49 protein-coding genes and 2 pseudogenes (1 of these 51 running past the window's edge) are annotated in these 56,405 nt (G+C 74.3%); 24 read left to right on the forward strand and 27 right to left on the reverse strand.

Annotated elements, in window-relative coordinates; genetic code table 11:
• Nucleotides 1–260: 260 nt before the first annotated feature.
• Together NX801_RS14505 and NX801_RS14510 are read right to left on the reverse strand one after the other, a co-directional pair.
• Nucleotides 261–518 (reverse strand): hypothetical protein, encoded by a 258-nt coding sequence (locus tag NX801_RS14505; RefSeq protein WP_258788113.1) that lies wholly within the window; start codon nt 516–518, stop codon nt 261–263.
• Entirely contained in the window at nt 515–1,039 is a 525-nt protein-coding gene (locus tag NX801_RS14510) for a hypothetical protein (protein WP_258788114.1), read from the reverse strand. The genes NX801_RS14505 and NX801_RS14510 overlap by 4 nt, the downstream gene beginning before the upstream one ends.
• 362 nt (nt 1,040–1,401) lie before the next feature.
• Here NX801_RS14510 and NX801_RS14515 point away from each other — a divergent pair, with 362 nt between their 5' ends.
• Entirely contained in the window at nt 1,402–1,782 is a 381-nt protein-coding gene (locus NX801_RS14515) for a VOC family protein (protein WP_258788115.1), read from the forward strand.
• A 155-nt stretch (nt 1,783–1,937) separates the two neighbouring features.
• On the opposite strand, the gene NX801_RS14520 is transcribed toward NX801_RS14515, so the two are convergent.
• Nucleotides 1,938–2,354, reverse strand: coding sequence for a hypothetical protein (locus NX801_RS14520; protein WP_258788116.1), 417 nt, complete (start codon nt 2,352–2,354; stop codon nt 1,938–1,940).
• 183 nt (nt 2,355–2,537) lie between these two features.
• Between NX801_RS14520 and NX801_RS14525 the strand changes: the two genes are divergently transcribed.
• The 6 genes from NX801_RS14525 (at nt 2,538) to NX801_RS14550 (ending at nt 7,533) form a co-directional block, all read left to right on the forward strand.
• A complete protein-coding gene (locus tag NX801_RS14525; protein ID WP_258788117.1) occupies nt 2,538–3,044 on the forward strand; it encodes an SRPBCC family protein in 507 nt (168 codons plus the stop codon).
• Between the two features lie 394 nt (nt 3,045–3,438).
• Nucleotides 3,439–4,638, forward strand: a complete 1,200-nt coding sequence (locus NX801_RS14530; protein ID WP_258788118.1) for an ATP-binding protein — start codon at nt 3,439–3,441, stop codon at nt 4,636–4,638.
• Entirely contained in the window at nt 4,635–5,036 is a 402-nt protein-coding gene (locus NX801_RS14535) for a roadblock/LC7 domain-containing protein (RefSeq protein WP_258788119.1), read from the forward strand. Before NX801_RS14530 ends, NX801_RS14535 begins: the two co-directional genes overlap by 4 nt.
• On the forward strand, nt 5,033–5,407 hold the full coding sequence (locus NX801_RS14540; protein WP_258788120.1) for a DUF742 domain-containing protein: 375 nt from the start codon (nt 5,033–5,035) through the stop codon (nt 5,405–5,407). Before NX801_RS14535 ends, NX801_RS14540 begins: the two co-directional genes overlap by 4 nt.
• Nucleotides 5,382–6,038 carry a GTP-binding protein gene (locus NX801_RS14545; RefSeq protein ID WP_258788121.1) on the forward strand — a complete coding sequence of 219 codons (657 nt, stop codon included), beginning with the start codon at nt 5,382–5,384 and terminating at the stop codon, nt 6,036–6,038. Before NX801_RS14540 ends, NX801_RS14545 begins: the two co-directional genes overlap by 26 nt.
• 109 nt (nt 6,039–6,147) lie before the next feature.
• On the forward strand, nt 6,148–7,533 hold the full coding sequence (locus NX801_RS14550) for a cytochrome P450 (RefSeq protein WP_258788280.1): 1,386 nt from the start codon (nt 6,148–6,150) through the stop codon (nt 7,531–7,533).
• 295 nt (nt 7,534–7,828) lie between these two features.
• Here NX801_RS14550 and sbnA read toward each other — a convergent pair whose 3' ends face one another.
• The 5 genes from sbnA to NX801_RS14575 all read right to left on the reverse strand — a co-directional run bounded on the left by sbnA (nt 7,829) and on the right by NX801_RS14575 (nt 17,101).
• On the reverse strand, nt 7,829–8,902 hold the full coding sequence (gene sbnA, locus NX801_RS14555; protein ID WP_258788122.1) for a 2,3-diaminopropionate biosynthesis protein SbnA: 1,074 nt from the start codon (nt 8,900–8,902) through the stop codon (nt 7,829–7,831).
• An 86-nt stretch (nt 8,903–8,988) separates the two neighbouring features.
• On the reverse strand, nt 8,989–10,059 hold the full coding sequence (gene sbnB, locus NX801_RS14560; RefSeq protein WP_258788123.1) for a 2,3-diaminopropionate biosynthesis protein SbnB: 1,071 nt from the start codon (nt 10,057–10,059) through the stop codon (nt 8,989–8,991).
• Nucleotides 10,056–11,081, reverse strand: a complete 1,026-nt coding sequence (locus tag NX801_RS14565; protein ID WP_258788124.1) for a TauD/TfdA family dioxygenase — start codon at nt 11,079–11,081, stop codon at nt 10,056–10,058. The genes sbnB and NX801_RS14565 overlap by 4 nt, the downstream gene beginning before the upstream one ends.
• 201 nt (nt 11,082–11,282) lie before the next feature.
• Nucleotides 11,283–14,204, reverse strand: coding sequence for an amino acid adenylation domain-containing protein (locus tag NX801_RS14570; RefSeq protein ID WP_258788125.1), 2,922 nt, complete (start codon nt 14,202–14,204; stop codon nt 11,283–11,285).
• The gene (locus NX801_RS14575) at nt 14,192–17,101 is read right to left on the reverse strand and encodes a Pls/PosA family non-ribosomal peptide synthetase (protein ID WP_258788126.1); all 2,910 of its coding nucleotides are present in this window, start codon (nt 17,099–17,101) and stop codon (nt 14,192–14,194) included. Before NX801_RS14575 ends, NX801_RS14570 begins: the two co-directional genes overlap by 13 nt.
• Before the next feature lie 374 nt (nt 17,102–17,475).
• On the opposite strand from NX801_RS14575, the pseudogene NX801_RS14580 reads away from it, so the two are divergent.
• Nucleotides 17,476–17,826: pseudogene (locus tag NX801_RS14580) on the forward strand (transposase); the annotation flags it as partial.
• Nucleotides 17,827–18,320: 494 nt separating this feature from the next.
• Here NX801_RS14580 and NX801_RS14585 read toward each other — a convergent pair.
• On the reverse strand, nt 18,321–18,461 hold the full coding sequence (locus NX801_RS14585) for a hypothetical protein (protein WP_258788127.1): 141 nt from the start codon (nt 18,459–18,461) through the stop codon (nt 18,321–18,323).
• 130 nt (nt 18,462–18,591) lie between these two features.
• On the opposite strand from NX801_RS14585, the gene NX801_RS14590 reads away from it, so the two are divergent.
• Entirely contained in the window at nt 18,592–19,629 is a 1,038-nt protein-coding gene (locus NX801_RS14590; protein WP_258788128.1) for an alpha/beta hydrolase family protein, read from the forward strand.
• A gap of 437 nt (nt 19,630–20,066) precedes the next feature.
• On the opposite strand, the gene NX801_RS14595 is transcribed toward NX801_RS14590, so the two are convergent.
• Nucleotides 20,067–20,684 (reverse strand): LysE family translocator, encoded by a 618-nt coding sequence (locus NX801_RS14595; RefSeq protein WP_258788129.1) that lies wholly within the window; start codon nt 20,682–20,684, stop codon nt 20,067–20,069.
• Between the two features lie 76 nt (nt 20,685–20,760).
• On the opposite strand from NX801_RS14595, the gene NX801_RS14600 reads away from it, so the two are divergent.
• A complete protein-coding gene (locus tag NX801_RS14600) occupies nt 20,761–21,285 on the forward strand; it encodes a CGNR zinc finger domain-containing protein (protein WP_258788130.1) in 525 nt (174 codons plus the stop codon).
• 358 nt (nt 21,286–21,643) lie between these two features.
• Nucleotides 21,644–21,748: pseudogene (locus NX801_RS31000) on the forward strand (IS5/IS1182 family transposase); the annotation flags it as partial.
• Here the strand turns inward: NX801_RS31000 and NX801_RS30755 are convergent.
• The 3 genes from NX801_RS30755 to NX801_RS14615 all read right to left on the reverse strand — a co-directional run bounded on the left by NX801_RS30755 (nt 21,745) and on the right by NX801_RS14615 (nt 23,963).
• On the reverse strand, nt 21,745–22,017 hold the full coding sequence (locus tag NX801_RS30755) for a zf-HC2 domain-containing protein (protein ID WP_309505838.1): 273 nt from the start codon (nt 22,015–22,017) through the stop codon (nt 21,745–21,747). The pseudogene NX801_RS31000 and the gene NX801_RS30755 overlap by 4 nt on opposite strands.
• Nucleotides 22,014–22,580, reverse strand: coding sequence for an ECF RNA polymerase sigma factor SigK (sigK, locus tag NX801_RS14610; protein ID WP_258788131.1), 567 nt, complete (start codon nt 22,578–22,580; stop codon nt 22,014–22,016). Before sigK ends, NX801_RS30755 begins: the two co-directional genes overlap by 4 nt.
• Nucleotides 22,581–22,964: 384 nt before the next feature.
• Nucleotides 22,965–23,963, reverse strand: coding sequence for a helix-turn-helix domain-containing protein (locus tag NX801_RS14615; protein ID WP_258788132.1), 999 nt, complete (start codon nt 23,961–23,963; stop codon nt 22,965–22,967).
• A 118-nt stretch (nt 23,964–24,081) separates the two neighbouring features.
• On the opposite strand from NX801_RS14615, the gene NX801_RS14620 reads away from it, so the two are divergent.
• Entirely contained in the window at nt 24,082–25,155 is a 1,074-nt protein-coding gene (locus NX801_RS14620) for an NAD(P)-dependent alcohol dehydrogenase (protein WP_258788133.1), read from the forward strand.
• A 376-nt stretch (nt 25,156–25,531) separates the two neighbouring features.
• On the forward strand, nt 25,532–27,109 hold the full coding sequence (locus tag NX801_RS14625; RefSeq protein ID WP_258788134.1) for an alpha/beta hydrolase: 1,578 nt from the start codon (nt 25,532–25,534) through the stop codon (nt 27,107–27,109).
• Between the two features lie 238 nt (nt 27,110–27,347).
• Here NX801_RS14625 and NX801_RS14630 read toward each other — a convergent pair whose 3' ends face one another.
• Together NX801_RS14630 and NX801_RS14635 are read right to left on the reverse strand one after the other, a co-directional pair.
• Nucleotides 27,348–27,674, reverse strand: a complete 327-nt coding sequence (locus NX801_RS14630) for a hypothetical protein (protein ID WP_258788135.1) — start codon at nt 27,672–27,674, stop codon at nt 27,348–27,350.
• 263 nt (nt 27,675–27,937) lie between these two features.
• The gene (locus tag NX801_RS14635) at nt 27,938–30,376 is read right to left on the reverse strand and encodes an NACHT domain-containing protein (RefSeq protein ID WP_258788281.1); all 2,439 of its coding nucleotides are present in this window, start codon (nt 30,374–30,376) and stop codon (nt 27,938–27,940) included.
• Nucleotides 30,377–30,554: 178 nt separating this feature from the next.
• Here NX801_RS14635 and NX801_RS14640 point away from each other — a divergent pair, with 178 nt between their 5' ends.
• From NX801_RS14640 to NX801_RS14650, 3 genes are all read left to right on the forward strand, one after another.
• Nucleotides 30,555–31,649 (forward strand): AfsR/SARP family transcriptional regulator, encoded by a 1,095-nt coding sequence (locus tag NX801_RS14640; RefSeq protein WP_258788136.1) that lies wholly within the window; start codon nt 30,555–30,557, stop codon nt 31,647–31,649.
• A 143-nt stretch (nt 31,650–31,792) separates the two neighbouring features.
• The gene (locus tag NX801_RS14645) at nt 31,793–32,395 is read left to right on the forward strand and encodes a DUF6585 family protein (RefSeq protein ID WP_309505842.1); all 603 of its coding nucleotides are present in this window, start codon (nt 31,793–31,795) and stop codon (nt 32,393–32,395) included.
• 532 nt (nt 32,396–32,927) lie between these two features.
• On the forward strand, nt 32,928–34,559 hold the full coding sequence (locus tag NX801_RS14650; RefSeq protein ID WP_258788138.1) for an FAD-binding oxidoreductase: 1,632 nt from the start codon (nt 32,928–32,930) through the stop codon (nt 34,557–34,559).
• Nucleotides 34,560–34,792: 233 nt separating this feature from the next.
• Here NX801_RS14650 and NX801_RS14655 read toward each other — a convergent pair whose 3' ends face one another.
• Entirely contained in the window at nt 34,793–35,149 is a 357-nt protein-coding gene (locus NX801_RS14655; RefSeq protein ID WP_258788139.1) for an STAS domain-containing protein, read from the reverse strand.
• Nucleotides 35,149–39,636: a SpoIIE family protein phosphatase gene (locus tag NX801_RS14660; protein ID WP_258788140.1), complete on the reverse strand. Its 4,488-nt coding sequence runs from the start codon at nt 39,634–39,636 to the stop codon at nt 35,149–35,151. Before NX801_RS14660 ends, NX801_RS14655 begins: the two co-directional genes overlap by 1 nt.
• 678 nt (nt 39,637–40,314) lie before the next feature.
• On the opposite strand from NX801_RS14660, the gene NX801_RS14665 reads away from it, so the two are divergent.
• Nucleotides 40,315–40,671, forward strand: coding sequence for an STAS domain-containing protein (locus NX801_RS14665; protein WP_258788141.1), 357 nt, complete (start codon nt 40,315–40,317; stop codon nt 40,669–40,671).
• Between the two features lie 58 nt (nt 40,672–40,729).
• Here the strand turns inward: NX801_RS14665 and mgrA are convergent, their stop codons facing one another.
• Nucleotides 40,730–41,776 (reverse strand): L-glyceraldehyde 3-phosphate reductase, encoded by a 1,047-nt coding sequence (gene mgrA / locus NX801_RS14670; protein ID WP_258788142.1) that lies wholly within the window; start codon nt 41,774–41,776, stop codon nt 40,730–40,732.
• Nucleotides 41,777–41,960: 184 nt separating this feature from the next.
• Nucleotides 41,961–42,989 carry a LysR family transcriptional regulator gene (locus NX801_RS14675; RefSeq protein ID WP_258788143.1) on the reverse strand — a complete coding sequence of 343 codons (1,029 nt, stop codon included), beginning with the start codon at nt 42,987–42,989 and terminating at the stop codon, nt 41,961–41,963.
• A 104-nt stretch (nt 42,990–43,093) separates the two neighbouring features.
• On the opposite strand from NX801_RS14675, the gene NX801_RS14680 reads away from it, so the two are divergent.
• Complete coding sequence (locus tag NX801_RS14680; protein WP_258788144.1) at nt 43,094–43,465, forward strand: phage holin family protein; 372 nt, start codon at nt 43,094–43,096, stop codon at nt 43,463–43,465.
• 151 nt (nt 43,466–43,616) lie between these two features.
• Here NX801_RS14680 and NX801_RS14685 read toward each other — a convergent pair whose 3' ends face one another.
• The 3 genes from NX801_RS14685 to NX801_RS14695 form a co-directional block, all read right to left on the reverse strand.
• Complete coding sequence (locus NX801_RS14685) at nt 43,617–44,597, reverse strand: TIGR03557 family F420-dependent LLM class oxidoreductase (protein ID WP_258788145.1); 981 nt, start codon at nt 44,595–44,597, stop codon at nt 43,617–43,619.
• Nucleotides 44,598–44,814: 217 nt separating this feature from the next.
• Nucleotides 44,815–45,654, reverse strand: coding sequence for a metallophosphoesterase family protein (locus NX801_RS14690; RefSeq protein ID WP_258788146.1), 840 nt, complete (start codon nt 45,652–45,654; stop codon nt 44,815–44,817).
• A gap of 192 nt (nt 45,655–45,846) precedes the next feature.
• A complete protein-coding gene (locus tag NX801_RS14695) occupies nt 45,847–47,223 on the reverse strand; it encodes an alkaline phosphatase (protein WP_258788147.1) in 1,377 nt (458 codons plus the stop codon).
• Nucleotides 47,224–47,427: 204 nt separating this feature from the next.
• Between NX801_RS14695 and NX801_RS14700 the strand changes: the two genes are divergently transcribed.
• The gene (locus NX801_RS14700) at nt 47,428–48,510 is read left to right on the forward strand and encodes a sulfite oxidase (RefSeq protein ID WP_258788148.1); all 1,083 of its coding nucleotides are present in this window, start codon (nt 47,428–47,430) and stop codon (nt 48,508–48,510) included.
• Here the strand turns inward: NX801_RS14700 and NX801_RS14705 are convergent.
• Entirely contained in the window at nt 48,488–49,546 is a 1,059-nt protein-coding gene (locus NX801_RS14705) for an SMP-30/gluconolactonase/LRE family protein (RefSeq protein WP_258788149.1), read from the reverse strand. The two genes, NX801_RS14700 and NX801_RS14705, sit on opposite strands and share 23 nt — an antisense overlap.
• A 76-nt stretch (nt 49,547–49,622) precedes the next feature.
• Entirely contained in the window at nt 49,623–50,315 is a 693-nt protein-coding gene (locus tag NX801_RS14710) for a diguanylate cyclase (RefSeq protein WP_258788150.1), read from the reverse strand.
• A 221-nt stretch (nt 50,316–50,536) separates the two neighbouring features.
• Here NX801_RS14710 and NX801_RS14715 point away from each other — a divergent pair, with 221 nt between their 5' ends.
• From NX801_RS14715 to NX801_RS14735, 5 genes are all read left to right on the forward strand, one after another.
• Complete coding sequence (locus NX801_RS14715) at nt 50,537–50,788, forward strand: DUF5133 domain-containing protein (protein ID WP_258788151.1); 252 nt, start codon at nt 50,537–50,539, stop codon at nt 50,786–50,788.
• A 366-nt stretch (nt 50,789–51,154) separates the two neighbouring features.
• The gene (locus NX801_RS14720) at nt 51,155–52,243 is read left to right on the forward strand and encodes an acyl-CoA dehydrogenase family protein (RefSeq protein WP_258788152.1); all 1,089 of its coding nucleotides are present in this window, start codon (nt 51,155–51,157) and stop codon (nt 52,241–52,243) included.
• Between the two features lie 35 nt (nt 52,244–52,278).
• Nucleotides 52,279–53,049, forward strand: a complete 771-nt coding sequence (locus NX801_RS14725) for a PIG-L deacetylase family protein (RefSeq protein WP_428986150.1) — start codon at nt 52,279–52,281, stop codon at nt 53,047–53,049.
• Nucleotides 53,046–53,672, forward strand: a complete 627-nt coding sequence (locus NX801_RS14730; RefSeq protein WP_258788153.1) for a class I SAM-dependent methyltransferase — start codon at nt 53,046–53,048, stop codon at nt 53,670–53,672. The genes NX801_RS14725 and NX801_RS14730 overlap by 4 nt, the downstream gene beginning before the upstream one ends.
• Nucleotides 53,669–54,388, forward strand: coding sequence for a glycosyltransferase family 2 protein (locus NX801_RS14735; RefSeq protein ID WP_258788154.1), 720 nt, complete (start codon nt 53,669–53,671; stop codon nt 54,386–54,388). Before NX801_RS14730 ends, NX801_RS14735 begins: the two co-directional genes overlap by 4 nt.
• Nucleotides 54,389–54,478: 90 nt before the next feature.
• On the opposite strand, the gene NX801_RS14740 is transcribed toward NX801_RS14735, so the two are convergent.
• The 3 genes from NX801_RS14740 to pflA form a co-directional block, all read right to left on the reverse strand.
• Entirely contained in the window at nt 54,479–55,129 is a 651-nt protein-coding gene (locus NX801_RS14740) for a CBS domain-containing protein (protein WP_258788155.1), read from the reverse strand.
• 220 nt (nt 55,130–55,349) lie between these two features.
• Nucleotides 55,350–55,886, reverse strand: a complete 537-nt coding sequence (locus NX801_RS14745) for a pyridoxamine 5'-phosphate oxidase family protein (RefSeq protein WP_258788156.1) — start codon at nt 55,884–55,886, stop codon at nt 55,350–55,352.
• 306 nt (nt 55,887–56,192) lie between these two features.
• A protein-coding gene (gene pflA, locus NX801_RS14750; RefSeq protein ID WP_258788157.1) for a pyruvate formate-lyase-activating protein crosses the window boundary here: on the reverse strand, nt 56,193–56,405 show its 3' portion. It continues 585 nt past the right edge of the window; only the last 213 of its 798 coding nucleotides appear in the window; its start codon lies beyond the right edge, outside the window — the gene reads right to left on this strand; its stop codon occupies nt 56,193–56,195.

Consider the following 56,405-nt stretch of genomic DNA (forward strand, 5'->3'; position numbering starts at 1 on the left):
CCCCACCCCTCTCGCGCGCGCCCCCCACTCTCCCCCCCCCCAACAGAGCCCCCCCCCCCCCCCCCCCCCCCCCCCCCCCCCCCCCCCCCCCCCCCCCCCCCGCCCCCCCCCCCCCCGCCCCCCCCCCCCCCCGCCCCCTGCGCCTCCCGCCCCCCGCCTGACCGTCCACCGGGCCCGGCTCGCCCGCCTGCCTGCCCGCCAAGGCAGGCGGCCCGGCCCGGAGACACCCACCGATCCCATTTGGCAGGGCCGGCGGATGTTCAGCCGTGGATGCTCTTCACTGCGGTGGCGACGAGAACGGGCGGCCCTGCGACGTAGTACCGCACGATCGCGCCCGCGACGGTGGCGAGCCTTCGGTTCTTCTCCTTGGGGGAGTCGGACGGGCTGGAACCGTGCCCATACGGATCGCGGGCCAGGGTCGTGGCCATCGCGGCCTCGAACCGAGCCCGGAACGCGGGCGACATCCGCGCCCGGGTGATTTCGGCTTCGCCGGCGTACCGGACGCGGTAGCGGCTCATGACTCCTCCGCTTCGCCGGCAGGTCCGTCCCCGGGGACGAGGCGGGCCTTCAACTCGGCCACCAGCGCGTCCTCCCCGGCCAGTTCCTCCGGCGGGTATCCCCAGCGCAGGGCGGCACAGGTGAGCTCGTGGCCCGGGGTCCGGGCGATCTCCGCCTCGAATTCCACCAGCCTCTCGCCGTCCAGCACCCCGCGGATGCCTTCGATGGTCGCGGGAAAGGTCTTCGACCCCGCAGGCACTCCCATGGACCACACCGTGGGTGCCACCTCACCCACCTCCAGCGGCGGATGCGTCGGGGCGACCGGCTCGCCGTTCTCATCCAGCACGCCGGTGAAGTCACCGCTCCTGAGCCGCTCGACCACCGCCGTCTCCACGGCCTCCCCGCCCGCCGGCAGAGCCCAGTCGAGGATCACGTACACCAGGTGCTTGGCCGGCGTCCGCGCCACCTCGGCCTCGAACTCCGCCCGCTTCCCACCGTCCAGTACCGCGCGGACCCCTCCTGTGCTCGACGGGATCTCCACGCGTCCACCGGCGACGGGAACGCTCCACACCGGCCCCGCGCACCCGGCCATACCCTGCCCTCACCTTCCCTGCCGAAGGACGACCAAGTCCCCCACCGTAGGGCGCGGTTCGCGCGACAAGAATGACGCCGAGCCAGCTCCACGCGATCGAGTGACCCCCGCCGAGCGGTACACCTACTCGCAGTGTCCGGCCGTACGGCCCATGACCACGTCCGGCGGCCGCTCGCGGTCGGCCCGGAAATCATGACGACGAAGCCCACCCGGTCCGATACGGTCGCGGGGTCGTCTCCATCGCCGGGGGCCCGCGAGGTTCGCATATGGCCTTGCCCCTGGCGGTCCCTGAACCGAGAGCAGGTCTCGTCATGGCATGTCGTATCAGTGAACTCGTGCTCGGTTGCCGTGACCCCGAGCTGCTGGCGCGATTCTGGTGCGAGGTGCTGGACTTCGTCGTCCTCGACCGTGAGGACGACGGCTCGCTGGAGATCGGGCCGCGCGAAGGGTTCGGTGGCCCGCAGCCGACGATCATCCTCAGCCGCAGGGATGAACCGGAGAAGGGGAAGTCCCGGCTGCACATCGACGTCAACGCCACCGACCGTGACCAGGACGCCGAGCTCGAACGCCTCCTGAAGCTCGGTGCTCGCCCGGCCGACATCGGCCAGACGGGGGAGGAGCAGTGGCACGTTTTGACCGACCCCGAAGGCAACGAATTCTGCCTGCTCAAGGCCCGCCTCGCCCCACTCTGACGCTCACCGGCCCTGCGGCGGACCGGTGGTGGTAGTGCCGCCCGGCTGCCGGCTGTCCCCTTGCGTGGCGGCAGCCGGGCGGTTCCCCGCCCCTTCGTGCCGGATCCATGGGCACGTGTCGCAGGGGGCGGGAGAGTCTTGAAGGTCGCTGGATCTCAGCGGGTCGGTACGACGGCCGGCAGCCGGCCGAGCGCCGCGCGGGAAGCGAGAGCGGCCAGGCAAACCAATGCGGTACGGCCCGCCATCCATAAGCCCGTTCGGTGGTCACGCTTCCGGTGCCCGGCGGGCGATTCGCGCGCGACCGGACCAAGATCATTCGCCGTGCCGGTGATCGACCGGCTGGGGCGGGCGGAGAGTGTGACCCGGTGGCAGGGGTCGGAGAACACGACCGTCCACACCTGCCCCGCCTTGACGCGCCGGTGTGCGTCGTCCTGGCCGGTGGTGTCCTCGTACCAGGCCCGTAACTGCCCGGCGCAGGACACCACCGCGCGTTCCCCGGAGACCTCGGTCGCGCGGCCCAGCGGGTTGCGGTCCAGGTCTCCGCCGTGCGCCAGGCCGCCGAACACAGCCACCGAAGCACCGGCTTCGGCCCCAGCAGGGAGGTGGGAGACGCGTACGGCACGGCGTCCGTCCCACCCACTCCCGCGCCCGAGCGCACTCACCTGTGGCCGAAGCTGTTGCGGAAGCCGATCAAGGCGGGGAATGATCGGGGCCGACCTGGAGGGGGAGATGTGCGCTATTCCGACAGCCCGCGTGTGCACGCCGATGTTCATGTCGAGGCGGCCGTGCCGCTCGTCTGGGAACTGGTGACCGACATCGGTCTGCCCGCCCGGCTCAGCCCGGAGCTGCGGCGCGTGGCCTGGCTCGACGGCGCGGACCGTCCCTTCGTGGGCGCGCGCTTCGAGGGGTACAACCAGCACCGGCTGATCGGTGAGTGGCGGACCGTGTCCCAGGTGCTGGAGCTGGACGAACAGCGGGTGTTCGGGTGGGCCGTCATGGACGCGGACGGCCGGTACGGAGAGCCGACGCTGGATCCGGCGAAGTCCCTGGCGTCCTGGCGTTATGTGCTGGAGGCCGAGGACGGGGGCACCCGGCTGCGGCAGTCGGCCCTCATCGGGCCGGGGCGCAGCGGGGTCACGCTGACCATCGAGCGATGGCCGGACCGGGAGGAGGAGATCGTCGCCTTCCGGCTGAAGGAGCTGCGCGCGGGGATGGAGGCCACCCTCGGCGGCATCAAGGCGCTGGCCGAGGCCGGCGCTTGAGAGCCCCGGGCCGAGGGCTGCCGGACGGGGGTGCGGGTCCGGCTGCGGGCGGAGGCTGACGGGCGGTTCGGCGGGGTTGCGGAGGGTTGAGGGCGCATTCCGGGTGTCCGCCCCGAGTGGCGGCGATGGGTAATGTACGCCCATCTGACGGGGCAACAAGTAGGTTTGGACAACCGCCTGTTGAGGTGTCGATTCCTGTTAGGATCATCACGCTTTTCAACAGGCTGACGGCACGGCATGCCCGTGTACGGGGGGCAGTCTCCAGGGACCTAGCGCGGAGGAGTGAGGGTGGCCCGGCGCGGCCCGGGTCGTGAGCGGATCCGGACCTCCGGCACTGGCCGCGGGCTCGCGGGTCGCCCTTATTTCCGGTGCGAAGCGACTTGAAGAGAGTCTCATGACGTCATTGCTCCAGGATCCACTGTTGTGGATCTTGCTTGTTGTGCTCCTCGCCGCGGTGCTCGCGGTCTCCCGGGCCCGCAGAACCAATGTGGCGCTGCGCCGGAAGAACAGCGCCCTCACCGGCGAGCAGGAGAACGCGCAGTTCGAGGCCGGGCGGCTGCGGAACCAGCTCTCCTCGCTGAGCACCGAACACGCGGCCGAGTTGGAGGATGTGCGCGCCGACGCCGAGGCGGCCACCAAGGCGGTGCTGAAGTCGGCCATGGGCACCCTGCAGTCCCTGGCCGAGGAGCAGCAGGTGCTGCTGGACGCGCTGCTCAAGAAGTACGGCGACCAGACCGGTGTCCTCGGTGACCTGATGCTGATCGACCACACCGGCAGCCAGTTCAGCCGCCGTACCAAGGGCATCTCGGTGCTCTGCGGCGGCTGGCTGGGGCGCCGGGAGACCGACGCCTCCGTCTTCGACGTCGCCCGCAGTGCCCAGGGCAGGATTCGGGACTATGACCGGGTGAGCGTCCACTCCCAGGCCGGTGTCGCGCTCGTCAGCAAGGCCGTCGAGCCGGTGGCCGTGGTCCTCGCGGAACTCCTGGACAACGCCACCAAGTACAGCGCCCCGGGCACTCCGGTGGAGGTCAACATCCAGGCCGTCCCCTCCGGCGTCTGCCTGATCGTGGACGACGCCGGCGTGGGCATGAGCCAGGAGACCAAGGACCGGGCCGCCGCGCTCCTCGCCACGGACACCGCCGTCGGTATCACCGGCCTCGGCGACCCGCCCCGGTTCGGCTTCGCCGTCGCCGGGATGCTGGCCGCCCGTTACGGCTTCTCCGTCTCGGTCGACTCGGTCTCGCCGTACGGCGGCGTCCGCGCGGTGCTCCGGGTGCCCGAGAACCTGCTGACCACGCAGGCGCCCCAGCCCGTACCCGTCGCGGAGGAGACGCCGGTGGACGGCACCGAGCAGCAGCCGCTCGCCCCGGCCGGTCCCGGCCCGGCGTTCGTGATCGGGACGACCGCCGGGGGGCTGCCCAAACGCCGGCGGCGCCCCGGCCCGGTCTCCGTGGTGCCGGAACCGGTACCGGACGCCGCGCAGCCGGAACCGGAGAGCCGCAGCCAGGTCACGGCCCTGCGGATCGGGGCGTTCGCGCGCGGCACACAGCTCGGGCGGGACACGAACTCTACGGAAGGACCTCAGGACCAGTGAATCCCGATCTCTCGTGGGTGCTGAACGACGTACTTGAGGTGCGCGGCGCCCGCCACGCCATCCTGGTCGCCGCCGACGGCCTGCTGATGCAGCGCTCCGACACCATCGGCCGCGACGACGCCGAGAAGAACGCCGCCGCCATGAGCTCGATGCAGTCGCTGAGCCGGGCCGTCTCCGGGTTCGTGGCGGGCGGGCAGGGGCTCTGGAAGCAGACCCTGATCGAGTACGACGGGGGCTGGATCTTCCTGATCGCCGCCGGCAGCGGCGCCTACCTCGCAGTCTCCACCGCCCTCGACGTGGACATGGAGGCCATGTCGTTCCGGATGCAGAAGACCGTGGGCGCGCTGGGCCGGGCCATGAGCGCGGCACCGCGCCGGACGACCGGCGCCGACGTATGAGCAGGCCCGGCGAGGAAGCCCCGGTCACCAGCGACTTCGTCCGTTCCTATGTGATCACCGGGGGCCGCCGGCTGCCGACCGGGAACGAGCTGTCCCTGCACACCCTGGTCACCCTGGCCCCCGACCGCACCCTCCCGCTGGGCGCGGGCCCCGAGGTCCGGGCCATCTGGCAGCTCTGCTCGGGCGGCTACCTCTCGGTGGCGGAGGTCGCCGCGCATGTGGCGCTTCCGGTCGGGGTGGCCCGGCTGCTGCTGACCGATCTGCTGGAGCAGGGCCACCTGCTGCACCGCGCGGAGCCACCCCGCGCCCAGACCGTTGACCGCGCGACCCTTGAGAAGGTTCTGCATGGACTCGAATCCCTCATCGGCTGAGCGGGCGAACGGCTCCGTGGTGACCGGCGGTTCCGCTCCCGCGAACGGCGCCGTACGGGGCAACGCCTCGCTCTACGTCTCCAGCGAGGTGACCACCTCCGCGAAGATCCTGGTCGTGGGCCACTTCGCCGTGGGCAAGACGACCTTCATCGGCTCGCTCTCGGAGATCGCCCCGCTGCGCACCGAGGAGAAGATGACGCAGGCGTCCGCCCATGTGGACGACCTCCGGGGGGTGACCGGCAAGACCACCACCACGGTGGCCCTGGACTTCGGCCGGCTGACGCTCAGCGACGAACTCGTGCTCTACCTCTTCGGCACCCCCGGCCAGCAGCGGTTCATGGAACTGTGGGAGGACATGGCGCGCGGCGCGCTCGGAGCGCTGCTGCTGGTCGACCCGGCCCGGCTGGAGGAGACCTTTCCGGTCATCGACCTCATAGACGACTACGGGCTCGAATACGCCATCGCCGTCAACACCTTCGAGACGGGGAGGACGTACGACGCCGAGGAGATCCGGGAGGCCCTCGACCTGCTCCCGGACACCCCCGTGGTCCACTGCGACGCCCGCGACCCCCAGTCCTCGGGACGGGCGCTGATCGCGCTGGTCAGCCATCTGCTCGACCGCGCGGCCTGAACTCGCCCCGCACCGACCCCCGGGCCGCCCGTCCGGGCATCCCGCCCAAAGGAACCCAACCGCCATGAACACTCAGCACACCGGGGCCCCGCCCGGCCCGGGCTGCCCGATGCACGACGCCGGTTTCGCCGCCGACCCCCGGCGCACCTACGACTGGCTGCGCGCCCGGGGCGCGGCCGGGCCCGTCGAACTGGCGCCCGGCGTGGAGGCCACCCTCGTCGTCCAGCACGAGGCGGCCAAGCAGGTCCTGCAGAGCCCGGCCCTCTTCCCCCGCGACGCCCGCCGCTGGGCCGACCTCAACGAGGGCCGGATCGCCCCCGACAGTCCCGTCCTGCCGATGATGGCCTACCGGCCCAACTGCCTGTTCACCGACGGGGCCGTGCACCTGCGGCTGCGCAAGGCCGTCACCGACAGCCTGGACCGGCTCAACATCAGCCGGATCCGCCGGGACGTGGAACCGATCGCGGACTATCTGATCGACCGGTTCAGCGAGCGCGGCCGCGCCGACCTCCTCGGTGACTACGCCAAGCTGCTGCCGCTGCTCCTCTTCAACAAGCTCTTCGGCTGCCCGGCCGACATCGGTGACACCCTCACCACCGCGATGTCGGCCATTTTCGACGGCAAGGACGCGCTGAAGGCCAACGAGGAGCTGAACTCCTGCCTGCTGGAACTCATCACCCTCAAGCGCCGCCGCCCCGGCGACGACATCACCTCCTGGCTGATCCAGCACCCCGCCGGTCTCAACGACGAGGAGCTCAAGGACCAGTTGGTCATGCTGATGGGGGCGGGCGTGGAGCCCGAGCGCAACCTCATCGGCAACGCCCTGCTGCTGTTGCTCGGCCACGGAGCGGCCGGCCGGGGGGCGGGGATGCGGGTGGAGGAGGCCCTCGACCACGTGCTCTGGAACGACCCGCCCATCGCCAACTACGCCACCCACTATCCGGTGCAGGACGTGGACCTCGGCGGTGTGGTGGCTCCGGCCAACACCCCGGTGGTCATCAGCTTCGCCGGGGCCAACGGCGACCCGGAGCTCGACCAGGCGCGCCGGACCGGCGGCCAGGGCGCCCATCTGGCCTGGGGCGCCGGGCCGCACGCCTGCCCGGCCAAGGACCCCGCCCAGGTCATCGCGGTCACCGCCATCGAGCGGCTGCTCAACGCCCTGCCCGACCTCACCCTCGCCGTCCCGGACCGGGAACTGGAGTGGCGCCCGGGCCCCTTCCACCGGGCCCTGGTGGCCCTGCCCGCGCGGTTCAGCCCGACCGCCGCCACCCGTACGGCCGCCGCGCTCCAGCAGCGGGGAGTGGTGGGTGCCGGGGAGCGCTCCGGGGCGCCGGCCGGCCACTCCCGCGCGGGGGACGGCGGAATCGGCACCGGGAACGGGACGGGCCCCGGGACCGGGACCGGATACGGCCGGGACACCGGGGACCAGCGGGAGGACAAGGGGAGCCGCCGGAAGGGCTTCTGGAGCGGCTTCCTCGACATCTTCCGGGTCTGAGCCGGGCCACTGACGAGGTCTGAGCCGGGCCACCGACGAGCGGGCCCCACCGGAGCCCGCCGGGCCCCACCGGAACCCGCCGGAGCCCACCGGGCCCGAACCGGCCCCCGCCTGCGAGCGCTTCCCCTGCGAGCGGGCCCCCACTCGCGCCCATCGGCGGACACGGGCCCGCACCTGCGCCCACCGGTGACCGGGCCCGCACCGGCGCGCGCCGGCGACCGGGCCCACGGCGGCGGCGCCCGGCGCCGGTCCCGCGCCCGGCGGCGGGGGACCGGCGGACGTACGGCTCCGGCCCTCAGCGCCCGGTGTGCCGGGCGCCCCGCCGCACCGGTGCGTGCTCCCGCCGGCCGGCACCGGCCCCGGCAGGGCCGCCCGCCGGGGCGCCGCCCGGGTTTTCCGCCCCGGGCGGCGGGGCGGTGTCGAGCGCCTCGGGGCCGTACAGCGCCTCCACCCAGTTGGCCTGGTAGACGGTGTCCAGATAGCGCTCGCCCAGGTCCGGGGAGATGGCCACCGAGGTCAGCCCCCGGGCGCCGTGCCGGGCGAGCCAGTCGGCCGCGCCACGGACCACCGTGCCGGTCGAGCCGCCGAACACAAAGCCGCGCCGGGCGAGTTGGCGGCAGGTCCGGACGGTCTCCGCCTCCGCCACCCGCACCACCTCGTCGACATAGGAGACATCCAGCAGCGGCGGGGGCACGGCCATGCCGAGGCCCGGGATCATACGGCGTCCCGGCGGCCCGCCGAAGGTGACCGAGCCCATGGTGTCCACGGCCACCACCCGTACCGGACTGTGCCGGTCCTTGAAGAAGCGGGCGCAGCCCATCAGGGTCCCAGTGGTGCCCGCCCCGACGAAGAGTACGTCCAGCCGGGGGAAGGCGCGCGCGATCGCCGGAGCCGTACTCCGGTAGTGTGCCTGCCAGTTGCCCGGGTTGGTGTACTGGCTCAGCCAGACATGGCGCGGGTCGGCGGCACAGAGACGCCGTACGTACGCGAGCCGGGCGCCCAGCAGCCCGCCCTCGGGATCCGGTTGGGACACCACGTGCACCCGGGCTCCCATCGCCTCCATCATCAGCCGGGTCGCGAGATTGCAACGGGCGTCCGTCACACAGACGAAGCCGTAGCCCTCGCTGGCGGCGATCATGGCGAGGGCCACCCCGAGATTGCCGGACGAGGACTCCACCAGCACCGAGCCGGCGACGAGCCTGCCCTGCCGCTCGGCCTGCGCCACCATCTCCGCCGCCGCCTTGAGCTTGATGGAGCCGGCGAAATTGAACCCCTCGCACTTGAGGTAGAGCGAGTGGCCGGTGAGCGGGCGCAGGTCGATGTAGAGGTCCTCCTCGTTGAAGTCATGGGGAACGGATATGACGGGCACGGTGCATGCCTCCTTGCATGAGCGCGATGAGCGCGAGGAACGCGAGGAACGCGAAAGGCTGGAAGAACGGTCAGGGACCACGGCTCTCACCCGTACCGGCTCAGCTCGTGGAAGAAGCCCTCGGCCACGCGGAGTTCGCCCGAGCGGGCCACCCGGTCGTAGACGTACTTGCCGACCGCGAGGTCCAGCACGCCGAGGCCGAAGGGGGAGAAGACGGCGGTCCGGTCCTCGGGTACCGTCACCCGGCCGTCCATCACCCCGGCCAGTGTGCCGTGCACGAAGTCACGGCCCCCGGTCAGCTGTTCGGTGAGATGGAGCGAGGTGCCGGCCCGCAGGCAGTGCTCGACGTCGTCGACGACGTTGGTCGCGGAGAGGATCACCTGCGGCGCCAGATCGCGCAGCGACACATGCAGCACCAGGGGGCGGTGGCCGAACCAGGACGCGTCGTGCACATGGGGCCGGTCCGCCACCGTGGCGAAGACCACCAGGTCGCTGTAGCGCACCAGTTCCTCCGGGTCGTGGTGCACGGTGACCCCGCCGCCCGCGCCCGACTGCTCCAGATAGAGCCGGAAGCCCGCAGCGCTGCGCTCGGACAGGTCGTACACACCGGTCTCGTCGAACTCCCAGCCGCTGCCGGTGAGGAAGGTGTGGATGTACCGGGCGATCAGCCCCGCGCCGAAGAACCCGATCCGCCGGGGGCGCGGCCGGCCCCGGCTGAGCCGGTCGGCCGCCGACGCCGCCGACGCCGCCGTACGGCTCGCGCTGATGATGGAGCTCTCCATGCAGGCGAACGGGTAGCCGGTCACCGGGTCGTTGAGGATGAGCACCGCCGAGGCCCGGGGCAGCCCGGAGGACACATTGGCCGGGAAGCTGGAGATCCACTTCACACCGTCCACCCGCACCTCCCCGCCGAGCGAGGCGGGCAGCGCGATGATCCGGGCGGTGGGCCGGTCGGGAAAGCGGAGGAAGGACGAGGGCGGATTGACCGAGTCGCCCGCCGCGTGCAGCCGGTAGGCGGCCTCCACCACCGCGATGACCTCGCGCTCACGCCCCTCCAGCGCGCGCTGGACCTGGGCCCCGGAGACGATCGCGAAGGGCGGCGGAGCGGGCGCGCCGCCCTGCTCGGCCCGGGCGCCGGGGGAGTGGGTGGTCGTCATGACGGACCCACCTCACCGGAAGGTCCGGCGGGAGGAGCGGAGAGGGCGGGGCTCACGGGGTCGGCCATCGCCAGCACCAGTTCCCGGGGGCCCTCGTACGGCTCCCTGCTGTGGGCGGTGCGGACGTTGTCCACCAGCAGCAGATCGCCGGCCGCCCAGCGGTGCCGCGCGGTGTGGGCGGCGTACACCTCGTTGATCAGCTCGACCGTCCCGGCCTCGACGGGCCTCCCGTCGCCGTACCGGGTGTCGAACGGCAGGCTCTCGGGGCCGTACACGTCGACCAGGTACTCCCGCAGCTCCGGATCGAGCGTCCAGGAGCTGAGGAACGCGATCTGGTTGCACCAGGAGCGCCGGCCGTCGGCCGGGTGGCGTACCACGGCGGGGCGCCGCTGCCGGGTGCGCAGGGTGCCGTCCGGTTCCCAGGCGCAGTCGATGGCGTGACCACGGCAGTACGCCTCCACGACGGCCCGGTCGTCGGTGCCGAAGGACTCGGTGACGGTGGCGCCGATGTCACCGCCGTAGGTCCGGGTCAGCAGCCAGCCCCGCTCCTCGAAGCGCCGGACCACCTCGGGCGGCAGGGCCGCGAGCACGTCCGCCGCGTCCGCCGTGCCGGTCTCCCCGCCGCGCTCGGGTGGAACGAGGCAGGCGATCAGCAGCAGACCGGGAAAGCCCAGGGCGTAGCTCAGCTCGTGGTGCATGCACATCGGCTGGTTCGGCGGCCAGACGGCCGAGGAGTACACCCCCGGGCGGTACGTCCGGCGGGGCGCGAACGCCTCCCGCTCGGGCACCGGTTCCGCCGCGAGACCGGCGGCCACGGCCGCCACCTGGCCGGCCTCGCGCAGGCCGAGGCCCCGGACCAGGACCGCGCCGTACTCCAGCAGGGCGGCACGCAGCCCGGCCCGCCGGCCGGCGGACCAGGCGCCCGGATCGGCGCCCGGCTCGGCGGTCACGACCGGTGGCGGCGCGCCGGCGTCGGGTGCCGTGCCGGGGGAGGGCGCGGGGACGTGGAGCGAGGACACCATTGTGATGCTCCTTCTATGGGGCCGGTATGGCCTGTGCGGCCGGTGTGGCCTGAGTGATCCATGGGTCTGGGGGATCTGCCTGAGTGATCTGTAGTGGTCTGTAGTGATCTGTGGGGCTCGGTCCTCTCCGGGGTCTCGGTGAGCTGTGGGAACGATCCGACCGGCGGGATGCCGGTGCGTCCGGCGCGCCGGGCGGGGGCCTCAGCCCGGTGGGGGCGCGGTACGGGCGGGGGCCGGGGGCTCCGCGCCGGTGGTGGCCGGAGGCGCTCCAGTGGAGGCGGGGGCCGGGGGCCGGCCGGTGCCGGTGTCCAGCAGGGCGGCGAGGTCGGCGAGCACGGGGTGCCGGACCACGTCCCGGAGGGTGACGGCCCGGTCCAGCAGCACGGCCAGCCGCACCGCCGACAGCGAGTTGCCGCCCCGCTCGAAGAAGTGGTCCTCCCGGCCCACCCGGTCCGCCGGAACTCCCAGCACCTCGGCCCAGGCCGTGGCCAGCCGCGCCTCGGCGGCGGTACGCGGGGCCCGGAGGCCCCCGGCCGGCCCGGCCGCCTCCCCGTCCGGCGCGGTACGGGCGGCGAGCGCGGTGAGCGCCTTGCGGTCGGTCTTGCCATTGGCCGTCAGCGGCAGCGCGGGCAGCCAGTGGAACGCCTCCGGCACCATGTACCCGGGCAACCGGGCGGCGAGCCGTTCCCGCAGCGCGGCGGGCGCCACCGGCCGGTCACCGGCGCAGTACGCCACCAGCCGGGGGCCGCCCCCGCCCGAGCGGTCGACCAGTACGGCGGCGTCCCGGAGCCCGGGTGTCCGCAGGAGCGCGCTCTCCACCTCCCCGAGCTCGATACGGAAGCCGCGGATCTTCACCTGGCCGTCCCGGCGCCCCAGGAACTCCAGCTTCCCGTCGGCGGTCCAGCGCCCCTCGTCACCGCCGAGGTAGAGGCGGCCCCCGGGCAGATGGGGATCGGCGCGGAAGCACTCCCGGGTGCGCTCGGGGTCGTTGACGTACTCGCGTCCGACACACACCCCGCCGAAGGCGATCAGTCCGGGCGCGCCGAGCGGGACCAGCGCCAGTCGCTCGTCCACGACGTACGACCGTACGTTCCCGATGGTCCGGCCCAGCGGGATCCGGCCCGACTCCGGAGGCCGGCGCAGCACCTCGTGATGGGTGTCGTCCGAGGTCTCGGTGAGCCCGTAGGCGTTGACCAGCGGCACCGCCGGCTGGACGGCGAACCAGCGCCGGACCAGCGCGGGCTTCAGCGCCTCGCCGGTGACCGACACGCACCGCAGCTCCGGCAGGGCGCGCGGACGCTGCTCCAGGGCGGACACCACGGCGTCCAGATAGGAGGGCACGAGCTGGAGCACCGCGACCCGGCCGGCCGTGACGGTGTCGAGGAACCGGTGCACATCGAGCACCGCCGCCTGCTCGACCAGCAGGGTCCGTCCGCCGGCCAGCGGCCCGGCCAGCAGCTGCCACAGCGAGATGTCGAAGCACTGGGGCGCGGTCTGGGCGACCACCAGGCCCTCGCCGATGCCGAGGTCGTCGATCTTCGCGTACAGGTGGTTGAGCAGCCCGAGGTGCTCGCAGAGGGCGCCCTTGGGCTCGCCGGTGGAGCCGGAGGTGAAGTAGAGGTACGCGGCCTGGCCGGCGGCGACCGGCACCCGGGGCGGGCTGTCGTCCCGGGCGGCGGCGCAGGCGTCCGCCACCAGCAGCCGGACCGGGCCGGTACCGGGGTGCGCCGGCGGCCCCATCCGGTCCAGCTCGGCGGTGCTCCCCGGTTCGGTCAGTACCAGCCGGCAGCCGGCGCGGGCGAGCATCCGGGCGATCCGCTCGGCCGGGAAGCGCGGCTCGACGGGCAGATAGACGCCGCCCGCCTTCAGCACCCCGAGGACCGAGGCCATCCAGTCCAGGTCGCGCTCCATCACGACCGCGACCGGTTCCTCCGGGCGCAGCCCCCGGTCCAGCAGCGCCCGCGCCAGGCGGTTGGCCCGCGCGTCCAGCTCCCGGAAGGTCCGGCGGGAGCCCCGGTGCTCGGCGGCCACCGCGTCCGGGTGGGCACGCACCCGGTCCTCGAAGAGCTCATGGGCGCGGCGGTCGGGCAGCGGCCGGTACGGACCGGCCAGTCCGTCGGTCTGGAACCGGACCTCCGCCTCGGAGAGCAGGGCGGCCGTGGTGTGACCGGCGCCCGGACCGGCGGTCAGCAGGGTGAGCGCGGTGCGGTAATAGCCGCCGATCCGGGCGGCCGCCTCCGCGTCGAGTACGTCGGTGCGGTAGCGCAGCCGCAGCGCGCACCCGGCCTCGTCGATGGCCGGTACGACGGTGAGCGCGGGCGCCTCCCCGGCCGGCCGGTCGTCCCGGGCGGCCACCGGCGCGGAGGCCGCCGCCCCGGAGCCGCCTCGGGCGTCGAACACGGTGTCCGGCGGCGACGACGGGCCAGCATCCTCGGGCCCTCCAGAACCTCCGGGTGCCTCCGGCGGCGACGGAGGGACGGCGTCTCCGGGGATCTCCGGCGGCGGGGAAGATACGGCAGCCGACGGAGGGACGGCGTCTCCGGGATCGCCCGGCGGTGGCCAGGCATCGGAGCCGCCCGGAGTGCCCCCGGGAGCGTCCGGCGGCGGCCAGGGACCGGGACCCTCAGGAGTGTCCCTGGGATCACCCGGCGGTGGCCAGGGAGCGGGGCCCCCAGGGGTGCCTCCGGGAGCGTCCGGCGACGACCACGACCAGGGATCGGCGTCCCCGGCGGTGTCCCCGCGCGCGGCCTCCCGGTGTACCGCTGGTCGCTCGGGGGCCGCCGCACGGTGCGCCTCCCGGACCAGCTCCAGCCAGGACCCGGCGGGAAGCGCCACCCGGCAGGGGCGCGGTCGCCCGTCCCGGCCGGCCGGCAGGCCGGTGGTCACCTCGCCCTCCCCGGTGAGCGCGGCCAGCACCTTGGCGTGCGCGGCCAGCAGCACCGAGGCGAGCGGCACTCCGAGGCCGTCCGCCGCCTGCCGCAGGGCGACGACCAGCCCGGCCGGCAGCGGCTCGATGTGCTCGGCGGTGCCAGGGCGGGGCGCCCGGGTCCAGCGGGGGAGCACCGTGTACGCCACCGGGAGGGGCGGGGCGGGGGCCCGTGCGGTCGGGTTCACCGTTCCCACCGGTCCCGCCTCCTTGCCCCGGCGCGGGCCCCGGTCACGGCGGCGTCGGGTGCGGCCGGCTCCCGGGGGGCCGGCTTCCGGGCGGCCAGTTGCCGGGCGGGGTTACCGCCCCAGCGCGCGCCCGGCGGCACCTCCTCGCCCTTCATCAGGAAGGAATCGGGCGCCAGCACCGCGCCCTCGCCCATCGTCACGCCGTAGTGGACGAAGGCGCCGACACCGAGCGTGCAGTCCGGACCGACGGTGCTGTGCGCCGACTTGAAGGCGCCGTCCTCCTGCGAGTGGCTCTGCACCACACTGCCCGCGTTCAGCGTGCAGCGGTCGCCGATGGTCACCAGCGCCCGCTCGGTGAGATGACAGCCGTCGTCGAAGACCAGCCGGCCGATCCGGACCCCCGCCAGCCGCCAGACGACGTTCTTGAACGGGGTGCCGTTGAGGATCCGTATGTACATCTCCGAGGGCACCTTCCAGTAGCGCTCATGGAGCCAGAAGCGCCGGTCGTAGATGGAGCAGAAGAGCGGCCGCAGCGGGTGCCGGGCGGTGACCACCCGCTCCACCAGGGCGAACCACAGCGGACCGGACAGCAGAGCGAGGACATTGCCCACCGCGATGGCCCAGGCGCCCACCGGGGCGTACGACTCGGCCGCCAGGGACACCAGCAGGGTGACCCAGCAGAAGTACATCCAGCGGGACAGCAGATAGAGGCCCATGGTCGCCGCGTTGTGCCGGTTCTTGGCGGCGAGCCGGTCGCTCAGCCCGGGGCCCTCCCGGAGGTCGTCGAACGTGCTGTCCCGCCGTACCGTCCGGGGGATCTCGAAACACGGCGACCCCAGCAGACCGGTGTTCTCCCGTACGGCTCCGTCCACCGGGACCATGACCTTGGTGGCCAGCAGGCAGTTCGTCCCGGTCCGGCCCCGGGAGGGATAGGCGATCCGGTTGCCGAGGAAGTTGTGCGCGCCGACGGCCGCCCGGGAGACCCGGAACGAGGTGTGCGAGAAGTCCGCGTTGATGACCGACAGACCGTCCGCGACCATGGTGCCGCTGCCCACCGACGCCAGATACGGCGTCTCGTGCCGGACCTCGGTGCCGAAGTTGGAACCGGTCTGCTCCACCGGCCTCAGCTGGTAGCCCAGCCGCCCCAGATAGTGCACGACGGCCGAGCTGTCACCGAACAGCCGCATCAGAAAACGGCGGTTGGTGGCGAGCATGATGATCCGGTGCGCCCCGTAGTGGAGACCGTAGAGCGGATAGACGCGGTCCGGGCGGATCGTCCGGGCGAGCAGCCGGGGCACGGTCAGCACGAACAGCAGGGACAGCGGCACGGCCAGCAGGAAACCCACCGCCGACGCGCCCACCGCCTCCGCGTAGAACGCCGCGTCGGTGAGCGCCGAAGGCCCCGGCTCCAGGGCCGTGGACAGCTGCGGGGCCCAGGCCAGCACCATGCCCACCCCGCCGACCGCCAGCGGGATGTACACCAGGGTCACGGCGAGCAGCTGGAGCACACTGTGCGTCGCCCGGCGGAACGCGCCGCAGCCGCCCGAGGGCACCGCGCGGAACTCGGTGGAGCAGGGCTGGGCCGGAGAGCCGTGCCAGTGTTCGCCGGCCGGGACCGCCTGGCCGCTGTGCAGCGAGGAGGCATGGCCGAGCTGCGCCCCGTCGCCGAGCGAACTGCCGGTGTCCAGCACGGTGGCCTCGCTGACGATCACATCGTCCCCGATGGTGACCGGCCCGGTCCGGAGCACCCCCGCCTCGGCGTGATAGCAGTTGAGGAACGCGTCCTTGCGGATCACCGTGCGCCGGCCGACCGACAGCAGGTCGGGACAGGCCGGCACATTGCGCGAGAGGACGACCGTGTGCCGTCCGATGCGCGCGCCCAGTGCCCGGAGATACATCGTGTAGAGCGGCGAGCCGACGAAGAGGACCAGCGGGTCGGAGCGGATCAGGGTCCGCACCACCCAGAAACGGACGTAGGACAGACTCCAGACCTCGAACTCCCGGGGCCGCCACCGGCCCACCAGCAGCCACTTCACCGCGATCGGGAGAAGACTGAGCGCCAGCAGGGCGAGCGTGCCGAAGACGACGGAGCGCGCGTAGACACCGAGCGGTCCCGAGCCGGCCGAGATCCAGTCGTACCCCAGGGCCGCGAGCACGGCGGCGAGGTACGAGTAGCCGAGAAACGCCAGGAGTTGGAGCGTTCCGCAGAGGACGTACCGGCGCCGGAGCGCTCCCCGGCGGTCGTCCGCCCGTGCCTCCCGGGCCGCCGCGGACGAGTCGGGGGACCTCGCCGGCACGGTCGTGGACCCGGCCGGTGCCGGGGGAGCGATGGGCGCCGATGCGGCCCCGGCGGCGGTCCGGGCGTGCTCCGCGCCCCTGACGCCTCCGGCGTACGCCGCGTGTCCGGCGTCATCGGCGTCATCGGTGTGCTCGGTGAGCTCGGCGGCGTGTTCGGTGTATGCGCCGTGTTCGGTGTGCTCCGTCCGTTCGGTGGGTTCCATGGCCGCCGCGAGGGCCGCCGCCAGACTCCCGGTCGTCGGGTGCTGGTACACATCGCGCATCGACACCGGGGGCAGACCGGGGAGCTTCCGCACTCGCGCGCAGAACCGGGCCATCACCAGGGAGTCGGCACCCAGGTCGGAGAAGAAGTCGCTGTCCTCCGCCACCGAGGCCGGGGGGACCCGGGTGACCTCGGCCAGTACCCGGCTCAGCGTCTGCGCCAGTCCACCGCCGTCCCGTCCCCCGTCCCGGCCGGCGTACGCGGTGTCCCCGGACCGGCCGGCGGGTTGCGCCGGATCCGTCGCGAGGGCCTCGGCCGGCTCCCCCGGGCCCGACTGCCCGGGCGTGGTGGGCGGGGCACTCGGGACGGCCGACGGAGGTCGGGTCACGGTCGGCTCTCCGCTCATGCGCACTCCCTCCGGTGTTCGGACGGCGCGGACGGCCCGCGACGCGCGCCTTCCGACGGTACGCGTACGCGTCCGTGCTTCCGCGAGACGATCCGCTCTCGCGCCGCTTTCCCGCGAGCCGGCCGGCCACGAAAGGCGAGCCGGACCACACGGGTTCCTCATGAGTAATTCGGTGCCGAGACCCGTACGGATGTCTTTGAGGTCTGTTTTCTCCCTTGTGTCGATTTCTTGGGCGGGTGTGAGAGCGACCCGACGGCAGCACGCAGCACGCAGCACGCAGCGGGACGGATGGTGTGAGAGGAGTGACCGGTCGGGTCGCCCGGGCCGCCGACCGGTCCTCGCCGTGCCCGCACAGTGGCGGGGTCGCTCCGTCCGTGGCGTGTCGTCATGAGCTGACCGACGATTCGTGGGTGGTGGTCGAGCCGTTGCTGGCCCCGCTGCGGAGGGGGCGGCCGGTGCCGGACCGGCAACACATGGTCAACGGAATCCTGTGGAGACTGTCCACCGGGGCGGCCAGGCGGGACCTGCCCGAGCGGTACGGGCCGCGGAAGACGGTTCACGAACGCTTCCGCCGCTGGTCGGCACGGTCGACCGAGCGGTCGTGTCTGTCGACTCCACGACCGCGCGGGCCCACCAGCGTGCGGCCGGAGCCCGAAAGGAGGCTCTGGCCGGGCGAGGCGCTGGGCCGGTCCCGAGGCGGGCTGACCGCGAAGGTCCGCTCAGCCGTTCCGGCGGGAGTCACCGGTCCGCGAGTACGCGCCGTACGAGGGCCGGGCCGCCGAGCGCGGCCACCGGGTCGGGCGCCCTGCGGCTGGCGGGTGAGCGGCTGCCGCGCCGCCCGGCCGTCGCGGACGCCGAGATCACCCCGGAGGCCGATGAGTACGCCGCGCTCTCCGAGCGGGAGGGCCCGCGCCGCCGAGAACCGGCCGGGCCGCCCGGCGAAGCTCATGGAGGCCCCGCGGGCACCCGGGATCCTCACCGGCGACCGGCGCGGCGGGAGCCTGGCGGTGCTCGCCGGTGCCGCGCCGCGCGCCGGCCCGGCCTGGCACGCCGCGCGTGACCGCTGACCGGTCCTGTCCCTGCCCGAGCCTGGGGCACGGATGAACGGACCATGCTTCGTGACGACGGTCGAGTGACAAACGTCAGCGAAAGCGATGAGTGATCACAGCAGTTCACCGCCCTGTGGTTCATAGCCTTGCGGTAGGGCGCTCAGGTGCCCTCACGCACCACGCGCACGACCCGCGAAGGAGAGCGTCATGCCGCAGTCGGCCTCGTCCGAGTCGCACAGCACCGGCGGCACCAGCAGGCCGGTGGGAATCAGCAGGAGACGGATGGTGACCGCGGGGGCGGCGTTCGCCATGGCGAACGCCGCCCCCGCGGTCGCTGGATCTTCCGCCCTTGCCGCGTCGCCCCACCGCGCGCCGGGCCAGGTGCGGCCACCCGTACGGCTCGCCCTCCCGCGCCCGACCGGTCCCCATGCCCTCGGCGCCGTGGCTCTGCACCTGCGGGACCGCAGCCGCCGGGACCCCTGGGTGGCCGCGCGGCCGGTACGGGAGCTGATGGTCCAGCTCTGGTACCCCGCGCGCCCGGTCGCCGGTCTGCCCAGGGCGCCCTGGATGAGCGCGAAGGCCGCCAGGGTCTTCCAGCAGACGGGCTATCTCCCTTCCCCGTACGCCACGCTGCCGAAAACCCATGCCCGTCTCGGAGCACCGCCGGACCTGCTCGCGGGGCGGCGTCCGGTCATCCTCTACTCCCACGGGCACGGCCAGCACCGCGGTTCCAGCACCGCGCTGGTCGAAGACCTGGTCAGTCACGGATACATCGTGGTCGCCATCGACCACACCTATGACGCCGGGCAGGTCGAGTTCCCGGACGGTCGCGTCGAGAAGTACGCGATGCTTCCCCTCACCGGGGACGACGATCCGACGATCCTCAAGGCGGTCGACGTGCGGGTGGCCGACACCCACTTCGTGCTGGAGGAACTGGCACGGTGCGCACAAGGGCACCATGCCGTCCTTCTGCGTGTCCTCGCCGGCCTGCTCGACCTGTCCAGGACCGCCATGTTCGGCCACTCCCTGGGTGGTGCCACCGCGGCCTCGGCGATGGCGGCCGGGGCGCCGATCGTGGCGGGCGCGAATCTCGACGGCAGTCTCTTCGGCCCGGTCGTGACCGGGGGATTGCGCAAACCGTTCCTCCTGATGAGCGAGGACGCGGACAACAAACCGAGCTGGCCCGAGATCTGGCCCCAGCTGCGCGGGTGGCGCCGCTGGCTCCGGCTGACCGGTACCCGGCACTTCTCTTACACGGACTACGAGACGTTCATGCCGCAGGTCGCCGCGCGACTGGGAGCAACCAACGAACAACTGGTCGAGTTCATTGGCCCGCTCGACGCGACACGAGCCCTGGCCGTCCAGCGGCGCCATCTCCTCGCCTACTTCGACCTCCACCTGCGCGACCGCCGCGCTCGGATACTCGACGGACCGTCGCCCAGGTATCCGGAGGTGCGTTTCATCGACGGGACCGCCTGAAGTGCGGCCGGGTTGCCGAGTGGACGGAGTCCCGCGCCGCCGGCTGCCGCCGGCCTCACCCGATCGGCACGGACGACGAGGTGCAGCAGATCCCGCCCGATGACCGAGCACCTGGTGTGCCGACCGCCGGTGATCGACGGGCACGATCCGGTCGGCGTGGTCACTCTCGCCGGCGTGCCCCAGTCCCAGCCCGACCCCAGAACTGGCCACCCCCGGGCCCTGTCCGCCGACTGAACCACCACCCGCCCGGGGCGGCCGGGCGGCAACGAGGCCCGTGAGCGTCCGGTGCGGCCCGTGCGGCAGGCCGGCCGCACCGTCAGCGGAGCCGGTGCGGCAGGAGCCCACGTCCAGGAGCTCGGGGCCCCGGCTGCGGCTTCGGATGGCGGGATACGTGCCCGCCGGCGCCGCCGGGTGAGACCTGCTCCTTGGGGGGCTGGTCAGACTCTGGCTTGAGCGGGCACCTCGCGGGCGAGCAGCAACGCGACGGCGCCCAGGAGGGTGCCGGTGATGCGGCGTTGCGCAGTGGCCCAGCTCGGGCGGTGCCCGAGGAAGGCGGCGACGGCGCCGGCGGTGATGACGATCAGGGCGTTGACGGTCAGGCTCACCGCGATCTGGACCGACCCGAGAGCCAGGCCCTGCACGGTCGTATGCCCACGATGCGGGTCGATGAACTGCGGAATCAGGGTCAGGTACATGATCGCGGCCTTGGGGTTGAGCAGGTTCGTCACCAACCCCATACGGAAGAGTTGGGCCGGGCTGTCACGGGGAATGTCACGGAACTCGAACACACCTCGCCCTCCGGGGCGCAGGGCCTGCCAGGCGAGGTGGACCAGGTAGAGGACGCCGGCCGCCTTGAAGCCGATGAACAACCAGGGCACGGCGACGAACGCGACCGCGAGGCCCAGGTTGGCCATCAGCATGTAGATGACGAAGCCGGTGCCGGTGCCGGCCAGGGAGATGAGCCCTGCGGCGCGCCCCTGGCTGATGCTGCGCGAAACGAGGTAGATCATGTTGGGGCCAGGGGTCAGCACCATGGCCAGCGCGGTGAGCGTCATCCCGAGGATGGACGCACCGGTGGCGGGTGAGGACAAGGATGTATAGGGCATGCGCCCACCCTGATGTAATGCCCTTGTGCACCTCAACCCTTACGGCGAGTATGCCGTCCTCCTTGCCCGTTCCTTGGCCGACGACTGGCCCGGCACCCGGGCCGGGATCGTCGAGCGGACCCGCGAGTTCGGCATGACGATGCCCTTCCCCGAGCGCCCTGACGACCACGCTCGCTGCCGGGCGGTGCTCGATGACTGGATGCGGGTCGTCGACGCCCGTGATCCAGCCGAGCGGGCGGCGATCCTCAACGAGCAGATGGCCGCCGCGACTGCGTATCCACGCCTGACCGACCACAATGGCGAGGGCTGGCACCTGCACTATCGCGACGTCGACGACGATCTGCCGCGAGTGCTGCACGCCGTGTTCAGCGTCGGCACCGCACTGCACCTGACGACTCGTGGCATGAATCGCCTCGGCCGGTGCGCCGGCCACCCCTGTACGAACGTTGTCGTCGACACCTCGCGGAACGGTACCCAGCGGTACTGCTCACCACGCTGCGGCAGCCGGGATGCCGTCCGCCGGCACCGCGCTCGTCAACACGAGCGGTGACGACTGCCGGCCACGGGCGCCTTCGGGGCGGGGCGCCGGCGGATTCGGCCCCGGACCACCGACCCGTCCTCGGCGGGCTCGATCAGGTGTGAGCACCCCGGTACGGGCCATGGACGGGAAATGCGGCCCGCTCGACTCTGGGGCCAGTGCGGCCACCCCTCCCCGATGCGGAAGCCACGGCCGCCCCGCCAGCCACACAGCTACGGGCGTCTTCGCCGGCTTGGCCGGCGCCTCGGGCCCGCCGGCCGCCGCGTCGGGCACCGGACCGCGCTCGATGCGGTGGCATGCGCCATGCGCGTCTATCGCATACTCGTGGCCGCCGTGGCCGCCGTGGCCGCGATCCTCATGCCGGCCGGAGCGGCTCGACACATACGCCGGCCGCCACAAGGCCGGAGTCCACCTCGCCGCACTCATCCTCTGGCTCCGCGAACCCGTCCAAGATCCTTTGCCCGACCGGTCCTAGCGCCTTCCCCGGCCGCGCGGCCGGGGGAGGGGCGGGGCGGCCTCCCGGGAGATCCGGGCGGCCCCGGCGAGGGTCCGGGCGCGCAGCTCGGGCGGCGGGACCACCCGGCAGAGGCCACCGAGGCCGGCGGTGAGCTCGGTGAAGGCGTCCACCTCCCGGCGGCACGCGGTGCAGCCGGCCAGGTGGTTCTCGAAGGCGGCCTCCTCGTCCGGCGGCAGCGCGTGCAGGGTGTAGGCCCCGGCGGCGAGGTGCGGATCGGCGGAGGTCATGTGTCCGACTCCATCCGCACCCGCAGCTCGCGCAGCCCCGCCCGCATCCGGGACTTCACCGTCCCCGGCGGGGTGGACAGCGAGTCGGCCACCTCCAGGTAGGTCATGCCCTGGTAGTAGGCGAGCACCAGGGGCACCCGCTGGTGCTCGGTGAGCGAGGCCAGGCAGCGGTGGACGCGCCGGTACTCGTCACGATCCTCCACGGTCTCGGCCACTTCGTCGAAGGCGCGGTCGCGGGAGAGCATCCCGGCCAGGTGCTCCCGCGCGGTGCTGGCCCGCACGGTCCGTACCCGGTCCACCGCGCGGCGGTGCGCGAGGGTGAGCACCCAGGTCCTGGCCGTACCGCGCTCGGGCCGGTAGCGGTCGGCGGTGCGCCACACCTCGGTCATGACCTCCTGGGTCACTTCCTCGGCCTGCGCGGAGTCCCGGACGATCCGCCGGGTGAGGCCCAGCACCGTGTCGGCGAGCGCGTCGTAGAGCCCGGCGAACGCCGCCTCGTCCCCGCCGGCCGTGCGGATCAGCAGCTCCCGCACGTTCACGTCCTGCTCGGGTCCGTACGGCAAACGCTGCTCCCGGTCGCTCCCGGCCGTACCGCGACGGCGGCACGGCGTGCCCGTTCCCCGCCCTCCACTCCAGCTTGGGGCGGGTCCGGGAGGCGCGCAAAAGGACGCGGAAGGACCGGTGGCGGGGCGCGCGGGCGATGCCGCGCCGGGCATGACCCCCCACACCCCGCACGACCCCGCCACGCCTCCGTACGGCCCCGGTACGACTCCGCCACGGCCCCGGTACGACTCCGCCACGCCTTCGTACGACCCCGCCACGGCCCCGGTACGGCCCGCCACGCCTCCGTACGACCCCGCCAGGGCCCCCGTACGGCCCGCCACCGGTCCTGCGGGCGGGGAGGAGCCCCGTACCGGAGGGGAGGCGCCCCGGACGGGGCCGGGGCGCTACTCCCGGCCGACGCGGGTGGCGTCCGTCCCCCAGCTGGCCAGCAGGCGCAGGGCCTCGGCGGAGGGGGACCCCGGTGCGGCGTGGTACGTCACCAGGGACTGGTCGGGGTCGTCGGAGAGCCGCATCGTCTCGAAGGACAGGTCGAGCCGCCCCACCAGCGGATGGCGCAGCCGCTTCACCCCGTGGCCCTTCTCGCGCACGTCGTGCGTGGCCCAGAGCCTGCGGAACTCCTCGCTCCTCATCGACAGCTCGCCCACCAGACCGGGCAGCCACGGGTCGTTCGGGTAACATCCCGCGTCCATCCGCAGAAAGCTCACCAGGTCCGACGCCTTCTGTCCCCAGTCCAGGAAGAGCTCGCGCGACTCGGGCCGGAGGAAGACGATCCTGGCCCAGTTCCGCTCGTCGGCGGCCATGGCGCCCCAGTCGCCGAAGACGGCCGCCGCCAGGTGGTTCCAGCCGAGGATGTCGGAGCGCCGGCCCACCACGTACGCCGGTACGGTCTCCATGGCGTCCAGCAGCTCCTGGAGGGCGGGCCGCAACCGCTGCGGGCGGGCCGTCCGCTTCTTCTTGTGGTTCTTCGGCTGGGCCAGGCGCAGCAGATGGCCGTGCTCGGCCTCGGTCAGCCGCAGCGCCCGGGCGATGGCGTCCAGCACCTCCGCCGACACATTGCGGCCGTTGCCCTGTTCCAGCCGTGTGTAGTACGCCACGGACACCCCGGCCAGCTGCGCCAGCTCCTCCCGGCGCAGCCCGGGCACCCGGCGCCGGCGCCCGAAGTGGGCGAGCCCCACGTCCTCCGGCTGGAGCCGGGCCCGCCGGGAGCGCAGGAACTCGCTCAGCTCGGTGCGCCGGTCCAGCGCCTCGGCGGCACCCGGGGCCCGCTGCCCGGTGCGCACGGCACCTGCGGTGTCCCCGGAGCCGTGGTCGGCGGCCTCGGTGTCTTCGACGGCCTCGGTGTACCGGGCGGGCTCGGTGGGCGGCGGGACGTGGGCATCCATGCCCTCCAGTATCCAGGGAGCCGTCACCGCCAGCCTGTCCCCACCAGTGGTAGGAACGCCGGTCGTACGCGAAGCGGAGGGCTGGGTAGCGGCCCGGCGGCCGCGCAGGGTGGAGGTCATGACCACTGAGAACCGCACCAGCACCGCAGGACCGACCACCGTCACCGCCTGGGCGGCGCCGAGCGCCAAGGCGCCGCTGGAGCGCACCACCGTCGAACGCCGGGCGCTGCGGCCCACCGACGTCCGTATCGAGATCAAGTACGCCGGCATCTGCCACTCCGACATCCATCAGGCCAGGGACGGCTGGTCGGAGGGCATCTTCCCGATGGTGCCCGGCCACGAGATCGCCGGTGTGGTCACCGAGACCGGCCCGGAGGTCACCAGGTTCGCCGTGGGCGACCGGGTGGGCGTCGGCTGCATGGTGGACTCCTGCCGCACCTGCGACAACTGCCGGGCGGGCCTGGAGCAGTACTGCTTCCGGGGCAACATCCAGACGTACAACGACCGGGACAAGAACGGCGACCGCACCTACGGCGGCTACTCCACGCACATCGTGGTGGACGAGGCCTTCACCCTGCGGATCCCCGACGGCCTCTCGCTGGACGTCGCCGCGCCGCTGCTCTGCGCCGGCATCACCCTGTACTCGCCGCTCGCCCACTGGGGGGCCGGCCCCGGCAAGAAGGTCGCCGTCGTCGGTCTCGGCGGGCTCGGTCACATGGGCGTGAAGATCGCGCACGCGATGGGCGCCGAGGTGACGGTGCTCTCCCAGTCGCTCCGGAAGAAGGACGACGGCCTGCGGCTGGGCGCGGACCACTACTACGCGACCAGCGACGAGGCCACCTTCGAGCAGCTCGCCGGCAGCCTGGACCTGATCGTCTCCACGGTCTCCGCGCCGCTGCCGCTGGACAAGTACCTGAGCCTGCTCAAGACCGACGGCGCGTTCGTCAATGTGGGCGCGCCCGAGGAGCCGGTCTCGCTCAACCTCTTCTCCGTCATCGCCGGCCGCAAGAGCCTGGCCGGCTCGGGCATCGGCGGCATCCGGGAGACCCAGGAGATGCTGGACTTCTGCGCCGAGCACGGCCTGGGCGCCGAGATCGAGCTGATCCGCGCGGACCAGATCAACGAGGCGTACGAGCGGGTGCTCGGCAGTGACGTCCGGTACCGCTTCGTCATCGACGCCGCGACGATCTGACCCACGGGAGCCGGTGACGGCCGCACGGGGCCCGGCGGGCACACCGCCGGGCCCCTTCCCTGTCCGGAGCGCCTTCCGCGGCGTCCCGCCGGCCACCGCCAAGTCCCCTGTTCCTGGCGAGAGATGGGTGGCGGACGCGCGCCCGGCCGCACCGAAGGCGCCGTCCCGCGTCGTCGCGGTTCGCCCGAACTCTCCGGCGGACGGCCCCGTTACGGATTCGTTCACCGCTTAACGAACACCATGTCCCGCTTATGGGTTAGGTAAAGAAACGCCTGTACGACCTGGCGTCGAGAACCCGCCACACGTGAGGATCCTCCGCAGGACTCATGCCGCGCCGCCGCCGTCGGCGGCGCAGATCACCCTGGGGAGAGACACGTTGAAACGCACCGCAGTGCTCGGCTCGGCCGGCACTCTGATCGCGGGCGCCCTGTTCGCGGGCACGATCGCCGCCCCGGTGGCCACCGCCCATGACCACGGGCGAGGCACCTCGGAGGCGCGCGGCGTCCGGATCGCCGCCGAGCGCGCGGCGGCGAAGGGCATCGACTGGGCGGACTGCCCGGCGGACTGGGGACTGGCCAAGCCGATCCAGTGCGGCTCCGTGTCCGTACCGCTCGACTACGCCCGGCCGTACGGCAAGCAGATCAAGCTGGCCGTGGACCGAATAGGCAGCACGGGAACGCCCGCCGAGCGGCAGGGCGCCCTCCTCTACAACCCCGGCGGCCCCGGTGCCTCGGGCATGCGGTTCCCGACCCGGGTGACCAACAAGAACCCGCTGTGGGCCAACACCGCCAAGGCGTACGACTTCGTGGGCTTCGACCCGCGCGGGGTGGGCCACTCCACGCCCATCTCCTGTGTGGATCCCCAGGAGTTCGTCAAGGCGCCCAAGGCCGATCCGGTGCCGGACAGCGAGGCGGACAAGCGCGCCCAGCGGAAGCTGGCCGCCGAGTACGCGGACGGCTGCGCCGAGCGCAGCGGCGAGATGCTCCCGTACCTGACCACCCCGAACTCCGCGCGCGATCTGGACGTCATCCGCGCCGCGCTCGGTGAGAAGAAGCTCAACTTCCTGGGCGTCTCCTACGGCACCTACCTGGGCGCGGTCTACGGCACCCTCTTCCCGTCCCATGTGCGCCGGCTCATCGTGGACAGCGTGGTGAACCCGGCCCGGGAGAACATCTGGTACCAGGCCAACCTGGAGCAGGACGTGGCCTTCCAGACCCGCTGGAAGGACTGGGAGAACTGGGTCGCGCGCAACGACGCCGCCTTCCACCTGGGCGACACCGCCGCCAAGGTCGAGCGCCAGTGGCTGAAGCTGCGCGCGGCCGCCAAGGCGAAGCCGATCGGCGGCCAGGTCGGGCCCGCCGAGCTCATCGCGTACTTCCAGAACGCCCCGTACTACGACTCCTCCTGGGTGCCGGTCGCCCAGACCTGGAGCACGTACGTGGCCGGTGACACCCAGGCGCTGGTCGACGCCGCCGCGCCCGACATGACGGACGTCAAGGGCAACATCGACGCCGAGAACGGCAACGCCGTCTACACGGCCGTGGAGTGCGCGGACGCCCCCTGGCCCACCAGCTGGCGCAAGTGGGACCGCGACAACACCCGGCTCCACCGCGACAACCCGTTCATGACCTGGTCGAACGCCTGGATGAACCTGCCCTGCGCCACCTGGTCCACCGAGCGGCAGACGCCGGTCGACGTGCGCACCGGAAAGGGCCTGCCGCCGGTGCTCATCGTGCAGAGCACCCGGGACGCCGCCACTCCCTACGAGGGCGCCGTCGAGCTCCACAAGCGGTTCAAGGGCTCCCGCCTGATCACCGAGAAGGACGCCGGCTCCCACGGTGTGACCGGCCTGGTCAACCCGTGCGTCAACACCCGGGTGGAGAACTACCTGCTCACCGGGCAGGTGGACAGCAGGGACGTGGTCTGCGCACCGCACGCCACGCCCAAGCCGTAACCACCCCCGGCACTCCCGGAGGGGGTCTCCGCGTCCGCACCGGCACCGTGTCCGCACGGTCCCGGAGGCGCCGGCCGCCCCCGAGCGGGGCGGCCACGGAGGCCCGGCTCCCGGAGGACCTGGGCCGCCGCGCCGGGATTGCTCCGGCGCGGCGGCCCAGGTACGTCGGGAAGCGGTTCCGCGCACCCGCCCGTCCGGCCGGGTGGCCGGAGCGCCGGATGCGCGGAACCGCTGTGTGTCAGCGCTGCCAGATGCCGCCGAGACCCTCGTGGTCGTAGGCGTAGCCCTCGGCCTGGGTGAGCCCGCTGTGACCGCTGATGTTGGCGTACTTGCCGCCCAGGCCCTCGTGGTCGTACGCCCACTCCACCTGCGTGCCGTAGTCCCCGCCACGCTGGTCGCCGCGGTCGTACTCCCCACCGCGCTGACTGCCGTGGTCGTACTCCTCACCGCGCGGGCTGCTGTGCTCGTACTCCCCGCGGGGGTCGTCGGCGAGGGCCGTGCCGGCGCCGCCCACCAGGGCGGCGGTGGCGAAGGCGACGGCGAGAACGGTCGAGCGAATACGCATGGAATCAACCTCCTGAAGATGGCCAGAGGTGGCCAGTCGTGCCGCTACCGCTACTTCCGCGCCCCACACCCCGGAAAACCGCCGCATCCCGCAAGCCACCCGAACGGCGGCATCGGCGGTGGTGCGGTGTCCCGCCTGTGCCGTAACCCGCGAAGCCCTACCCCCCGAGACGGCCGGGTCTCGTCCGCCGGACGGCGAGCCGCTCGGCCGGGAGCGGACGGTGTCGGGAGCCGACGGTCCCGGGCGGCGGCGGAGGGCGGCGGTCAGCCGGTCCTGCCGCCACGGCTGCCGGGCGATGCCGACGGTAGGGCGCTACGAGGGAATCTCCGTGAGATCCGCCTTCGGCGCGTGGACATCCGCCTGCGGTGCGTATGTGCGAGATGCTGCTGCAGCCGGGCGTGCCGGAACTGGTACACCGCGCCGGCCTGTCGCAGTACGCCCCGCCGGCAGGCGTCCTCGAGAAAGGCCATGACGGCCCAGGGCAGCCGGCCGGTCAACGGCAGCCAGATCCGGGTGAGGACGGCCCACTGGCCCCAGGCGGTCAGGGTCAGGGTGTACCCCAGGGAACCGCCGACGCCCCCGACGACACCCAGGACGAGTCCGTTCACGGGGCTCCAGACCAGTGGCCCCGTGAACCGCCCCAGGAGACCGACGACCGCTCCGGACCCGAATCCGACGATTGCTCCGAAGGCGACCGCCCAGAGGACCAACCGGGCGGTGACGGTACGGCGGTTCGCGCCGAGGAGAGACCGCGGGTCGACCGCGGAACGGATGTCCAGAGGCGTCTCGAAGAGGCCGAGGAGGCAGAAGGTGAGACCGGTGCCGCCGCCGAAGACCAGGCACATGACGCTCCCGTCGATGAGCACGGTGCGCAGCCCGTCCGAGAGCCCCGCCCCCCGGGTCGTCACCTTGACCACGCCGATCACGCCTCCGTAGCCGAAGCCGAAGACCGCCCCGCCCAGGGTGCCGATCACCAGACGGGGACCGGCGCTCCACTGGAGGGGCCCGGGTCTGCCGCGGATCCGCAGCCGGACGGCCGACGGTGTCACGGGCAAGTCCTTGACCGTGAACGTGAGCCAGTGCGCCAGCCCGAACATGAGCCCGGACAGAAGGCCGACGGCCGTCGCGTCCACGATGGTCTGCGGGACCGAGAGCGGCAGCACGGTGATGACGGCGCCGTCGACGAGTCCGATGGCCAGCCCTGTCAGAAGAGCGGTGATCAGGGTGCGGGTGGAGCGGCGCGGCCCGCTGCCGAGCCGCCACCATGCCAGGTCGGGGGTCCCGAGCCGGTCGAGATGATGGGCGAGATGGCCGAGCCAGCGCTGGGCGCGTTCGAAGCCGGGGCCCGGGACGGGCGCGGGCACGGCGCCGCGGGGGCCGGGTCGGGGGCGGTAGACGGTGGGGAGGAAGTTGTCCAGAAGGTGTTCCTCCAGCGCCTCCTGGGTGCCGAACCGCTCGGTGTCCAGGAGCGAGGCCGGGTCGTGGTCGGGAGTGTCGCTGTAGATGGTGCGGGCCAGCGCGACCATCAGCGGGGTGGTCAGGACCCGGGCGAGGGGCGGCACGGGCCGCCGGCGGGCCTGCTCGCGCAGCTCGGTCAGGACCGGGTCCCAGGTGTTCGCGGCGGGGAGCGTCCGGCCGGACTTGCGGGTGGTACGGGGAAGATAGCCGGCCAGGTCGTCGAGGGTGAGGTCGGTGAGCTCGATCGCGGCGGCGGAGGTCAGCACATCGGTCTCGGCGACCGCGGCGGCGTATTCGGCGGGACGGCTGGTGAGCAGGAGCGGCAGGGGGGTGGCGTTGAGCGCCTCCAGCGCGGGGCGCCGCAGGCCGTCGGCCATCTCGTCGAAGCCGTCCAGGACGGGGAGCACGCGGCCCGACTCGACCAGCTCGGCGGCCAGGCTGCGTCCGCCGGAGCCCTGTACGGCATGGCCGGGGTAGTCGCGGGTCAGCTGGGCGGCCAGCCAGTCCCGCAGGGTGAGGGCGGTCGGGTCCCAGGCGCCGATGCTGAAGATCACCGGAACCGGGTCGCCCGGTTCACGGGAGGCCAGGTGGTCGAGGACGAAGCGCAGGGCCAGCACCGTCTTTCCGGAGCCGGATCTGCCCAGGATCACCAGGCGCCCGGACGGGACGCGCCGGTAGGTGCCGGCGATTCCGTCGAGCCGGCCGGCCAGGTCGAGGGCGCCGGCGGTGGCCTCCGGAGGGAGCCGGAGGATATTGGCCCAGTGGTCGGTCAGGTCCTCGCGGGCCGTCCGCCACCGGACCGGCAGGGGGAACGGGTCCTGGATACGGCGCTGTTCCTCTTCGTGCCGCCAGCGGGCCCGCACCAGCCGCGCGAGGAGCCCGCCGGGATCCTCCGCCGGGCCGGGTGGTGCCGGAGCCGGTCCGTCCGGCGTGCGCCGGGCCGCTCCGGAGGCGCCGGTCATGGAGCCGTCCGCTCCGGAGCCGCTGGTTCCGGGGTGCCGGTCCGGTGCCGGTGCCTCCGCCAGCAGGCCGGCGGCCCGCAGCAGCTCCTCGCGGTCCCCGGGCGGCGGTTCCAGCGCGCCGGCCAGCTGCTGGACCGTCGTCATCCGGGGGTTGGCGCGCTGCCCCGTCTCCAGACCCCGGATGGTGCGCACGCTCACCCCGGAGCGTTCCGCCAGCCCTTCCTGGGTCAGCCCGGCCTCCCCCCGCAGCCTCCGCAGCACATCCCCGAATTCACCGGCCACCACGTACGGCCCTCCTCCCCTTGGACACCGTTTCCGCAGACCGGGGACTGTAGCGCGGCCACCGGCCACATATGGCCGCCGCGATGGCCTGTCCGCGCCCCCTCCACCGGGACCACCTTCGACGGGACCGAACACACCGACCGGCCGGCCCGACCGGTCCGGGAAGGGGGAACGCTCGATGACGACCACGGCCGCCCGCGAGGGGCACCCGGACGTCCCCGTCCTCACCGCCGCGGAGCGCGCGGCGCTCTACGCGCTCGGCTGCGGCCTGGCGGACGCCGAGATCGCCGACGCCCTCGCGCTGCCCGAGCCCGCGGTGGCCGGGCTGCTGGGGCATGTCATGGCGAAGCTGGGGCTGCGGGACCGGGCCGGCGCCATCGTGCACGCCTTCGACTGCGGTCTGGTCGTGCCGGGCAGGGGCCCGCGACGACGGGTGCCCGGTGCGGCGCAGCGGACCGGCGCCCGCCGCGACCCGGAGCCGGCACCCGGCCCATGGGTCCGGATCTCCGTACTGGGCCCCCTGCGGGCCTGGGTGGCGGGACAGCCCGTGGACATCGGCCCGCTGCGCCAGCAGGCTGTACTGGCGGTGCTGGCGATGAGCCCGGACCGGTCGGTCGGCCGGGAGGAACTGCTCAGCGGCGTCTGGGGGATGGAGTACCCGGGCGGGAACGCCGTACCGGTCTATGTGTACCGGCTGCGCAAGAGCCTGCGTCTCGGGCAGCGCACGGACGCGGTGATCACACGCGACCGGAACGGCTACCGGCTGGCGCGCGGCGTGGCCGAGGTGGACGCGGCCTGCATGGAGGACCTCGCGACCGCCGCCGGCGCGGCCGAGCGGGCCGGTGACCTGGCCGAGGCGGTACGGCTGTGCGGCCGGGCCCTGGAGCTGTTCCACGGTGAGCCGCTGGCCGGGCTGCCGGGCCCGGCGGCCGAGGCACAGCGGCTGCGCCTGGTCGAACGCCGGGCCGCTCTCGTACGGCGAAGGGCCGGCTGGCAGTCGCGCCTCGGCCGGATCGCCGAGGCCACCGCCGAGCTGTCCGCCCTGGTCCTGGAGCGGCCGCTGGACGAACCGGCCGCCGCACAGCTGATGGGCGCGCTGCGGCGGGCCGGCCGCCCGGCCGAGGCGGTGGCCGTCTTCGACCGCGCCCGCCGTCGGCTGGCCGAGGACCTGGGCGTGGCCCCCGGGGACGAACTGCGGCGGGCGCGCGGGGCGCTCGTACGGAGCGAGGGCGCGGGCGCGGGACCGCGGCCCGGCCGGGCGGTCGCGAGGTGACAGGGGGGAGCGGGCCCAGCCGAGCCGAGGAGTTGCTGCTGGCACAGGTCTCCGCGGCCGCCGGGCGGGCGCGGCTCGGCAGGCGGCACGCCACGTACCGGACGCCGGCGCCCGGGGCCACCGCGCGCACCGGATGGAAGGCGGTGGCCGGGGCGGTCCGGCGGGCCGTCACGGCCGGCACGCGCCCCCGGGGGCGCCGGGGCCACGGGCCGGCCGCACAACCGGGGGAACGGCTCGACCTGTACGAGCACGGCGTGACCACCGCCATCGGCGGGCGGATCCAGGTGGTTCGCTACGACACCACCGAGGTGTACCTGCGCCCGGTGCCGTCCGCACGGGGCGGCACCCGTGCCTGCGTACTCACCTGCCTCACCGACGCCGACGGCGAGCCGGTCGTGCTGCCCGACGGCGGCTTCGGCCCCCCGGAGTGGCAGGACCGGATCAGACGGGCCGTCACCGGCGCCCAGGTGCCGCGTGCCCTGGACGCACTGACCCGGGGGGCCCGGCTCACCTTCGGGGCGGTCTGGATCACCGAGGACGCGATCGGCACCGGCGGGGTGTCCCTGCGGTGGACACAGGTCCAGCGGCTCGGCGTCGTGGACGACCGGATCGCCCTGCGCGCCACCGGGCAGTGGCAGGTGTGGCCGGCGGTGGCGTCGAGCACCCCGAACCTGTTCGTCCTGCGGGCGCTGACCGAACGTCTGGCCGGTACCGCACCGGGGGACGGCGGCCGGGCCGACGACTGACGCGCCGCGCCCCGGTCCTCCGGCGGTCCGCCGGGCGGAACCGGAGGCCCTCCGGCTCCCCGCCCCTGGCGGGGGCCGGGGGACCCCGGGAGGCCGGAGGGCGGAGAGACCGAGCCCGGAGGCGGGGGCGGGAACGGAAGGCTCGGGGGACGAGGTGGGGCACCGAGGACTGGAGGACGGGGACCGGGGGTCGGGGATGGGGGACGGAAGACCGGCGACCCGGGGGCGGGGCCCGGGCGGTGGCGACAACCACGAGCGGCTGCTCGGGAGACCGGCGACCCGGGGACGGGGGGCCGAGGACCGGAGGACGGGAACCGAGGGGACCGGGGACCGGGGGACAGGGCAGAAGAGCGAGGACCGGAGGTCGGGGGCCGGGGGGCAGGGGGCAGGCGTGCACGAGGTTTCACGAAGTCATCACCCCTCCGGGGCAACCCGGGGCTCCCTCCCGCCCGTCCCCCTCACTGCCGGGGCCGGACGATCACGAGCCGGTCCCGGGGCACGGACAGCACGCGGGACGAAGGGGGCAGTACGGATGAGCCGCGAAACGGCAGGCCGACGGGCGGAGTTCGGGCGGCGGGGGCTGCTCCGGGCCGGTCTGGGAGCCGGGGCAGGGGCCGCCGGTCTCGGCGCCGGGATCGCCGCGGCCGGACCCGCGACGGCGGCCGGAACCACCACCGCGCGAGGCTCCTCGGCGGTGGCCCGGGCAGCGGGCCGGGCGGCCGGCCGGGTGGCACTGGCCGCGGCGTGGACCGCGCTCGGCAAGGGGCTGGACGGGAGCCTGCTGCGCCCCGGCGACCACGACTACGACACGGCCCGGCAGTTGTTCAACCCGCGCTTCGACGGGGCCAGGCCCGCCGGTGTGGCGTACTGCGCCGGGCCCCAGGACGTGCGCGAGTGCCTGGCGTTCGCCCGGCAGCACGGCATACCCGTCGCCGTCCGCAGCGGTGGCCATTCCTACGCCGGCTGGTCCAGCGGCAACGGAAAGCTCGTGATCGACGTCCAGCGGATGGCGAAGGTGGCCGTCTCGGGTTCCACCGCCACCGTGGGCGCCGGCGCCAAACTCATCGACGTCTACGACCGGTTGACCGCCACCGGCCGGACCATACCCGCCGGCTCCTGTCCCACCGTCGGCGTCTCGGGGCTGGCGCTCGGCGGCGGCATCGGCGTGGTGGCCCGGGCGTACGGGCTCACCTCCGACAGCATCACCGGCGCCGGCATCGTCACCGCCGACGGCCGGCTGCGCCAGGTGGACGCCACCCATGACCCCGACCTCTTCTGGGCGCTGCGCGGCGGCGGCAACGCCAACTTCGGGGTCGTCACCTCGCTCGGCTTCCGCACCCACGCGGCGCCCTCCTGTGTCACCTTCTTCCTCTCCTGGCCGTGGTCCCGGGCGGCCGACGTGGTCCGCGAGTGGCAGCGCTGGGCGCCGGACAACCCGGACGAGATTTGGGCCAACCTCCATCTCTCCGCCCCGGCCGGCGGTCGCCCCGGGCGGGTCCGGGTGGGCGGGCTCTCGCTCGGTACCCGCTCCGACCTGCTCAACCGGCTCGACAGGTTCGCGGACCGGGTCGGCGTCCCGGCCTCCTCGGTGTCGGTGAACCCGCACACCTTCATGGACGCGATGAAGATCATGGGCGGGGTGTCCGGCCGGACGGTCGCCCAGGCCCACCAGCGGGGCACCCTGCCGGGCCGTACCAAGGAGGGCGGGGTGGCCCGGGAGTCGTACGCCGCCCGCTCCGACTTCTACACCCGGGACATCCCGGAGGCAGGCGTCCGGGCGCTGCTCGCCCGGGTGGAGGCGCTGGCCAAGCTGAGCGGCGGCGGAGCCGGGAGCGTCGCCCTGGACTCGCTGGGCGGAGCGGTGAGCAGGGTGAAGCCGGCCGCCACCGCCTTCGTCCACCGCGACGCGCGGTTCCTCGCCCAGTACATCGTCTCCTGGCCGGACCGCGCCCCGGCGGCGACGGTCGCTGGCCATCAGGAGTGGCTGAACGGCACCTACGCGGCGATGCGGAGCTGGGCGAGCGGCTTCGCGTACCAGAACTACACCGACCCGGCGCTCCGGGACTGGCGGAGGGCCTACTTCGGAACCAACGCCGACCGTCTGGCGCGGATCAAGCAGGAGTACGACCCCCAGCGGGTCTTCGGCTCGCCGCAGGGCTTCTGAGCGACGCCGCTCAAGGGGGCCGCCGGAGGGCGGGAGCCTCCCGTACCACCGGGGCGGGCGGGGGCGCGGGCCCCGTGGCCCGATCGCGGGAACCCGGCCGCCGGGGTCCCGGGCGGCGGCTCCCGGCCCGGCCCTGGGCGCCGGTGACCGGGCCCCGGCAGCGCCTCCCCTCGGGCCGGCGGCGCCGCCGGTCGGACCGGAGAGACGTCCCGTCGGACCGGAGAGGCGTCCTGTCAGGCCGGCGGGGTGTTCCCGCCGCCCGCCGGGGCGCCGGGAACACCGGGAACACCGAGGCCGTCGGGGACACCGGCGTGCACGGTGGTGAGCGAGGCGAGCCCGGAGACCGTCAGCACCGGGTCCAGCAGCGGAGTGGCGATCAGCTGGATGCGGTGGGCGTGGGCGAAGAGCACCGTGAGCCCGGCGCTGTCGAGGTAGTCGACCGCCGTCAGATCCACCACCACCGGTCCCGAGGTGCTGTCCAGCGCGGCGGCGAGGGCGTCGGTGTTGCTCATGTCGATCTCCCCGGCGGCCGTCAGCAGCGCGGTGCCGTCCGAACGGCGGCCGGGGGTGAGGGTGAGCGGGGTGGTCATCAGGCGATCCTCGTATGCATGTCGACGGTGGTGCCCGTCGGTCCGGGGGTGACGGTGACCTGCTGCATCATCGCGCGCATGAGTGTCATACCGCGACCGCGGTGGGCGTTGGCCTCCGGTCGGGGTGTCTTCCACCGGCCGCTGTCGGCCACGGTGAGACGCACATTGTCCGTGAACGCCTCGGCGCGCAGCCGGACGGTGTCACCCGGGGCGTCGCGGTGGCCGTGCTCAATGGCGTTGGCACACGCCTCGCCGGCCGCGACCAGGATGTTCTGGGCGGTCCCGGGCGGCAGGTCGCACCGGTCGAGCCAGCCACGCAGCGCCTTGCGCACGGGGGCCAGTTGACCGGACTCGGCGGGGAAGGACACCTCCAGCGGCGCCGGGTGACGGTAGAGCAGCAGGGCCACGTCGTCGTCATAGCCGCCGGCCGGTGCCAGCCGGACCATGACATCGGTGGCCAGTTTGTCGACGGCGGTGTACCGGCCCTCCTGAACGGCCGTGCTCGCCTGGTCGATTCCGGCGGTCAGCGGCCGCCGCCGGCGTTCCACCAGGCCGTCGGTGTAGAGCAGCAGGGTCGCCCGGGCGGGCATCACGCACTCGCCCTCCGGCCGGGTCCCGCCCGGCCGGACGGCCAGCGGCAGGGACCGCCCGTCGTCCAGCAGCCGGGTGGTGCCGTCGGGACAGGCGAGGATGCCCGGCGGATGGCCCGCGCTGGAGTAGGTCAGACGCCCGGTCTCCGGGTCGAGCACCCCGCAGAAGACGGTGGTGCACATCGCGCCCGGCACTCCGGCGGCGAACCGGTCCAGCGCCATCAGGGTGCGCGCGGGCCCCGAGTCCTGGAGCAGCAAGGCCCGGCAGGCGCTGCGGAGCTGGCCCATGACGGTGGCCGCCTCCAGACCGCGTCCCACGCAGTCCCCGACGACGATGCCGATCCGGCCGTCCGGCAGGGTGACGGTGTCGTACCAGTCGCCGCCCACCTCCAGCGGCCGGCCGGCCGGCTCGTAGCGGACGGCGAACCCCTCGGGCAGCCGGGACGGGCCGAGGATGGCGCGCTGGAGCGCGATCGCGGTCTCCCGCTGCTGGTCGATCTGGTGGACCCGGGCCAGCCCCTGGGCGAGATGACCGGCCAGCAGCGCGAGCAGCAGTTCGTCCTCACTGGTGAAGGGCCGGTGGCCCAGGTCGATCCAGAGCGCCATCGGGCCGTCCGGATGCTCCAGCAGAATGGTGGCCCCGGTGGCGTCGGCGGCCGGTGTGAGCGGTGGCCGCTGCCGCACCCCGGCGAGCGCCCCGCGCCGCTCCTCGGAGAGCTGGTCCCAGCCGTCCGTGGCCGCGCCGCCCGAGGCGGCGCCCGTGCCCGTGCCGGAGTCGGTACCAGTGCCGGTACCGGGCTCGGAGCCGGTACGAGGACGAGTACCGGTACCAGTGTCGGTGTCGGTGAGGACGGGATCGTCGCCGTAGCCGAACACGGCGGCGAGCACCCGGCGGGCGTTCCACACGTCCTTCAGCTGGCGCAGCGCGTCGGCGAGGGCCTCCGGCAGGCTGGTGGCCTGGGACAGCCGGGTGCTCAACGCCGCCAGCGCGCTCTCCCGCTGGACGGCGTAGTGCTCGGTGGTCACATCGCGGAAGGTGCCGACGGTGACGGCCCGTCCGGTGTCCGGATCCCGGGCCCGGTTGAAGGTCGCGCGGACCCACAGCCGGTGTCCGTCGCGGTTGTCGAGCGGGATGGTGTGGCTGCTGCCGCCCTGCCCACCGGTCAGCGCGGCGAAGGCGGCGGCGACCTGTCGGTGTGCCTCCGGATCGGTCTCCGCCGCGGGCCACCAGGGGTGGCGCGGCCGGTAGGGCAGGCCCTCGGGGCCGTATCCCAGGATGTCGGTGAAGGCGGCGTTGATCTCGATGACGGCGCCCTCCTCGTCGCAGACGAAGAACGCCTCCTGCAACGAGTCCACCAGCGCGGTCCGCCAGCGGGCATGGTGGGTGCGCAGCCGGGCCAGCTCCACATTGGCCCGGACCCGGGCGAGCAGTTCGGCGGCGGCGAACGGCTTGACCAGATAGTCGTCGGCGCCCGCCTGAAGGCCCTCGATGGATGACTCCTGACCGGCCCGGGCGGAGAGCAGCAGCACCGGCACCGAGGCGGTGCGGGGTTCGCCGCGCAGCGCCGCGACCAGGGCCAGACCGTCCAGCCGGGGCATCATCACATCGCTGACCACCAGGTCGGGGGCGTCCGCCCGGGCGGCGTCCAGTGCCGCCCGGCCGTCCTCGACGGCGCTCACCAGATAGCCCGCGCCCCGGAGGATACGGGCGAGATAGTCGCGCATGTCCGCGTTGTCGTCCGCGATCAGCACCCGCGCCGGGGCCACCGGTGCCGGGGTGTACCCGCCGGACCCCGGCGAGGTCACCGCGCCGGGTTCACCGGCGTCCGGGGCGGCGGGCGCACCGCCGGTCCGTACACCGTCGGTCCGTACACCGCCGGGTTCGCCGCCGGTCCGGACACCGCCGGGTTCGCCGCCGGTCGGTGTGCCGGGCACGAGGGCGGCTCCGGCGTTCCCGGCCTCCCCGGCCTCCCCGGGCCTGTCAGGGTCCCCGGCCTTCCCGGCGTCGTTCCCCTCCTTCCCGGTGTCGCTCTCGACCCGTCCCGCGTCCGGGCGCCCGTCGGGCAGCCAGCGCAGGGCCTCCTGCACATACGGGTCGGCGGCGGAGGTGGCGTCGGTGCGGCCCGCGCCGGGGGTCAGCGCGTCGGCGGGCAGATGGCCGGAGCCGTACGGCAGCCGGACGGTGAAACGGGTGCCCCGGCCCTCGGTGCTCTCCGCGTCGATGGTGCCGCCGTGCAGCGCCACCAGCTCCGAGACCAGGGCCAGGCCGATGCCACTGCCCTCGTGGGAGCGCGAGCGGGCGTTCTCGATCCGGTGGAACCGTTCGAAGAGGCGGGGCATCTCCTCCGCCGGGACACCGATGCCGGTGTCCGTCACCGTCACCACCGCCCCGCCGCCGTCCGCCGCGCGCACCGAGACGGTGACCGAGCCCTCGAAGGTGAACTTCAGCGCGTTGCTGAGGAGATTGAGGACCACCTTCTCCCACATGGAGCGGTCCACGTGCACCGGCTCGTCCAGCGGCGGGCAGTCCACCCGGTAGTCGAGACCGGCCCGTTCCATGGCCGAGCGGAACCCACTGGCCAGCTCGGCGGTGACGGCGGCCAGGTCGACCGGCTCGTAGCTCGCCCGCATCCGGCCGGCCTCGATCCGGGAGAAGTCCAGCAGGGTGTTGACCAGTTTGCTCAGCCGCAGCCCGTTGCGGTGGACGGCCTCCAGCTCCTCCCGTACCCGCTCGTCGGCCCCGGCCAGCCGGGTGCGCAACTCCTCCACAGGGCCCATGATCAGGGTGAGCGGGGTGCGGAACTCATGGCTGATGTTGGAGAAGAAGGTGGTCTTGGCGCGGTCGAGTTCGGCCAGTTCCTCGGCCCGCCGCTGCTGGTCCTGGTAGCTCCGGGCGCTCGCGATCCCGGTCGCCACATGCCCGGCGGCCAGTTCCACGAACCCCCGGTACGCGTCGTCCACCGCCCGGTACCGGTTCAGCCCGGCCACCAGGAAGCCGGACGGCGCGTCGCCCTGCTGGAGCAGCGGCACCAGCAGCGCCTGCCGGGGCGGCTCGGGCCAGGCACCGGCCGGAAGCCCCTCGAACGGGGCGCCGTCCAGCTCCACCAGGGCCGTTTCGCCCCGCGCCGGTACGGCCGCCGGCCACACCCCGCCGTCCGTGCCGGCCGGCAGGGTCTCCGGGGCGGCCGGATGCCCGGCGGGCAGACCGGTCGTCCCGATCAGCCGCGCCGAACCGTCCTCCCCGAAGAGATAGGTCAGGGTGAACGGCAGATCCCGGGGGTTGCGGCCGAGCTGCCGGCCGGCGAACGCCAGCGTCTCCCGCTCGGTGCGCACCACGCTGGGGTCCGAGCCCAGGTCCCGCAGGGTCGCCATCCGCCGCGCGCCGATGACCCGTTCGGTCTCCTCGCTCACCACGCACAGCATGCCGACCACCCGGCCGTCGTCGTCCCGCAACGGGCTGTAGGAGAAGGTGTGGTACGTCTCCTCGGGATAGCCGGCCCGCTCCAGGAAGAGCAGCAGACCCTCGTCCCAGGTGGCCTGCTCCGTGGTCAGCACCGTCTGGATGCGCGGTCCGGCGTCCCCCCACGCCTCGGCCCACACCTCGCTGGACGGCCGGCCCAGCGCCCAGGGGTACTTCCGGCCCAGGGTGTCCCGGCGGTAGGCGTCGTTGCAGAAGAACGTCAGCTCGGGACCCCACGCCATCCACATCGGGAAGCGGGAGGACAACAGGATGCTCACGGCCGTCCGGAGGCTCTGCGGCCACTCGTCCGGTGGCCCGAGCGGGGTCGCTGCCCAGTCCACCCGGGCGAGATCCGCGCCGACCTCTCCGCCGGCCGCGAACACCCCGGCCGGGGCCGCCCGCCGGGGCTCCCGCCCCGCGTCCTCGGAACGTACCACTCGAAACCCTTTCCGTCCCCGTCGCTCGTCCCCCGGAACGACCGCCTGCCCACCGCGCACCTGCGCGAATCGCCCGCGCGGATGTGCGGGACACCACTCCCGGGCCCGGCCCCGCGGTCACGGCACGCCCCCCGGGCGGCTGACCGCACGGCACCCCGCCGGTTCCGGCTCCGGCCCGCGGGCCGGGCGACCGTCGGGGCCCGGCGCCGTGATCCGTAGGATAAGGCAGCCGCCCCACCAGCGGGCGTGCCCGCGGTGACCGGCCACGGACGGGAAGGGGACGGAACGAGTGAACGACGGCGCCCGCCTTCCCGAAGCGCCCCTCCGCCCCCCGTGCTCCCGCCCTCGCCCCTGCTCGTGCCGCCCGTCCCCGCGCCGTCACCGCTCCGTCCGACGGCCGTGCCCGCGACGGCCGTGCTCATGCCGTGCGTGCTCCCGCCGTGCGTGCTTCCCCCGTGCGGGCTCCCGCCGTGCGGGCCGGCGCGGCCGGGGCCCGCGACGGGGCTCTCCGGCAGCGGACCTACGGCCGGGGCCTGTCGGGCCGGGGCCACGACGGGGCTCCGGCGGGCCGGGTGACCGGCCGGGACCGGCCCGGCGAAGACCCGGTGCCCGTCCCGTCCGACCCGCTCATGCCCCTCATGACGTTTCGCCGCGTCCCACCCGCACAGGAGAACCGGTGTGACCGACCGCACCCTGACCGTCACCCGCCGGGCCCACCCCTCCGGCGCCACCGTGCTCACCGTGACCGGTGAGCTCGACCACCACACCGCTTCCCATCTGAGCCATGCCCTGACACAGACGCCCTTCGGGCCCGACGCCCCGGTGGTGATGGACCTGTCCGGGCTGGAGTACTGCGACTCCACCGGGATCACCGTGCTGGTCACCGCCTACCAGCGGGCCCAGCAGGCGGAGGCGCCGCTGCTCCTGGCCGGGCTCGGCCCCGAACTGATGCGGATCATCCGGATCGTGGGCCTCGACCAGCTCTTCACCTTCCGCCCGACCGTCGAGCTGGCCATCGCGGAGCTGCGCACCTGAGCCCGGGCCGCCGGTGGGGAGCGGGGGCCGCGCCACCGGGCGCGCCCCCCGCCGGGGGTCAGTCGAGCAGCCCGCTGCGGGCGTCGTGCCAGAGGTCCACCCCACCGTCCGAGACGGTGAGCCGGTCGATCTCGGCCAGCTCCTCCGGGGTGAAGTCGAGACGGTCCAGGGCGGCGACGTTCTGCTCCAGCTGCTCGGTGCGGGAGGCTCCGATCACCAGCGAGGTCACCCGCTCGTCCCGCAGCGCCCAGGCCAGCGCCAGCTGCGCCAGTGTCTGCCCGCGCCGCCCGGCGATCTCGTTCAGGGCGCGGAGCCGGCGCAGCATCTCCTCGGAGAGCCAGTCCCGGTCGAACGAGGTGCCCCGGGCCGCCCGGGAATCGGCGGGCACGCCGTCCAGGTAACGGCCGGTCAGCAGGCCCTGGGCCAGCGCGGTGAAGCCGATGACCCCGATGCCCTCGTCCTGGGCCGTGTCGAGCAGGCCCTCGGTCTCGATCCACCGGTTGAGCATCGAGTACGACGGCTGGTGGATCAGGAGCGGAGTGCCCAGCTCCCGCAGGATGGCGGCGGCCTGGCGGGTGCGCTCGGCGTCGTACGAGGAAATGCCCACGTACAGCGCCTTGCCCTGGCGGACGGCCGTGTCGAGCGCGCCCATCGTCTCCTCCAGCGGCGTGGTGGCGTCCAGCCGGTGGGAGTAGAAGATGTCGACGTACTCCAGCCCCGTGCGGCGCAGCGACTGGTCGAGCGAGGCGAGTACGTACTTCCGGGAGCCGCCGCCCTGGCCGTACGGGCCCGGCCACATGTCCCAGCCCGCCTTGGTGGAGATGACCAGCTCGTCGCGGTACGGAGCGAGGTCCTGCCGCATCAGCCGGCCGAAGTTCAGCTCCGCGGCGCCGTACGGCGGGCCGTAGTTGTTGGCCAGGTCGTGGTGGGTGATGCCCAGGTCGAAAGCGCGCAGCGCGATCTCCCGCTGGGTCTCGAACGGCCGGTCGTCGCCGAAGTTGTGCCAGTAGCCCAGGGACAGCACGGGCAGATCGAGGCCCGAGCGCCCGGTGCGCCGGTACCGCATGGTCCCGCTGTAGCGCCGGGGGTCCGCGAGGTGGTTCATGGTGGTGGCTCTCCACGGGTGGGGGAGTGGACGGGCGGGCGCGTGCCCCGGTGGGTGCCCGGGACGGCGAGCGCGCCGGTGGGGATGCCTGGGCGCCGGGAGTGGTTCCGGGGCCGGGCGCCTCCACTCTGCACCGGGGCGGATTCGGAAGTCCAACGGTTCTTTCTTCTCGAATTGAGAAGACTCAGCACTGAATCGATGTCTCGTCGTTCTCCCCGTTCTCCCCGTTCTCCCCGTTCTCCCCGCTCTCGCCGCTCCGGCCGTCCGCGCCGCTCTCACCGTCCGCACCGCTCACGCCGTCCTCGGCACCGGCACGGTTGCCGCCGCCGCTCCCGGGGACCAGCTCCAGAAAGGCGCCGAGCGCCGCCGAGGCGGCCGAGGAGGCCCGGGCCACCGCCGACACCTGCCACGGCCGCTCGGCCGGCCCGGCCAGGAGCGTCCCGGCCAGTCCCTCGGCCTGCGGCTTGCGGGCGACCGGCGCGGGCACCAGCGCCAGCCCGAGGTCCCGCCGGACCAGGTCGAGCAGGGTGTGCACATCGTTGACCGTGTACCGCACCCGGCGGTTCACCCCGTGCGCCGCGAATTCCCGTTCATTGACCTCCCGGGCTCCCCAGCCGAGGCCGAAGTCCACGAAGGCCAGCCCCTCCAGGTCGGCCCAGTGGACGTCCGGCCGGGTGGCGAGCGGATGGCCGGGGGCGCCGATCAGCACCAGCGGCTCCCGGGCGAGGGCATGCCGGCGCAGCCCGTCCGACGGCTGCCGGGTGCCGGCCCCGGCGACGAAGGCGATGTCCAGCCGGTCGTCCCGCAGCAGGTTCAGCAGCTCCGCGCTGGCCGCCTGCTCGAAGACGATGTCGATGCCCGGGTGGCGCCGGTGGAACCGCTCCAGCAGACGGGGAAGGTCCACCACGGCGAGACACTGCTCGCTGCCCAGCCGCAGCGAGCCCTGGAGCCCCGTCGCGGTGGCGGTCACCGCGTCCCGTCCGGCCACCGCGAGCTCCAGGATCTCCCGGGCCTTCGGCAGCAGCGCCAGCCCCGCGGACGACAGCCGGACGGTCCGGGTGGTGCGGTGGAACAGCTCCGGGCCCAGCTCCCGCTCCAGGCTGCGTATCGCCGCCGAGAGGCCGGACTGGGTGACCCGCAGCCGCTCCGCCGCGCGGGTGAAGCTCTTCTCCTCCGCGACGGCGACGAAGTACTCCATCTGCCGAAAGTCCATACCGCCATCCTCGGACATGCCCGGTCCCGCGCGGCCACGGGTGTCATGAGCGCCATGGGCGTCATGGGCGTCATGGGTGGCGGCAGGGCGGGTAGGCGGGCCTCATGCCGGAGTCGCCCCAGGATGTGATCGCCGTGGTAGTAGAGGAAGTGCAGAACGTACGCGAGGAGTTGGGTCTCACGGTGGCGGACGCCGTCACCGAGACGCGGAACGGAGTGTCGGCCATGGCCGCCGGCGGCGCCTGCGGGCTGCTCGCGATGCTGTCCGCGCACACCGTGCTCCAGGACCGGCTGGCGCGGGTGCTGCCCGAGCCCCTGGCCGCCGGGGCACTGAGTCTGGTGTACGCGGGCGGTGCCACCGCCCTCTTCCGGTACGGTCGGACCCGCTTCCGGCGCGCCCGGGAGGCGTCCCGGGAGACCGTGGAGCTGTCCCGGGAGACGGTGGAACGGGCCGTCGACGAACTGGCCCACGGCTGAGACGGCCGCAGCCGTCGGCGGCCCCGTACCGGAGTTCCACGCTCCGCTACGGGGCCGCCGGCCGTGTCACCGTACGCGCGGCCGGGAGCCGGTTCCGCCGGCCGCCCGGGCCGCCCCGGGTCCGGCCGCCCGGACATCCGCTCGCCCCCGGTCAGCCGCCGGCCGGGGCGGGCCGCAGCTCGCGCAGCCGCCCGTCCAGCTCACCCCGGTAGAAATCGATGAAGCCGTCCGGGTCCGGCCCCGCGTTCTGCATGACGAGCCGGTCGAAGCCCGCGTCCACGAAGCGCTGGGCGGCCTTCGCGTACCGCTCGGGGTCCGATCCGCACGTGAACTGCGCCAGGATGTCCTCCTGCCGCACGGTGGTGGTGGCCGCCGCGAAGTTGGCCGGGTTGGGAAGCTCGCTCATCACCTTCCAGCCGGTCACCGCCCAGCGTGAGGTCTCCAGGGCGGCCCGGGCGGCGGTCTCCTCGTCGGGCGCCCAGGCCAGCGGGACCTCGGCGTACCGGGGGCCGGAACCGCCGGCCTCCTGGTAGTGCCGGACCAGCTCCGGCCGGTCCTCGGTGGCGAAGAGTCCGTCGCCGAGTTCGGCGGCCAGCCGCGCCGCCCGCTTGCCGCCCGCCGCCACGGCGATCACCGGCGGCGTCTCCGGCAGGTCGAAGACCCGGGCGTCGTCGAGCCGGAGGTGCTTGCCCTCGTACGACTGATAGCCGCCGCGCCACAGCAGCCGGATGATCTCCAACGCCTCGCGCAGCAGCTCCTGGCGGGTGCTGACGGCATCCGGGAACCCGGTGCCGACCACATGTTCGTTGAGTCGTTCGCCCGAGCCGACGCCCAGGGTGAAGCGGCCGTCGGAGACCAGCGCCAGCGTGGCTGCCGCCTGGGCGATGATGGCCGGGTGGTAGCGCACGGTCGGGCAGGTGACACCGGTCGCCAGGCCGATCCGCTCGGTCTTGGCCGCGATGGCCCCGAGCACCGTCCAGGCGAACGGCGAGTGCCCCTGGTTGTCCAGCCAGGGGTGATAGTGATCGCTGATCTCCACGAAGTCGAACCCGGCGCGCTCCGCCAGTACCGCCTGGCGCACCAGTTCCGCCGGTCCGAATGCCTCGGCGGCCAGTTTGTACCCGATCTGCATCTGAGCGTCGCCCCCTCGCGTGGTTCTGTCGGTCGGATGCCTGCGAACAGGTACCACCGGGGGACGCCCTTGTAACCGCTCCGGCGCACATGGCCCGACACGGCCCACGGCGCCGGACCGCACACCGGTGCACCGGAAGCCCGTGCGATCGAGCCGGAACGCCGGCCGGCGGCGCCGGACCGCGGCGGCCCGGCCGCCGACCGCGTGCCCTCGTGCCCTACGGGCGTGGCAGGATCCGGCGGGCGAGGTCGTCGCGGAGTCCGAACCGGCGCCACTCCCTGGGGTAGCCCAGCGACACCTCCTCGAACGGCACCCCGTCGTACACCGTGCTCCGGGGGATGTGCAGATGCCCGTAGACCACGGCCCGCACCCCGAACCGGGTGTGCCAGTCGGCCGTGCGGGTCGTCCCGCACCACTGGGCGAACTCCTGGTAGGTCATCACCCGGGTCGGTTCCCGCACCAGCGGCCAGTGGTTGACCAGCACCAGGGGCAGCTCGCCCGCCACCGCCGCCAGCCGCCGCTCGGTCTCCTCGACCCGCGCGGCGCACCACTCCTGGCGGCTGGGGTACGGATCCGGGTGCAGGAAGTACTCGTCGGTGCAGACGACCCCGGCCGCGTACGCCTTCTCCAGCGACTCCTCGACGGTGGACGTGCCGGGGGCGAGGAAGCTGTAGTCGTAGAGCAGGAACAGCGGCGCGATCCGTACCGGGCCGCCCTCCCCGTCCCACACCGGGTACGGGTCCTCCGGGGTGAGCACGCCCAACCGGCGGCAGAGGGCGACGAGTTCCTCGTACCGCCGGACTCCGCGGTGCGGGCTGGTCTCCTGCTTCACCGTCCACAGCTCATGGTTGCCGGGCACCCAGATCACCTGGGCGAACCGGTCCCGCAGCACGGTGAGGGCCCACTCGATGTCCGCCATGAGTTCGCCGACGTCCCCGGCGACGATCAGCCAGTCGTCCGGCGACTCCGGCCGCAGCCGCTCCACGACCGCGCGATTCTCCGCGTAGCCGATGTGCAGATCGCTGATCGCGCGCAGTGCTCCCGGTGTCCCCGCCATCCGGCCAGCGTAATGGATGGGGCCCGCGTCCGGCCGGGGCGGCCGTACCGTGCCCCGGCGGGGGCCGGACACCCGCGCCGGTCCCGCCCGGCACGCACCGGCCGGCCGGGCGCCCGGGAGCGGGAGCGCACCGGCCGGCCGGGCGGTGGTGGGCGGGGCGCACCGGTCGGCGCGCCCCGCCCCGGCGGTTGGTCAGCGCAGACGGAGGGCCGTCCGGACGGTGGTGAACAGGTCGGTCTGGTTGGTGACTCCGAGGACCCGGAACGCCTGCGGGCCCTGGGCGGCGATCCGGACCTGAGTACCGGTGTGCTCCTGGGACTTGCCCGGGGTGTTGGTCGAGTAGTTGACCTTGAGCTGCTGGCCCTCGTCGGTCACCAGGGTGGCGGAGAGGCCGGGCGGGGTGGCCTCCAGCGGCACGATCTGGCTGGTGTGCCCGTGGTCGGCGGTGGTGACGACCAGGGTGTCGGGGTGCTTGGCGGCGTAGTCCCGTGCCACCTTCACCGCGCGGTCGAAGGCGGCGGTCTCCCCGATCTGGCCGCACGGGTCGGCCGCGTGGTCCTGCTTGTCGATCGAGGCGCCCTCGATCTGGAGGAAGAAGCCCTTGCCCCGGCCGGAGTGCTTCTGCTTCGCCTCAAGGAGCTGGATCGCCTTGGTGGCGGAGTCCGCGAGGCTCGGAGTGGTCGCCGGGCGGGCCGGGTTGGACGTCACACAGCGCTGCGGGGCCGTGCCGCCGACGGCGGCGGGCTTCCCGGTCCACTCGACGGGTACGTTGCCGGGGGCGAGCAGCCCGAGCACGGGGGTGCCCGGCCGGGCGGCCCGCAGCGAGGCGGTGTCGGTGACCACCTGGTAGCCGAGCTTCCGCGCCTGCTCGGTCACGGTGATGCCCTTGTACCGGCCCTGGGCGATCCGCTGGTCGAAGCGCTGCTTGCCGCCGCCGATGAGGACGTCCGCCCTCTGGTTGACCGACTGCTCCGCGATGGAGCCGGGACCGCCCTGGGCGATGGTGTCGGACGGGCACTTGGCCATGTCGGCGGGGCCCTGGCAGGACCGGTCGGTGACGTGCGAGGCGAGGACGGCGGGGGTGGCGTCGGTGAGTTCGGCGGTGGTGACGCTGCCGGTGGCGTAACCGCCCTTCCGGGCCAGTTCGAGCAGGGTGGGCACGGCCTTGTTGGTGCCCGCCGTCTTGGAGATGCGGCCGTTGACGGTCTTGTGGCCGGTGGCCCAGCCGGTGCCGCTGGCGGCCGAGTCGGTCACATAGTCCGGCGTCCCGTCCTCGTGCACCGCGTAGGTGGTGTAGGCCCCGGTGAGCGGGAACTTGTCCATGTTCAGCCGGCCGTCGGCGCCCACCGTGTAGTCACGGGCCAGGGTGATCTCCGAGTCGCCCATGCCGTCGCCGATCAGCAGGATGACGTTCTTCGCCTTGCCGCCCTGGACGGCGCGCTCGGCCCGCTGCTCGGGGCCGGAGGCGCCGGCGGTGGTGGTGGCGACGGCGACCGTGGCCAGGGTGGCCGCGGTGGCGGCGGCCAGGGAGGTGGCGACGACGAGACGGCGACGGGACGGCTTGCGCATGCGGGTGACTCCTAGAGGTGCCCGGTCGGGCGGAGGCGGTGTGCCAACGGGCTCAGATCACCAGGCGACGGTGAACCGGAGGTGACAGGCCGACGTTGCCCCCGCAGCCGGTGCATGACACATGGAGTACGCACGTAACACCTTGGCATACCGGAATGTCCGGAGGGACCGCGACGAAGGGCGGCGACCGGGTACTCACCACGCATGAACACATGGGACAAGGTGCCCGGCATGGTGGTGCACGAGCGGGAGCCGTACAACGCCGAACCACCCGGCGCGGCGCTCGCCGGACGGCCGCTGACCCCGGTCGCCGCCTTCTACAGCCGCAACCACGGACCGGTGCCGGACCTCGCGCCCGAGCGCTGGCGGCTCCGGGTCGACGGCCTGGTCGAACGGCCCCTGGAACTCTCCCTCGACGACCTGCGGCGGTGCTTCGGGCAGACCGAGGTGACCGCCACCCTCCAGTGCGCCGGGAACCGCAGAACCGGCCTCGCGGCGGTACGGGACATCCCCGGCGAGCACCCCTGGGGCGCGGGTGCCGTCTCCACCGCCCGCTGGAGCGGGGTGCGGCTGGCCGAGGTGCTGGCCGAGGCCGGCCCGCGCCCGGAGGCCGCGCACATCGCCTTCTCCGCCCCGGACGTCTCCGAGGTGGCCGCTCCACCGGAGACCTACGGCGGTTCCGTTCCGCTGGACAAGGCCCGCAGCCCGGAGGTGCTGCTCGCCCACACCATGGACGGCCGGCCGCTGCCCCGGGTCCACGGGGCTCCGCTGCGGGTGGTGGTGCCGGGCTGGATCGGTGCCCGCAGTGTCAAATGGCTGACCCGGGTCACCGTCTCGGACCGGCCGTCGGACAACTACTTCCAGGCCACCGCCTACCGGATGCTGCCCGCCGGGGCCGAGCCCGGTCCGGGCGAGGGCGTGCCGCTGGGCCCGCTGGCGGTCAACTGCGCCGTCCTCACACCCGGCGACGGCGACCGGCCACCGTCCGGACCCGTCCCGGTGGCGGGTTACGCGCTGGCGGGCGAGGGCCGCACCGTCGCCCGGGTGGAGGTCTCGGCCGACGGCGGCGAGAGCTGGACGCGGGCCGAGACGGACCCGGCCGCGAGCCCCTGGGCCTGGCAGCACTGGCGTACCACCGTGGAACTCCCGCCGGGAGAGACGGAGCTGATCGCACGGGCGTACGACTCCGCCGGTGCGGCCATGCCCGAGTCCCCGGCCGCCGTGTGGAACCCCAAGGGTTACGCCAACAACTCCTGGTCCCGGGTCAGGGTCCGCTGTCGGGGCTGACCCCGTCCGCCGCGCGCGCCGCCGGCTGTGTCGCGGCCTCGGCGTTCTCGGTGACCTCGGTGACCTCGGCGTTCTCCGTGTCTTCAGGGTTCCCCGGGCCCCCCGGGTTCCCCGTGCCTCCCGCGTCCTCCAGTACGGCGAGGTGACTCCCCAGCAGGCTGCCGAGACAGAGGCGCCCCCCGAGGGGACAGACGCTGGTGGTCATCCGGAACCGACCGGCCGGCCGCCGTACGTCGCGCACCACCCGGCCGGTCGCATCCACCGCGACGGCCCAGGCGCTGGGGCGCGGCCGGGGCAGCGCCCGGGTGGGCAGCACGCCCAGCGCCCGCCGCAGGCCCGGCCGGCTCCGGTGGAGGAAGTCCACCAGCGGGTCGCGCGGCCCGGCCAGCGCCGCCCAGACCAGCCCGTCCGGCCCGGCGGTCAGATTGTCCGGAAAGCCGGGCAGCTGGTCGGCCAGGGGCTCGGCGCGGCCGGAGCGGGGACCGGTGAGCCAGAGCCGGGTGAGCCGGTAGGCACCCGACTCGGCGACGACGGCGTACGACTCGTCGGGGGCGAGCACCACCCCGTTGGCGAAGTGGAGCCCGGACAGCAGCGTCTCCGGGCGCTCGCCGGGACGCCACCGGATCAGCCGCCCGGTGCCGCTGTGTTCGAGGATGTCCCACGGCCAGTGCGGCAGCGCGTACCGGGCGCTGGAGTCGGTCAGATACACCGTGCCGTCCCGGGCGACCGTCACATTGCTGCACAGCCGCAGGGGCCGGCCGTCCGCCCGGGTCAGCGCGGTCCGCGCCGTGCCCGACCGGAGGTCCACCGTGAGCAGCCCCCGCTCGGCGTCGCACACCAGCAGCGTCCCGTCCGGTGCGAACGCCATGCCCATCGGCCGGCCGCCCGTCCTGGCGAGCGCGGACACCCGGCCGGTCACCGGGGCCACCCGCAGCACCCGGCCGTCCGCGACCCCGGTCAGCAGCCCGCCCCGCCCGTCCGCGAGCACATGCTCGGGCCCCTCTCCGCCGATCGGGAGCAGCCGCAGCGACGGCACCGGACCCGGGCCGACGGGGATCCGGGCACGCGGCGGGAACGGCGGCGGCTGCCAGCGGACGGGGCGCGGCGGGGGCCTACGCCGCCGCATGGGCGGCGGTGCCGTCCGCCGCCGCCGCCGCGTCGGCCGGCGGTTGCGGCCGCCGGGCCCGGACACAGCGCCACATCTCCTCCGCGTACGGCAGTACGACGAACAGCCCGACCCCGGCGGCCACCGCGCCCAGATAGGGGGCGGGCAGCGGCCGGTCCTTGGGCACCAGCCGCCAGTCGTCCGGGCGCCGGTGGGCGCGCGAGAAGCCGGCCCGCACCCGGTCCCAGTGCAGACACGCGGTGAACGCGGCGGCGGTGAGCGGCAGCACCTCCAGGAAGCTGTGGATGTGCTGCTCCACCGGCCGTACCTCGCGCTCCTCCACGGCCATGGACACGTCCCACAGCGCGGTGGCGCCATGGGCCAGGGCGGCGCCGCCCATCAGGGAGAGGACCAGCGGATTCACCTTGGCGGTCAGGGCCGCCACCACCGGGACACCCGCCTCGGTCATCATCAGCGCGTGCACCGCCGACTCCCGGACCCCGGTGGTGTGTTCGATACCGGTGCGCCGGTGCATGATCCAGTCGGCTACCGCCGGGACGAACCAGAGCGGCAGCACGCCGTACATCAGGAACCGGCGGCTGGCGTTCTCCACGTCGTCTGCGCCCGCCGGCACCCGCAGCGGCGGGCCGGACCGCCAGTGGCGCCAGCGGGACAGGGTGGTGCGGCGGCGGATGCGCATGGGCTCCCCTTCTCGGCTTTCCCGGCGGCGGTGTCCCGGCGGGCGGGGCCGCCGTCCGCCCTGGTGGCGGGCGGTGGGGTGGCGGCCCGGAAGACGGGCCGACGGGTGCCCCGGGGGCCGGTGCCGAAACCCGTGTGTATGGCAGGCATGTTCTCCCCGATCCCGGGAAGACGCATGAGGACCGGCTCTGTCCGCCGGCTGCCTGCCGAAGGGTTGTCTCCGTGCCGCTGTCCGATCCCCGCCAGCTCCGGCTCCTGCTCGCCCGGTACGCGGACCTGCGCATCGCCCAGGTGCGCGGGGAGCGCCGCCGCCCGGGCGACCTGGAGGAACTGGTCGCCACCCTCTGCGCGGTCACCGGCACCGCGCACATCGACGAGGCGGTGGCCGCGGCCGACGCCCTGCTGGCCGAGACCGGCCGGCCCGCCCGCCGGGCCCGCACCGCGCCGGGCGCCGCCCCGCTGCTGGCGGCCTGACTTCACGCTCCCGGCACCCGGCGGTGGTCCCGGCGGCCCGACCGCCCGGCACGCTTCTTCCGTCCGCTCCCCGGCGCACCGGGCAGGCGGCTGCGGGCTGCCCGGCCGGACCGGCGCGCGGGGGCGGCCCCACCGCGAGGCCCCACTTCCGCGCTGCCCGCCTCCCGGGTTCGCCGGGCAGGTGGCCGAAGGGACGGACGCCAGGTGTACGGCGGTGATCCGGGGGCACCGGGATGCGCGGGTCACCCCGCGAGGCGAGAGTGGGGAACGGGCCGGGTGCCGCGTCGGCGCCCACCCGTCCGCCGTCGGCGCGCGACCCGTACACCAGGAGCATTCCGGGCGAGGCCCGGGCGAGGAGCGCCGTCGATGCACGAACTGACCCTGCCGCCGTTGAGCGACGCACCCGATCCGGGTGCCGCCGGCGGGCCCGACGCCGTGTCCGTCCGGCGCGCGGCCGCCGCCGGCTTCGTCCGGTACGCCGACGCCCTGGCGGCCGGGGCGGCCGACTGCCCGCTGCCCGGGAGCGGGCGCACCCCGGCGCGGTTCGACGCGCTGGCCGGGGTGGCGCGGGAGGACCTGTGCGCGGCCCGGCTGGTGGAGGGCCACCTCGACGCCGCCGCGATCCTGGCCGAACTGGGTGGCGAGCCGGTACGGCCCGGCGAGTACTGGGGTGTCTGGGCCGCCGAGCCACCCGGTTCCGGCCTCACCGCCACCCGCACCCCGGACGGCTGGGTGCTCGACGGCCTCAAGCAGTACTGCTCCGGCGCGCACACCTGCACCCACGCCCTGGTCACCGCGCGCGCCGAGGACGGGCGGCGGCTCTTCGCCGTACGCACCGGCATACCCGGCACACCCGGCGGGGACGGGCACGGCGCGGACCGGACGGAAGGGCCCGGCTGCCGGCCGGTGCCCGGGACCTGGCCGGCCGTCGGCATGGCCGGCAGCGACAGCCCGGACGTCCGCTTCACCCGGGTGCCCGCCGTGCCGGTCGGCGGGGTGGAGGAGTATCTGACCCGGCCCGGCTTCCACCACGGCGGTGTGGGCGTGGCCGCCTGCTGGTACGGCGGGGCGCGGGCCGTCGCCCGGGTGCTCTTCGAACGGGCCGGGCGGCGCCCCGATCCGTACACCGACGCCCACGCCGGAGCGGTCGATCTGCGGCTGCACACCGCCGGTACGGTGCTCCGCCGGGCGGCCGAGGAGATCGACGCCGACCCGCTCGACACCACCGGAACCGCCGCGCTCCGCGCCCTGCGGGTGCGGGCCCTGGTGGCCGAGGTCTGCACCGGGGTGCTGGACGAGGTGGGCCGGGCCACCGGCGCCGGGCCGCTCTGCCACGACGAGCGGCACGCCCGGGCCGCCGCCGACCTCGCCGTCTATGTGCGCCAGCACCACGCGGAGCGGGACCTCGCCACACTGGGCGGGCTGGTCGCGCGCGCTGGCGGGGCCGGCCGGTGACCGCGACCCAGAGCCCGGGCGCCGGGGCGGACACCGTGGCGAGCACCGGGCCGGAGACCGATGGGTACGCCGACCCGATCCAGGCGCCCGGCACCGACGAGGAGCGCTGGCGCCGGTGGGACGGCTGGGCCCGGCTCCCGGAGTGTGAACTGCCGGGCGAGGGGCGGGTCGTGGTGGTGGCCGCCCACCCGGACGACGAGGTGCTGGGCATGGGCGGCACCCTCGCCCGGCTGGTGGCGGCCGGACTCACGGTGACCGTGGTGTCGGTCACCGACGGCGAGGGCTCCCACCCCGGCTCCACCCGGCTGGCACCGGACCGCCTCGCCGAGCTGCGCGCCCGCGAACTGCGGGAGGCGCTGGGCGAGTTGGGCGCGGAGAAAGCCGAAGTGGTCCGGCTCGGGCTGCCCGACACCGGAGTGGCCGCCCATGAGGACTGGCTCACCGAGGAGTTGGCGGCGCTGCTGCCGGACGCGGCGCTCTGCCTGGCGCCCTGGACCGGGGATGTGCACGGCGACCACGAGGCGGCCGGACGCGCGGCGGTGGCCGCCGCCCGGGAGGCGTCGGTGCGGTGTCTGCTCTATCCGGTGTGGCTCTGGCACTGGGCCCGGCCGGACGACCCCCGGGTGCCCTGGGAGCGGGCCGCCCGGCTGCCCCTGCCGCCCGGGGCCCTGGCCCGCAAGCGCGCCGCCGTCGGCCGGTTCGCCAGCCAGATCCGGCCGCTCGGCCCCGCCCCCGAGGACGCCGCCGTGCTGCCGCCCGGGGAACTGGCCCACCATCTGCGCGACTGGGAGGTGGTGTTCGGATGAACCGGCCGCCCACCCCCGACGCCTACTTCGACGGAATGTACCGGGACGCCGAGGACCCCTGGCGGCTCGCCGAGCGCTGGTACGAGCGGCGCAAGTACGACCTGACCGTCGCCGCGCTGCCGCTGCCCCGCTACCGCCGGGCCTTCGAACCGGGCTGCTCGGTCGGTGAGCTCACCCGCCGGCTCGCCGCCCGCTGCGACACCGTGCTCGCCTGCGACCGGGTGGAGTCGGCGGTGGAGACCACCCGCCGCCGCACCGACGGACTGCCCGGGGTGACGGTGCGCCGGCTGCGGATCCCGGAGGAGTGGCCGGAGGGCACCTTCGATCTGATCGTCCTCTCCGAACTCCTCTACTACCTGGACGACTCCGCGCTCGACACGCTGCTGGACCGGACGGTGGCGGCGCTGGAACCGGGCGGCACGCTGGTCACCGTCCACTGGGACCACCCGGTGGACGAGCACCTGACCACCGGCACCGGAATCGCCCGGCGCCTCGACGGCCGGCCCGGCCTGGACCTGCTGGTGGACCACCGGGAGGAGGACTTCGTCCTCCAGGTCCACCGGCGGCCGGGCCCGGACGGCCGCCGGGCTCCCGGGGTCGCCGCCCGAGAGGGACTGGTGTGATCCCGGAGGCCGTCGCCGTCGTCGTACCGGCCCACGACGAGGAGGCGCTGCTGCCCGCCGCGCTGGCCGCGCTCGCGACCGCCGCCGCCCACCCGGAGCTGGCAGGCATCCCGGTGCGGACCGTGGTGGTGGCGGACGCCTGCCGGGACCGTACGGCGGCGCTCGCCCGGGAGGCCGGGGCCCTGGTCCTCGTCACCGACTGCCGCAATCCGGGCCGGGCCCGGGCGGCCGGCGTCCGGTACGCCCTGGACCGGTTCGCCGGCGAGGCGGCCGGGGACCCGGGGGCCGTCTGGCTCACCACCACGGACGCCGACAGCGTCGTACCGTCCCGCTGGCTCGCGTACCAGCTCGCCCGGGCCCGGGACGGCTGGCAGGCGGTGGTCGGCACCGTCGTCCTGCCGGTGGCCTCCCCGCTCGCGGAGCCGCACCGGGCGCTCTACGAGGCGACCCGGCCCGCCGACGGCACGGTCTGGCACCACCCGCATGTGCACGGCGCCAACCTGGGCGTCCGGGCCGCCGCCTATCTGGACGTGGGCGGCTTCCCGCCGCTCGCCACCGGGGAGGACCGGGCCCTGGTGGAGGCGCTGGACCGCCGGGGCCACCGGGTGCTGCGCACGGCCGGCTGCCCGGTCCTCACCTCGCCCCGGCTGCGCGCCCGGGCCCGGGACGGCTTCGGCGCCTATCTCTCCGCCATGCCCGACCCGGCCGGCGCCTGACGTCCGGCGGGACGGCCGGCGCCCGAGCGGGGCCGGCCGTCCCGCCGGACAGGAGCGGGAGCGGCGGTGGGTGCGGCGCGGGAGCGGGGCTCAGGGGCCCGGCCGGCCGGCGCCAGGGGTGCTGACCACCCCGGTGACACCGTCGATCCGCCAGAGCGAACGGAGCAGCGTGGTGGCGTCCCGGCCCGCGCGTCCGCCGCCGGCCAGGGTGACCAGACCGTCCCGGACGGCCACGGTCAGCTCCCCGGGCCGCAGCCCCGGCGCGTGCGCGCGGACCTCGGCGCAGACCTCGTCCCGGATCTCCTCGTCGGTCCGCAGGAAGACCCGCAGCAGATCCCGGCGGGTGGTGATGCCGATCAGCCGGTCCTCCGCGTCCACCACCGGCAGCCGGTCGATCCGGCGGCGCTCCATCACCCGGGCCGCGTCCCGCACCCGCTGCTCGGGGTGGACGGTGACGGCCGGCGAGGTCATCAGCTCCCGGGCGACCACCGCGCGGGCGCGACCGGCCGGACCGGCGGTGCCCCGGGCCACATCGGTACGGGACACCACCCCGACGACCCGGTCCTCGGCGTCCAGCACCGGTACCCCGGTGATCCGGTGGCCGGCGAGCAACCCCGCCACCTCTTCGGCGGGTGTGTCGGGTCGTACGCGGACGACCTCCCGGGTCATCATCTCGCCCACCGTGCGGTCGCGCGGGGCGCCCGGGAGCTGAGCGGACGGAGGGGGTGCGGACAGGGCCATGACGGTGCTCTCCTCCGGGCGGCCGGTGGGTCGGTGTTCGGTGCGAGGACCACGGACGGCGAGTGCCGCCGTATGTCCAGACTCGCGTGCCACCGGGGCGGACGGGAGGTCCGGACGGGGACGGGGCGGAGGGCTGAACGTCCCCGCCGGCCGGGCACTCCGGACCGCCTCCGGCCGGGCATCCGGACCGCCACCGACCCGGCGACCGACCGGCCGGCTGTCACCCGGCGCCGGTGTCCAGGGCGAGCGCCACCGGCGGTACGGGGGCGGCGCCCAGGGGCCGGGGCTCGGTTCCGGCGGCGTCCAGCCGGAAGCCGGTCACCAGGTCCGGCCGGATGCGCAGCGCGGCGGTCATCGGCCGGTCCACCCAGGGGCGCAGCAGCGCCGAGTAGCGCTCCAGCTCCCGGGGGTCGTCCACCCGCCGGACGTAACCGGTGACCATCACGCTCCAGCCGAGGTGGGTCAGCGGGTCGATGCAGTCGGCCTCGTAGGCCACCACGGTGCCGGGGGTGTCACCGGGCGCGCCGAGCGAGGCCAGAGTGGCCCCGTCGTGCACCCGGATCACCACGTCCGTGCCGTCCAGCACATGGTTGACCGGGCGCACGGCGGGCAGCGCGTGCTCGGTGAAGACCACCCGGCCCAGCGAGACGCTGCCCAGCAGCCACAGGGCCTCGGCGCGATTCAGCGGGCTCATCCGGCGCGGTGCGACGGCCTCGGGGGCCGGGGCCACCGGCCGGGCGGTAAGACGCTTGTCCATGGTCACAGGTCACACCGGTCGCTTCCGCCTCGGTCGTCCTTCGGTTGGTGCGGCGCCCGGCCGGTCCGCCGGGCCGCCGTGCGGGGCGTCACGGGGCGTCCGTCGGTGCGGCTCCGCCGGCCGGTCCGGCGGGCGGGAGAGGGTCGTACGACCCGACTCCCCTCAGATGTTCGATCTTCGTACAAGCTCATCAGGTGGAGCCGGGTCGACGCGAGGACCACAGGTCCCGCCCCCAGGGCCGAAGGTCCCGGCCGTCCGGCCGGGCCGCTCGTCCGGCTCAGCGGCCGGGGCCCGGGCCGCCGGGGATCAGACCGCACGGAGCCCGTGCCCGGCGAAGACCGCCCGGGCCGCCGTCGTCTCCGCCTCCGTCGGCACGGGGGTGTGGCGGAGAGGGAAACGCTTGCCCAGCGCCTCCCACTTGGCGGCGCCCAGCCGGTGGAACGGCAGGATGTCCACCTGCTCCACATTGCCGAGCGAGGCGGCGAAGGCCGCGACGCCCGCCACGTTCTCCGGGGCGTC

It is taken from the genome of Streptomyces pyxinae (genome assembly GCF_024756275.1).
Classification (GTDB): Bacteria; Actinomycetota; Actinomycetes; order Streptomycetales; family Streptomycetaceae; genus Streptomyces; species Streptomyces pyxinae.

What these genes read in the sequence shown, in the direction of transcription:
- NX801_RS14515 (WP_258788115.1), top strand. Translation starts at nt 1,402, where the DNA reads ATGGCATGTCGTATCAGTGAACTCGTGCTCGGTTGCCGTGACCCCGAG.
- NX801_RS14615 (WP_258788132.1), bottom strand. Translation starts at nt 23,963, where the DNA reads ATGGATGCCCACGTCCCGCCGCCCACCGAGCCCGCCCGGTACACCGAG.
- NX801_RS30755 (WP_309505838.1), bottom strand. Translation starts at nt 22,017, where the DNA reads ATGACCTCCGCCGATCCGCACCTCGCCGCCGGGGCCTACACCCTGCAC.
- sbnB (WP_258788123.1), bottom strand. Translation starts at nt 10,059, where the DNA reads ATGACGACCACCCACTCCCCCGGCGCCCGGGCCGAGCAGGGCGGCGCG.
- NX801_RS14680 (WP_258788144.1), top strand. Translation starts at nt 43,094, where the DNA reads ATGCCGGAGTCGCCCCAGGATGTGATCGCCGTGGTAGTAGAGGAAGTG.
- mgrA (WP_258788142.1), bottom strand. Translation starts at nt 41,776, where the DNA reads ATGAACCACCTCGCGGACCCCCGGCGCTACAGCGGGACCATGCGGTAC.
- NX801_RS14550 (WP_258788280.1), top strand. Translation starts at nt 6,148, where the DNA reads ATGCACGACGCCGGTTTCGCCGCCGACCCCCGGCGCACCTACGACTGG.
- NX801_RS14585 (WP_258788127.1), bottom strand. Translation starts at nt 18,461, where the DNA reads ATGGCGAACGCCGCCCCCGCGGTCACCATCCGTCTCCTGCTGATTCCC.
- NX801_RS14710 (WP_258788150.1), bottom strand. Translation starts at nt 50,315, where the DNA reads ATGCGCATCCGCCGCCGCACCACCCTGTCCCGCTGGCGCCACTGGCGG.
- NX801_RS14740 (WP_258788155.1), bottom strand. Translation starts at nt 55,129, where the DNA reads ATGGCCCTGTCCGCACCCCCTCCGTCCGCTCAGCTCCCGGGCGCCCCG.
- NX801_RS14505 (WP_258788113.1), bottom strand. Translation starts at nt 518, where the DNA reads ATGAGCCGCTACCGCGTCCGGTACGCCGGCGAAGCCGAAATCACCCGG.
- NX801_RS14720 (WP_258788152.1), top strand. Translation starts at nt 51,155, where the DNA reads ATGCACGAACTGACCCTGCCGCCGTTGAGCGACGCACCCGATCCGGGT.
- NX801_RS14640 (WP_258788136.1), top strand. Translation starts at nt 30,555, where the DNA reads ATGACGACCACGGCCGCCCGCGAGGGGCACCCGGACGTCCCCGTCCTC.
- NX801_RS14630 (WP_258788135.1), bottom strand. Translation starts at nt 27,674, where the DNA reads ATGCGTATTCGCTCGACCGTTCTCGCCGTCGCCTTCGCCACCGCCGCC.
- NX801_RS14595 (WP_258788129.1), bottom strand. Translation starts at nt 20,684, where the DNA reads ATGACGCTCACCGCGCTGGCCATGGTGCTGACCCCTGGCCCCAACATG.
- NX801_RS14540 (WP_258788120.1), top strand. Translation starts at nt 5,033, where the DNA reads ATGAGCAGGCCCGGCGAGGAAGCCCCGGTCACCAGCGACTTCGTCCGT.
- NX801_RS14530 (WP_258788118.1), top strand. Translation starts at nt 3,439, where the DNA reads ATGACGTCATTGCTCCAGGATCCACTGTTGTGGATCTTGCTTGTTGTG.
- NX801_RS14745 (WP_258788156.1), bottom strand. Translation starts at nt 55,886, where the DNA reads ATGGACAAGCGTCTTACCGCCCGGCCGGTGGCCCCGGCCCCCGAGGCC.
- NX801_RS14700 (WP_258788148.1), top strand. Translation starts at nt 47,428, where the DNA reads ATGAACACATGGGACAAGGTGCCCGGCATGGTGGTGCACGAGCGGGAG.
- NX801_RS14545 (WP_258788121.1), top strand. Translation starts at nt 5,382, where the DNA reads ATGGACTCGAATCCCTCATCGGCTGAGCGGGCGAACGGCTCCGTGGTG.
- NX801_RS14655 (WP_258788139.1), bottom strand. Translation starts at nt 35,149, where the DNA reads ATGACCACCCCGCTCACCCTCACCCCCGGCCGCCGTTCGGACGGCACC.
- NX801_RS14575 (WP_258788126.1), bottom strand. Translation starts at nt 17,101, where the DNA reads ATGAGCGGAGAGCCGACCGTGACCCGACCTCCGTCGGCCGTCCCGAGT.
- NX801_RS14695 (WP_258788147.1), bottom strand. Translation starts at nt 47,223, where the DNA reads ATGCGCAAGCCGTCCCGTCGCCGTCTCGTCGTCGCCACCTCCCTGGCC.
- NX801_RS14690 (WP_258788146.1), bottom strand. Translation starts at nt 45,654, where the DNA reads ATGGCGGGGACACCGGGAGCACTGCGCGCGATCAGCGATCTGCACATC.
- NX801_RS14650 (WP_258788138.1), top strand. Translation starts at nt 32,928, where the DNA reads ATGAGCCGCGAAACGGCAGGCCGACGGGCGGAGTTCGGGCGGCGGGGG.
- NX801_RS14565 (WP_258788124.1), bottom strand. Translation starts at nt 11,081, where the DNA reads ATGGTGTCCTCGCTCCACGTCCCCGCGCCCTCCCCCGGCACGGCACCC.
- NX801_RS14620 (WP_258788133.1), top strand. Translation starts at nt 24,082, where the DNA reads ATGACCACTGAGAACCGCACCAGCACCGCAGGACCGACCACCGTCACC.
- NX801_RS14675 (WP_258788143.1), bottom strand. Translation starts at nt 42,989, where the DNA reads ATGGACTTTCGGCAGATGGAGTACTTCGTCGCCGTCGCGGAGGAGAAG.
- NX801_RS14730 (WP_258788153.1), top strand. Translation starts at nt 53,046, where the DNA reads ATGAACCGGCCGCCCACCCCCGACGCCTACTTCGACGGAATGTACCGG.
- NX801_RS14685 (WP_258788145.1), bottom strand. Translation starts at nt 44,597, where the DNA reads ATGCAGATCGGGTACAAACTGGCCGCCGAGGCATTCGGACCGGCGGAA.